Here is a 57,172-nt window from a genome sequence, read left to right on the forward strand (position 1 = left end):
GTGATGTCGCGCGGTCACCGGGACCTCGTCGGGAATGGGCCTGCACGCCGCCGTCGCGCTCGCCCGCCGGGGCCTGCACGTCGTGGCGACGATGCGGGACGTCGGGCGGGCCGCCGCGCTCCGAGACGCCGCAGCCGAAGCAGGTGTGACGCTCGACGTCCGCGCGCTCGACGTCGTCGACCACGGCGCAGCGGCACGCCTCGTCGCCGCCGTCATCGCCGAGCACGGCGGCATCCACGTGCTCGTCAACAATGCGGGCCAGGGCAGTGTCGCGACCGCAGAGCAGCTCAGCATGCGGCAGGTGCAGGATCAGCTCGACGTGAACTACCTCGCACCGGTCAATCTGGCCAAGCTCGTGCTGCCAGGGATGCGCGAGCGTGGGAGTGGCCGCATCCTCACCGTCACCAGCGTCGGCGGCACCGTCGGCCAGCCGTTCGCCGATGCGTACTGCGGCGCGAAGTTCGCGGTCGAAGGCTTCATGCAGTCCCTCGCGGTCGTCGCCGAACGGTTCGGGGTCCGGGTCAGCGTCATCGAGCCGGCCGCGGTGTCGAGTTCGTTCGTGGGCAACGTCGTCCAGCCCGAGTCGGGCGGGCCGTACGACGAACTCCTCGACGCCTACGTCGCGCGCACGGCCGGCACCTTCGCCGGCGCGCAGTCGCCGGAGTCGGCCGGGACGGCGATCGCGGAGGCGGCGACGTCCGAGGAGTACCGCTTCCGCTGGCAGACCTCGGAGCGGGCGACCGCGTTCGCGGGGACCTCGCTCGCGGACCTCGACGGCCGTCGGGTGGTCGACTTCACCCGACCCTGGATCGCCACAGGCTGAGGCCCGGGCGAGTGACCCCCGTCCGCTGATCACCCGGACGCCGGTCTACGTGCTCGCCGCTGCTGCGGCGGCGCCGGGAAGGGGGTCGTCGCCCGCCTCGATCGCGCCCTCGCCCCGCGGCCGCTTCCGAGGCAGAATCGAGCCATGGTCGAGATCTCGGAGGACGACTTCGAACGGATGGTCGGCGAGGTCTACGACTCGCTGCCCGACGAGATGGTGCGCGGGCTCGAGAACGTCGCCATCCTCGTCGCGGACCAGCCGCCGGGGGAGCGGCCGCGTCTCTACGGCCTCTACAGCGGCCGTCCGCTGAAGACCCGCGGCACCTACGGCTTCGGCGAGTTGCCCGACCGCATCACGCTGTTCCGCAACACCATGCAGGAGCACAGTGCCGACCTCGACGCGCTGCGGGCGCGGGTGCGGATCACGCTCGTGCACGAGATCGGCCACTACTTCGGCCTCGACGACGCGAGGCTCGGCGAGCTGGGCTGGGCCTAGGGGTTCCTCCGTCGGAGACGTGAACGGGCCCCGGTGACGATCGTCACCGGGGCCCGCACTGCACGCGCGTCGCGCTACTTCGCTGCGGCGGGCTCCTCGGCCTGCTTCACCACGGCGCCGCCGGCGAGGCCGGCGAGGATCGACGACACATCGAGCCCGGTGAGCGACTTCACGACCTCGGTGCCCTCGCCGAGCACCTGGCCGACCGTCTTCGTCACTGCGCTCGCGCCGTCGGTGGAGACGACCGTGAGGGTGTCGATGTTCGAGATCGGCTCGGCGGCGGCGCGCACGATCTCGGGCAGACGCGAGATGATCTCCTGCGCGAGGGCGGCCTCGCCGTACTTCATCAGCGCCTGCGCCTTGGCGTCGGTCGCGGCCGCCTCGGCGAGACCCTCCGCCTGGATCGCGGCGGCCTTCGCCTCGCCGTCGGCACGGATACCGGCGGCGAGGGCCACCTGGCGGTCGCGCTCGGCCTCACCGGCGAATCGCACCGAGGTCGCGGCGGCCTCGGCATCCTGCACCGCGGCGACCTTGTTGGCCTCGGCGATCTTCGTACGCTTGTAGGCATCCGCCTCGGTCGCCGCGTTCGCCGCGTCGCGCTGCGCGTTCGCGCGCTGCACCTCGGCGTACGCCTCGGCTTCGGCAGGCTTGCGCACGTCGATGTCGAGGCGTTCCTGGGTCACGAGCGCCTGCTCGGCGAGCGCCTCGCGCTCCTCGGTGGCGACGAGCTTGTCCTGCTCGGCCTTCGCGAGCATGCCGGATGCGTCGGCCTCCGCGTTCGCACGATCGGTCTCGGCCTTGATGGAGGCCTGGCGCAGGCTCAGCGCCTTCTGGCGCTCGGCGATCTGCTCGGCGGCCTCGATGCGGGCGAACTCGCTGGCGCGGGCGGCCTCGGCCTCGCTGATCTCGGCGACCTGGCGCGCCCGAGCGGCCTCGGCGCGACCGAGGTTCGCGAGGTAGTCGCTGCCCGGCGTCGAGATGTCGGAGATGTTCAGCAGGTCGACCTGCAGGCCCTGCTCGACGAGGTCGGTCTTCGTCTCGGAGACCACGCGGTCGGAGAGGCTCTTGCGGTCGGAGATGATCTGCTCGATCGTCATGTCGCCGACGATGGAGCGGAGCGACCCCTCGAGCGACTCCTTGATGATCTCGGTGAGCAGCTGCTGCTGCGAGAGGAAGCGCTGGGCCGCGCGGCGCACGCCGTCTTCGTTGCCGGAGACCTTGAAGTTGATGGACGCCTTGATGGCGATCTTGATGCGGTTCTTGTCGACGCCCTCGACCGTGATGCCGATCTGCCGCTGCTCGAGCGAGATCGAGAAGCCCTGCTGGAGGATCGGCCAGACGAAGGTGCGGCCGCCGATGACGACGCGCTGGCCGCTCGACTGTTCCGGGGAGGCGCGGCCGGCGCCACGGCCGACGATGACGAGCGCCTCGTTCGGCGGCACGCGGCGGATGCGCCGGGCGATGAAGACGAGCAGGCCGAGCAGGGCGATGACGAGCGCGATGATCGCGATCACCTGGATGAGGGTCGGGTCGAGCATGGGGTTCCTTCTCGGTTTCGGGATGGGGATCGGCGTGGGACGCCTGGGGGAGTCTCTGGGCGGTGCCCGGGCACGCCGGCTAGTCGGCGACGACCTTCACCCGGCTGCCCGCCTGCTCGACGACGCGCACGCGGGCGCCCTCGGGGATGGGCTGCTCGGAGTACGCCATGCGGCGCTCGAGTTCGCCCGGGCCGTCGAGGCTGACCTCGCCGCCCGCGGGGGAGATGTCGGAGCGGGCGACCCCGCCGAGGCCGACCGCGGAGACCGGGCCGCCGTCGGAGCTGCGGGTGAGGTTTCGCACCACGAGCACGCTGAGCACGTAGGCGACGACTGCGAGCACGGCGGCGAGCACGTACGCCCAGACGAGTTCGAGGCCGAGCGAGGCGGTGAGGGTGCCCGCGGCGCCGAACACCACGAGGCCGACGGCGAGCGCCGTGCCGGAGATGGCCCCGTCGCCGATCTCGAAGTGATCGAGGATGTCGCCGAGGATCAACGAGACGAGGAGGAGGGCGAGGCCGACGCCTCCGACGATGAGGAAGGGGAGGAGCACGTCGCCGGGCCTCTCTGATCGGGTGGAAGTGGGAGTGCGTTCACCCTATCGGCACAGCTCCCGCCCCCGCATCGTTCATCGGACCAGCCAGTCCGGTTCGGGTGCCGGGCGAGCGACGTGCCGGGCGAGCGATGTGCCGGGCGAGCTACGTGCCGGGCGCTGCCGACGCGACGGCCAGCGCCCCGACGGCGGCGGCGCCGCGGAGCCGCACCATGCGGGCGACGATCTCGTCGGCGACGCGGGCGTCGACCGTGCGGCACACGACGTCGTTCGGGCCGAGCGCGTCGAGCCCGCCGCCGCGGACCCGGATGACGTCCCAGCCGACCTCTGCGAGGGCCTCGTCCTTCTCGCGATCGGACGCCTCCTTCAGCCCCAGGTGCGCGCGCCGCGATCGGCCGGGGTCGTCGTACTCGATCGCGATGCGCAGCTGCGGGACCAGGATGTCGGGCCAGACTTCGCTGCGCCCGAAGAATGTTCGCGCGACGCGCACCGCGTTCACCCGGTGGTGCAACCGGATGCGTTCGCCGAGGAGAGCCCTCAAGTGCTGTTCGGTCATCGAGGTGCGGGTGCGCAGGCCGGGGTTCATGAAGGCGACACCCGCCTCGCGCCGTGCGGCCGGCGCCCCCGCGCTCGTGCGGCACTTCGCGCAGGCGGTGCCGGTGAGCTGCTCGCGGACGGTCGCCCGGTAGCGGTCGTGCCCGCGCTCGCAGCGCCATTCGTACTCGGCGCCGATCCGCGTCTCGCGCGAGAGCCGCCCGCGTTCGGGCGGGCTCGCCCGACGCAGCAGCTCGCCGCGCGAGCGCTGGGTCTCGGCGACGAGCATGCAGAGCGGGCAGACCCGGGAGAGCCGGATGGCTCCCTGCTCCGGGTCGCCGCCGTGCCCGCAGCGGAAGCTCACCTCAGCCATGCCGGGCGCCCGGCTTCGCACTCGTCGTCATGCGGTTATGATCGCCCGGACCACCGACATGCGACGGGGCGTGCGCGCTCCCGGAGCCCGGCGTCCGGGGCCGGTGCTCCGATGTCGCCGGCGTCCGCCACACTGGAGGCGTGCGCATCGCGATCGGCCCCCGCGACGACGGCCTGATCGCCCTCGTCGACCCAGACGAGCCCGCGCGGCCGCTCGCCGTCGTCCCGGCCGCGGAACTCGCGGCCACCGTCGCGGCGTTCGAGCGCGACGCCGGGCCGCGCTGGGTCTGGAGCGACACCCGGCAGTGGTATCCGAAACTGCTCGCCGCGGGCGTCCGCGTCGAGCGATGCGACGACCTGCTGCTCGCCGCAGCCATTCTCGACCACTCCACCGATACCGCAGCGGCCCGCGGGCGGGACGCCGACGGGGCACCGGCCTGGATCGGACGGCTCCGCGCCGGGCAGCTCGCCCCCGCCCCGGTCGCGGCCGGCACCGCCTTGTTCGACTTCGATGACTTCGACGGCGGCCATCGCTCCGCGCGCTCGACCGCGCCGACCATCGACGAGGTGCTCGCCGAAGACGCCCGGCAGAACGCCCTCGTCGTCGAGAGTGCGAGGCCGCGGGCCATGCGCCTCCTCCTCGCTGCCGAGTCCGCCGGGGCGCTGATCGGCGCCGAGCTGCACGCCGCGGGGCTCCCGTGGAGCCGAGAGGTGCATGAGCGCGTGCTCGAGACCACGTTGGGGCCGAGGCCGCGACCCGGTGCGAAGCCCGAGTACATGGAGCGGCTCGCCGCCGAGGTGCGCCGTGAGCTCGAGGCGCCGGGGCTCAACCTCGATTCGCAGGTCGAGGTGCTGCGCGCCCTCCGCGCCGCGGGCATCCCGGTCGAGTCGACGAGCCGCTGGGAGCTGCGCGAGCACGAGCATCCCGCCATCGAGCCGCTGGTCGCCTACAAGAAGCTCGCCCGGCTGGCGAGCGCGAACGGGTGGGTCTGGCTCGATGAGTGGATCGTCGATGGCCGCTTCCGTCCCGACTACGTCCCCGGCGGCACGGCGACCGGGCGCTGGGCGACCTCGGGCGGCGGCGCGCTGCAGTTGCCGAAGCTCGTCCGCAGCGCGGTGGTCGCCGATCCGGGATGGCGACTCGTGGTGGCCGACGCCGCACAGCTCGAGCCGCGCGTGCTCGCCGCCCTCGCCCGCGACGAGGCGATGGCCGACGCGGCCCGCGGGCGCGACGTGTACCGCGGCATCGTCGAGGCCGGGGTGGTCGAGGAACGCGACCAGGCGAAGGTCGCGGTGCTCGGCGCCATGTACGGGGCGACGACGGGCGACAGCGGGCGGCTCGTGCCGCGGCTGGCGCGGGCGTTCCCACGAGCGATGGCGCTCGTCGACCGGGCCGCGGCGCAGGGCGAGCGCGGCGGTAGCGTCACCACGAACCTCGGCCGATCCTCACCGCTCCCGCCCGCGAGCTGGCGGGAGGTGCAGCAGCGTGCGAGCGAGCCCGACGCGAGCCCGAGCGACGAGCGCCGGGCCCGCAGCTCGGCCCGTGACTGGGGCCGCTTCACACGCAACTTCGTCGTGCAGGGGAGTGCGGCCGAATGGTCGCTCTGCTGGATGGCGGCGCTCCGCTCGCGTCTGGCCGCGATCGAGCCCGCCGGCACTCGTGCCACCGCGTCGGGACCCGTCTTCGAAGCGGTGCCGCATCTCGTCTACTACCTGCATGACGAGATCATCGTGCACACCCCGGCCGAGCGTGCCGAGCAGGTGGCCGACGCCGTCGCCGAGTGCGCGGCCGAGGCGGGGCGCCTGCTGTTCGGTGACTTCCCGCTCGACTTTCCGCTCGACCTCGCCGTCGTCGAGAGCTACGCGCTGGCCGAGGGCTGAGCCGAGCGGCGGCGGCCGCGCTTCGGCCGCACGTCCGAGGGGGCGAAGGCGAGCTCGACGGAGGCCCGAGCCTCGTCGACCTCGTCGAGCCAGGCGAGTGCGGCCCGCGCCCGTGTCGCGTCGGCCGCGGCGGCCAGCCGGCGCAGCCGGGCGTCCGGCGAGGCATCCGGGTCCGAGCGCTCGTCGCTCGCGGCATCGCTCGCGGCGGCGAGGCGTGCGAGCCAGCGCTCGCGCTCGGCCGCGACGACGGGCGCGAGCGGCACCTGGGGCAACGAGGCGGCGATGAGCACCCGGTCGAGGCTCTCGTCCCAGGGGTCGGCGCCCGCGGCATCCGTGCCCGAGAGCCACCCCGCGACCACCGCTTCGCCGCTCGTGGTGAGGCGGTGCAGTGGCAGGCCGTCGTCGGTGGTGCCGGCCGGTTCGATCAGCCCCGCCTTCGTCGCGCGCTCGAGCGTGGCGTAGCTCTGTCCGACATTGACGGCGCGGCGCCCGCCCGTTCGTTCGGCGAGCCCGCCGTGCAGGGCGAACCCGTACGCCGGACCCATGCCGAGCAGGGTGAGGAGTGCTTCGCGAACGGCCACCGTGCACCTCCGATCCTGAACTCAAGAACTCCTCACCGAGCATAGTGTTCTCAGAGGCCCGTCCGCCACGCCACCGCCACGCCACCGCCACGCCACCGCCACGCCGTCCGCTACCCCTCCGACGGCGCGACGCGCCGGGGATTCTTGTCATTCGGCCTGATGCGAGGCATAATCGCGGGTGACGGCTGTGCCGTCGGCAATCGAATATCCGCCCGTTCGTTCCGAGGTCGTAGGGGAAGACGCACCTCAGAGAACGGAGTAGAGATGGCGGAGCAGCTCACGCGGGCCACGCGCGCCGCGCGAGGAGTGCTGTTCGTGCACTCCTCGCCACGAGCGATCTGCCCCCACCTCGAGTGGGCGGCAGGACGCACACTCGGCGTGCCCGTGAACTTCGATTGGCAGGAGCAGCCGGTGCTGCGCGGCAGCATGCGCGCGGAGTTCTCCTGGGAGGGCGTGCAGGGCGACGGCGCACGGCTCGCCTCGGCTCTGCGCGGCTGGGACCACGTGCGCTACGAGGTGAGCGAGGACCCCGGTGCCGGCAGTGACGGCGCGCGCTGGATGCACACGCCGGACCTCGGCATCCACTTCGCGCAGACCGACAGCGCAGGGAACGCGGTGATTCCCGAGGACCGCGTGCGCTACGCCCTCGAGCTCGCCGGGCACGACCCGCTCGAACTGCACCGCGAGCTGCGCCTCGCCCTCGGTCAGGCGTGGGACGACGAGCTCGAACCCTTCCGCCACGCAAGCGACTTCGCCCCGGTCGTCTGGCTGCACCAGACGGGCTGAGCGGATGCCGCGGGTCGCCTGCGGCGCGACGCGGAGGTCGGACGAGATTTCCCGGCGGCCGTACGAGCGAAGCGGGCGACCCGATGACGACGGCCCCGGTGGGAACCCACCGGGGCCGTCGTCATGCGCCGTGCGAACGGCGTCGGATCATGCGGAGCGGAACGCGATGACCGCGTTGTGCCCGCCGAAGCCGAAGGAGTTCGAGATCGCGAGCTGGTCGCCGGCACCCAGATCCTGCGCTTCGCCCGAGACGCGGAAGGGGACCTCGGGGTCCTGCTCCGTGAGGTTGATCGTCGGCGGCGCCTGGCGGTCGCGGATCGCGAAGATCGTGAAGATCGCCTCGAGCGCGCCGGTGCCACCGAGGAGGTGGCCGGTCGATGCCTTGGTCGCCGACACCGGGATGTCCTCGATGCGGCTGCCGAACACCGTCTTCAGCGCCTGGAACTCGTTCGGGTCGCCCACCGGCGTCGACGTCGCGTGCGCGTTGATGTGCGTGACCTCGTCGGGCGTCGCACCGGCCTGAGCGAGCGCGAGCTCGACCGCCCGGGACGCGCCGCGGCCCTCGGGGTCGTTGGCGGTGATGTGGTACGAGTCGGCCGTGACGCCGCCGCCGACCACGTAGGCGTAGATCTTCGCGCCGCGGGCCTTGGCGTGCTCCTCGGTCTCGAGGATCAGCGCGCCGGCGCCCTCGCCCATGACGAAGCCGTCGCGGTCGACGCTCGTGGGACGCGAGGCGTGGGCCGGGTCGTCGTTGCGCCGGGAGAGGGCCTGCATCGAAGCGAAGGAGGCGATCGTGATCGGGTGGATGGCCGACTCGGTGCCGCCCGCGATGACGATGTCCGCGAGGCCGTCCTGCAGGTGCTTGACGGCGTTCACGAGCGACTCGGTGCTCGAGGCGCAGGCGCTCGCGTAGGTGCTCGCGTAGGCGCGGGCGCCGAAGTGCAGCGAGAGGTTGCCCGCTGCCGCGTTCGGCATGAGCATCGGGACGGTCATGGGCAGCACGCGGCGCGGGCCGCGCTCACGCAGCGTGTCCCAGGCGTCGAGCAGCGTCCAGACGCCGCCGATGCCGGTCGCGAAGTCCACGCCGAGGCGTTCGGGGTCGACCTCGGGGGCGCCGGCGTCGGCCCAGGCCTCCTTGGCCGCGATCAGCGCGAACTGGGAGGCGGGGTCGAGCCGCTTGGCGACGGGGCGCTCGAGGACGGCCTCGGGGCGCACGATGGCCTCGGCCGCGAAGGTGACGGGAAGCTCGTACTTCTCGACCCAGTCGTGCTCGAGGCTGCGGGCGCCGGACACGCCGGCGCGCAGGGCGTCCCAACTCTCGGGGGCGGTTCCGCCGAGCGGCGAACTCGCACCGATGCCGGTGACGACGATGTTCTTGGTCATGACGAAAACACTCCGGGAGGAAACGGGACGAGGACCGTGCGAGCGGGCCGCCTGGGCGGCCCGCTCGTCGCGATGCCTAGGCCTGGGCCTTGACGATGAAGCTGACGGCGTCGCCGACGGTCTTGAGGTTCTTCACCTCTTCGTCGGGGATCTTGACATCGAACTTCTCCTCGGCGTTGACGACGATCGTCATCATCGAGATGGAGTCAATGTCGAGGTCATCGGTGAACGACTTGTCCAGCTCAACCGTGTCGGTCGCGATGCCGGTCTCGTCGTTGATGAGCTCGGCCAGGCCGGCCAGCACTTCTTCGTTGGACAATGCCATGGGTTCTTCTCCTTGCAGGGGTGTCTCGTTTGACCGAGACACAGTCTAGAGGGACGGGGACCGGTGGTTCAGGGAAGAACCACCACTTGGGCACCGAACACGAGTCCGGCGCCGAAGCCGATCTGCAGCGCGAGGCCGCCGGACAGCTCGGGGTGTTCCTCGAGCAGGCGGTGCGTGGCGAGCGGAATGGAGGCGGCCGAGGTGTTGCCCGTCGTCGCGATGTCGCGGGCGATCACGACCGACTCGGGCAGCTTCAGCTGCTTGGCGAACTCGTCGATGATGCGCATGTTCGCCTGGTGCGGGATGAACGCCGCGAGGTCGGCGCTCGTGATGCCGGCGGCGTCGAGGGCCTGCTTCGCGACCTTGGCCATGTCCCACACGGCCCAGCGGAAGACGGTCTGGCCCTCCTGCCGGAGCGTGGGCCAGTCGCCCTCACCGTCGCGGTACTCGACGAGGGTCCGGTTCATCCCGACCGCGCCGGCCTTCGAGCCGTCGGAGCCCCACACGGTGCGGGCGATGCCGGGGACGTCGCTCGGGCCGATCACTGCGGCTCCTGCGCCGTCGCCGAGGAGGAACGAGATGCTGCGGTCGGTGGGGTCGACGACGTCCGAGAGCTTCTCGGCGCCGATGACGAGGGCGTAGTGGGCCACGCCCGCGCGGATGAGCGCGTCGGCCTGGGCGACCGCGTAGGCGTAGCCCGCGCAGGCCGCATTCGTGTCGTACGCCGCCGCAGGGTTGGCCCCGACCCGGTCGGCGAGCACCGCGGCCATCGAGGGCGTCTGCTGCACGTTCGAGATCGTCGCGACGATGACGAGGTCGATGAGTTCGGGGGAGATGCCCGACTTGGCGATCGCCTCCTGCGCGGCGTCGGTCGCGAGGTCGAGCGCGCTCACGGCGGCACCTGCGCGGGTGCGGGTGATGATGCCGGTGCGCTGCTGAATCCACTCGTCGGAGGAGTCGATCGGCCCGATCAGCTCGTCGTTCGGCACCGCGTGCTCGCCACGGGCGGCGCCCATCGCGTAGATCCGCGTGTAGGAGGGGCCGTGCGACTGCTGCAGGGTCGGCTTGGTCATGCGCTTCGACTCTTCTCTGCTTCTTCTGGGGGTTCGGGGCTCAGGCGGCTCAGGCGGCCTGAGCGATCAGCTCGGTGGCGGCGTCGAGGTCGTCGGGCGTCTTGACGGCGACGGTCGGCACGCCCTTGAGCCCGCGCTTGGCGAGCCCGACGAGCGCTCCGGCCGGCGCGAGCTCGATGATGCCGGTCACGCCGGCATCGGCGAATGCGGCCATGTCGAGGTCCCAGCGCACGGGCGAGGAGACCTGGCCGACGAGGAGCTCGACGAATGCGCCGCCCGACTCGACCCGGCTGCCGTCGCGGTTCGTCCAGAGCGGGAGCACGGGATCGGCGGGGGAGAGCGTGGCCGCGACCTCGGCGAGCCGGTCGACGGCCGGGCGCATGTAGCGGGTGTGGAAGGCGCCGGCCACCTGCAGCGGGATGACCCGGGTGCCGGCGGGCGGCTCGGCCTTCAGCTGCTCGAGGGCGTCGAGCGCGCCGGCGACGACGATCTGGCCGCCGCCGTTGTAGTTCGCGGGCTCGAGGCCCAGCTCGGCGAGGCGGGCGAGCAGCTCCTGCTCGTCGCCGCCGAGGACGGCGCTCATGCCGGTCGCGACCTCGGCCGCGGCATCCGCCATGGCCCGTCCACGCGCCGCGACGAAGCGCATGGCCTCGCTCGCGTCGAGCACGCCGCTGCCGGCGGCCGCGGTGATCTCGCCGACGGAGTGGCCGGCGATTCCGCCGATGCCGACGGCGCGGCCCCCGTCGAAGAGTGCCTCGAGCGTCAGGATGCCGGCCGCCACGATGAGCGGCTGCGCCACCTTGGTGTCGCGGATGGTCTCGGCGTCGCTCACCGTGCCGTGTTCGGCGAGGTCGAGCTCGGCGGCAGCCGAGAGCTCGGCGAGGCGCGCGGCGCGCGCCGGGTCCTCGAGCCAGGGGGTGAGGAATCCGGGGGTCTGCGAGCCCTGTCCAGGGCAGACGACGACGATCACCCGACTAGTCTGCCAACGCCCGGACGGTCGTGGGTGTGCACACGCCACAAGGTCTGCGAAGAACCCTTGTGCGCGGGATACAGGAACCGGTCACCCGATGCGGTCAGCTCCCGCTGCGACGGCGGGGCTGCGCCTCGTGATCGCTCATCGAGCCGACGATCAGCGCCGACTGCAGGATCAGTGCCTCCCGCGCGCCCGTCGCGTCGTAGCCGATCACGTCCGAGACACGCTTCAGGCGGTAGCGGACCGTGTTCGGGTGCACGAACAGCTCCCTGGCCGTCGCCTCGAGCGAACGGCCGTTGTCGAGATAGCTCCAGAGCGTCGTCAACAGCTCCGTCGAATGCGCCTGCAGCGGCCGGTAGATGCGGTGCACGAGCGTCGCCCGGGCGAGCGGGTCGCCCGCGAGCGCGCGCTCCGGCAGCAGGTCGTCCGCGTGCACCGGTCGCGGGGCGTGCCGCCACGAGCGTGCCACGGCGAAGCCCGCGAGCGCGGCCTTCGCGCTCTTCGAGGCATCCACCAGGTTCGGCACTTCGTGCCCGAGCACGAGGTGACCTGCGCCGAACTGCGGTTCGAGCTGGGTGGCGATCTCGAGGAAGCTGAGCGCCGGAGCCGTGCCGATGGTCTCCTCGCCGCCCTCGCGGGCCTGCGGGTCGGCGCGCCCGATCACGACGACGAGCCGGTTGCCCTGCACCCCGATCAGCACGTCGGCATGCATGTGCCGCGCCGCGCGGCGCACCTGGTCCACGTCGAACTGCTTCGGCGCGGTGCCGACGAGCACCGCGACCTCGCCGTGGCCGTGCCAGCCGAGGGCCGCGATGCGGCTCGGCAGCTCGTCGTCGTACTCGCCCGAGAGGATCGAGTCGACGACGAGCGCTTCGAGTCGCGCGTCCCAGAGCCCGCGGGCCTCGGCCGCGCGCGCATAGACGTCGGCCGCGGCGAAGGCGATCTCCCGCGAATACAGCAGGATCGCCTCGCGCAGCGGCTCGCCGCCGTCCTTCACCCGCTCCTCGACGACCTCGACCACGACCCGGATGAGCTGCAGCGTCTGCTGCAGGCTCACCGAGCGGAGCAGCTCCCGCGGGGCCGCGCCGAACACGTCGGCGGCGATCCACGGCGTCGAGCGCGGGTCGTCGAACCAGGAGATGAACGAGGTGATTCCCGCCTGCGCGACGAGGCCCACGGCCGAGCGTCGGCTCGGTGGCATGTCACCGTACCAGGGGAGCGTGTCCTCCAGCCGCTTCAGCGTCTGGGTGGACAGCTCACCGGAGATGGTGCGCAACCACGCGAGCGTTTCCGCCTTCGTCCGGGGCCTCGTCGCCAATGCCGGTCGCCCGTCAGCTCTCGCCGCCGGCCGACCCCGTGGTGCCGGCGTTGACGTCGTAGAGACGGTACTTCTCGATCGCCTGGCCGGCGAGCGAGCGGTCGACCTCGCCGCGCTCCGCGAGGAGCTCGAGCGTGCGGACCACGACCGAGGGGCCGTCGATCTTGAAGAATCGACGAGCCGCCGGCCGGGTGTCCGAGAAGCCGAAGCCGTCGGCGCCGAGCGTGGCGTACTGGCCCGGCACGTAGGGGCGGATCTGCTCCTGCACGCCGTGCATGAAGTCGGACACCGCCACGAACGGACCGGCCGCACCCGAGAGCTTCTGCGTGAGGTACGGCACGCGGCGCTCGGCGTCGGGGTTCAGGAAGTTGTGCTCGTCCGCGGCGAGCCCGTCGCGGTTGAGCTCCGACCAGCTGGTGACGCTCCACACATCGGCCGCGACGCCCCAGTCCTCGGCGAGGAGCTGCTGCGCCTCGAGGATCCACGGCACGGCGACGCCCGACGCGAGCAGCTGCGCCTTCGGCCCCTGCACCTGCGACGGCGAGATGCGGTGGATGCCCCGGACGATGCCGTCGACGTCGACGCCCTCCGGCTCGGCCGGCTGCACGATGGGCTCGTTGTACACCGTGAGGTAGTACATGACGTTGGGGTCGGGGTGGGCGCCGCCGTACATGCGCTCGAGGCCGGAGCGCATGATGTGCCCGATCTCGTAGCCGTACGCCGGGTCGTAGGACACGACCGCGGGGTTCGTCGCCGCGAGCAGCAGCGAGTGGCCGTCGGCGTGCTGCAGGCCCTCGCCGGTGAGCGTGGTGCGGCCGGCCGTCGCGCCGATCATGAATCCGCGCGTCATCTGGTCGCCGGCCGCCCAGATCGCGTCGCCCGTGCGCTGGAACCCGAACATCGAGTAGAACACGTAGATCGGGATCAGGGGCTCGCCCTGGGTCGAGTACGAGGTGCCGACGTTGGTGAACGCGGCGAGCGCACCCGCCTCGTTGATGCCGACGTGGATGATCTGGCCCTGCGGGCTCTCCTTGTAGGCGAGGAGGAGCTCGCGGTCGACCGAGGTGTAGTGCTGGCCGTTCGGGTTGTAGATCTTCGCGTTCGGGAAGAACGCGTCCATGCCGAAGGTCCGCGCCTCGTCCGGGATGATCGGCACGATGCGGTGGCCGAAGTCCTTCGAACGCATGAGGTCCTTGAGCAGCCGCACGAACGCCATGGTCGTGGCGATCTCCTGCGTGCCGGAGCCCTTCTTCGCGATCGCGTAGGCGGAGTCGTCCGGCAGCGAGATCGCGGTGTGCGAGGTGCGCCGCTCGGGCGTGTAGCCGCCGAGCGCGCGCCGGCGCTCGTGCAGGTACTGGATCGCCTGATCCTCGCCGCCCGGGTGGTAGTACGGCGGGAGGTAGGGGTTCTCCTCGAGCTGGGCGTCGCTGATCGGGATGCGCATCGAGTCCCTGAACGTCTTCAGGTTGTCGAGCGTCATCTTCTTCATCTGGTGGGTCGCGTTGCGGCCCTCGAACGCCGGGCCGAGACCGTAGCCCTTGATCGTCTTCGCGAGGATGACGGTCGGCTGCCCCTTGTGCTCGGTCGCGGCCTTGAACGCCGCGTAGACCTTGCGGTAGTCGTGTCCGCCGCGCTTCAGGCCCCAGATCTCGTCGTCGCTCAGGTGCGTCACGAGGTCGAGGGCGCGCGGGTCGCGGCCGAAGAAGTTCTCGCGCACGTAGGCGCCCGACTCGGCCTTGTAGGTCTGGTAGTCGCCGTCGGGGGTGACGTTCATGAGGTTGCGCAGGGCGCCCTCGTGGTCGCGGGCGAGCAGGTCGTCCCACTCGCGGCCCCAGATGACCTTGATGACGTTCCAGCCGGCGCCGCGGAAGAAGCTCTCGAGCTCCTGGATGATCTTGCCGTTGCCGCGCACCGGGCCGTCGAGGCGCTGCAGGTTGCAGTTGATCACGAAGGTGAGGTTGTCGAGGCCCTCGTTCGCGGCCACCTGCAGCTGACCGCGGCTCTCGACCTCGTCCATCTCGCCGTCGCCGAGGAAGGCCCAGACATGCTGGTCGGAGGCGTCCTTGATGCCGCGATTGGTGAGGTACTTGTTGAGCTGCGCCTGGTAGATCGCGTTGATCGGCCCGAGGCCCATCGACACGGTCGGGAACTGCCAGAACTCGGGCATGAGCCGCGGGTGGGGGTAGCTGGAGAGGCCGTTCGGGGCGTGCGACTTCTCCTGGCGGAAGCCGTCGAGCTGGTCGGCGCTGAGCCGGCCCTCGAGGAACGCGCGGGCGTACATGCCGGGGGAGGCGTGGCCCTGGTAGAAGACCTGGTCGCCGCCGCCCGGGTGGTCCTGGCCGCGGAAGAAGTGGTTGAAGCCGACCTCGTAGAGGGCCGCGCTCGACGCGTAGGTCGAGATGTGGCCGCCGACGCCGATCTCCGGTCGCTGGGCGCGGTGCACGAGCACGGCGGCGTTCCAGCGGATCCAGGCGCGGTAGCGGCGCTCGATCTCCTCGTCGCCCGGGAACTCGGGCTCGTTCTCGGGGGCGATCGTGTTGAGGTAGTCGGTGGTGGGCACCATCGGCACGCCGAGGTGCAGCTCCTTGGAGCGCTTGAGCAGGCTCAGCATGATCTCGCGGGCCCGCTGGTGGCCCTTCGCCGCGACGAGAGCGTCGAGGGATTCGGCCCATTCACCCGTTTCGTCGGGATCGGAGTCCATGGCGTCGACCGAGTAAGGGTCCTGGTCGTTGACAGTCACACTCGACCTCTTTCAGTAGTCTCGAAGCGGTTCGTGCGTGTGCGCGCCGAGCGGACTCCTCGCCCGAGCGGCACCACGCCATCCTAGTGATTCTATGCCCGCAGCCCGCCGGTCCGACCGGCCACGGCTCGGGCGCCATCACCGAAAGCGACGCTATCAATGATCCTGCCGTCAGAGGCCCAGGCCCCCGAGTTCACCCTCCCCGACCAGCACGGTGCGCCGGTCTCGTTGGCCGCGCTCACGGCCCGGTCGCCGGTCGCGCTCGTCTTCTTCCCGCTCGCGTTCTCGGGCATCTGCCAGGGGGAGCTGTGCGAGCTGCGCGACCACCTGCCGCTCTTCCGCGACGCCGCCGTCCAGCTCGTCGGCGTGTCGGTCGACTCGAAGTTCGCGCTGCGCGCCTGGAGCGAGCAGGAGGGCTTCGACTTCCCGTTGCTCGCGGACTTCTGGCCGCACGGCGAGGTGGCGCGCGCCTTCGGCGCGTTCCGAGAGGATGCCGGCACGGCGTCCCGGGCCACGTTCGTGATCGATCGTGAACGCCGCGTGCGGGCGTCCTTCGCGAGCGCACCGGGGGAGCCACGGCCGCTCGCCGCCTACCGCGAGGCCATCGCCGCGCTCTGAACGCCGCGCTCTGAACGTGGCCCTCTGAACATTGCAGTCCTGCTCGGAACGCCCGCCTCAGGCGAGGATGTTGACGGCGCGCGAGATTACCAGCGCCAGCAGCACGAATCCCGTGAGCGCCTGCACCGACATCAGCAGCTTCGTGCGACTGCGCAGCGGCATCGCGTCGGTCGGGCTGAACGCCATGGTGTTGGTGAGCGAGACGTACAGGTAGTCCACGAACCCCGGACGCCAGTCGCCGAGCCGGGAGGATGCGGCGGCGACCTCGTGCGACGCGTCCTCCTCGTCGTCCTGCGGGAAGGCGAAGTCGGCGAGCGGAAGCTCGCGCCGGGGGAGCGTCCCCCGAGCCACCGGGCCGCCGCGGTCGAGCTCCCAGTAGAGCAGGCCGAAGGCGATGACGTTCGTGACCCAGACCTGGGCGGCTTCGAGCAGCACCGAGGCGCCGTCGGCGCTGCCGTCGACGAGCCGCATCACGACGTTCGCGACGCCGAGCTGGTTCACGAGCACGAGAACGGCCGAGAAGGTGATCGCGAGGCCGCGGGACCACTGCGTCTGCCGGTCCAGGCGGTGCGGGTTGATCACGAAGAGGGGCACGGCCATCGCGGCGAGCGCGATGAGCCCGATCGTGCGGCCGACCGCGGTCTCGGGCTGCTGCACGAGGGCGGTGAGCACGGCTGCGACGACGATGCCCGCGAACGCCGCCCATCGGGTCTCGGCTCGTCGCTCCTGAGCCGGGGAGGCGGGGGCGTCGTCGGTCGAGGCCGTCGCGTCGTCGGCGTCGCTGCGCATACCGCGAGTGTACGACCCGGGGCCGCCCCGGCCGGTAGGATGGGGCCTCACCGCGCTTCGCGTGCGGGCCTGTAGCTCAGTTGGTAGAGCGCCACGTTTACACCGTGGATGTCGTCGGTTCGAGCCCGGCCGGGCCCACACTCCGTGCCTCGGGCGAAGCTCGACAGTGGCAGTGGGCGAAGCTCGACAGTGGCAGCGAGCCCGATCGGGCGGCCGCTTCTGGGCGGACGCTAGTCTGAGCCGCCGTCGCTCTGGTCGTCGGTGCGGTGCAGATACCGACCCGGCGAGGTGCCGACGACGCGGCGGAACGCGGAGAGGAACGCGCTGGGCGTGGAGTAGCCCACCGCATCGGCGACCCTGGACACCGGCTGTGCTTCGGCGAGCAGCGGGAGGGCAGCCCGGATGCGCAGCTGTGTGCGCCAGCGTTCGAAGCTCATGCCCGTGTCGAGCGGGAACAGTCGGGTCAGGGTGCGGCGGCTCACTCCGATGGCGCGCGCGTGCGCCTCGAGGCTTCTCGGGTCCGCCGGATTCGCGCGAAGCGCGTCGGCCACCTGGGCGACTCGCTCGTCGACGGGTTCGGGCAGGACGATCGGTGCTGCTGGCAGCGGCTGGAGCTGGTCCATCACCACCGCCTCGGCGCGGGCCCGGGCCTGTTCGGTGAGATCGGTTCGCTGGAGGTGCACGATCAGCTGCGCGAGCAGTCCGCCGACGGCGACCGGGGTGGGCTCCGTCCACTCGTGGGGGAACCGCTCAGGAGCCAGGTAGAGGGCCGCCAGCACGGCATCCCGGGTCGCCCCGGTCGCATGCACGACGCCCGCCGGGATCATGAGCGCGCGGGTCGGCGGCAGCACCCAGTACCCGGCGCCGACCGCCACGCCGAGGACGCCGCTGCGCGTCCACGCCAGCTGATGATGCGGGTGGCTGTGCGGTTCGATCCAGTCCCCGGAGGTGAGTGGGAAGCTCCCGGTCACGATCGCTCCCGCCGACGGGGGCATCACGCCGGCGTCGATCGCCTCCAGCCTGCGAACTGCCGCCATGCCTGGAGCGTACCAAGGAGTGGCCTGAATGAACGATACCTTGGCCTCGTAGCGGATTGTGGCCAGATGTCGACGATTTCTACGGTTGGAGCATGGTTCGAAATCGCCCGGTCGCCCCGCCTGCGGGCCCATCCATCGCACGCCGTCGCGGCACGTTGATCGTGCTGTGCATCGTCCAATTTATGCTGGTGCTCGATGACACCGTGGTGAGTGTCGCGCTGCCGAGCATTCGCGACGACCTGGGGTTCGCGGGCACCAGTCTGGCGTGGGTCGTCAACGGCTACTTCCTCGCGTTCGGGGGACTGCTCATCCTCGGCGGCCGCCTCGCCGACGTGCTCGGCCGCCGACGTGTCTTCGTCTGGGGCGGCGCTGTCTTCGTTGCGGCCAGCCTGCTGTGTGCGATCGCGGCCGAGCCGTGGCAACTCATCGCCGGACGCTTCGTTCAGGGCATCGGGGCAGCCATCGCGAGTCCGGCCGCGCTGGCGCTCATCACCCGGATGTTCACCGACCCCCGCGAGCGCGCCAGAGCGCTGGGAGCGTGGGGTGCCGTGGCAGCGCTGGGCGCCACCTCGGGGCTGGTGATCTCCGGTGTCCTCACCGGGCTGGCGTCGTGGCGGTGGATCTTCCTGATCAACCTGCCCGTCGCGATCCTCGCGCTGGTCCTGGTCCCTCGCCTGGTCCGGGACAGCAGGGCGCCGGGAACCGGTGGCCGCATCGACATCCCCGGTGCCGTGCTCGGCACAGCGGCCGCCGTGTGCCTGGTGTACGGGATCCTCCACACCGCCGAGACCGGCCTCGGCCACCCAGGATCGATGATTCCGCTGCTCGCCTCAGTGGCCCTCGCGATCGCGTTCATCGCGGTCGAAGCCCGGGTGCGCCATCCGCTCATCCCCGCTTCGTTCTTCCGGGTCCGCGTGCGCCTGATCGCCAACGTGGTGACGCTCCTCACCTCGGCCGCCCTGTTCGCGATGTCATTCCTGCTCATGATCCACGTCCAGACCGTGCTGAACTACGATCCGCTCACCGCCGGACTCGCCTACCTGCCGTACGGCGCCGGCATCCTCACCGGCATCTGGCTCTCAGCTCGCGCCGTCGCCCGCTTCGGCACCCGGACCGTGCTGACTGCATCGCTGCTGGGGACCGCGGTCGGGCATCTGCTGCTCGCGGGCATCGCCCCCGAAGACGAGTACCTGATCGGCGTGCTCCCCGGATTGCTCGGCGTCAGCTTCAGCTCTGGGCTCGCCCTCCCGGCCCTGGCCACCGCGGCGCTGACCGGCACGGACGACCACGATGCCGGCCTCGGCTCGGCCATCTTCACCTCGATGCAGCAGATCGGCGGAGCCACCGGCCTCGCCCTTCTCGTCGCACTCGCCACCTCCCGAACCGAAGCCGTGCTCGCCGACGGCGGAACGCCCGCCCGGGCGGCCACCGACGGATTCGCGCTGGGGATGCTCGGTGCCGCGGTCCTCCTCGGCCTCGCCGCGGTGGTCGCCGCGCTGTTCATGCGCGTGGAGCGGACGCCGCTGGCCGTTGCCGGTTCGCAGGATCATGCGCGCACCGGGCCGTCGATACCCGAGGCGGGCTCGGAGTGAGGGCTCCGCGCTGACGATACGATGGTGCCAGGCACGGGCCCACGTATCGGGCGCGGCCGGGAAGGTGAGGACGACCGTGGACCATCGCGAGCCCGCCACCAACACCGGCACCGAGCGCCGGGCCGCTCGCGCATGAGCCGCACGCTCGCCGAGGTGCTCGACGTCATCGAGCGGCGCTGGCCGATCGCCGGCATGGAGCCGTGGGACGCCGCCGGGCTCGTCGCCGGCGATCCGAACGCCCCCGTCCGACGCATCCTGCTCGTCGTCGACGCCGTGCAGGCGACCATCGACGAGGCGATCGACGGCGGATTCGATCTCGTGATCGCCCACCACCCGCTGCTGCTCCGCGGCGTCACGACGGTCGCCGAGGACCGCTACAAGGGCGCCGTGCTCGCGAAGCTCATCCGCGGCGGCTGCGCGCTCGTCGCCGCCCACACGAACGCCGATGTGGTCGAGACGGGCACCTCCGCGGTGCTCGCCGAGCGGCTCGGGCTGCTCGACATCCGGCCGATCGTGCCCGCCCCCGACGGACGCACCGGCCTCGGCCGAGTGGGCCGGCTCCCCGAGCCGACGACGCTCGGCCGCCTCGCCCGCCGGCTCGCCGAGCTCCTGCCGCCGACCGCCACCGGGGTTCGCGCCGCCGGCGGATTCGACGATCCCGTCGAGATCGTCGCGCTCTGCGGCGGGGCCGGCGACTCCCTCCTGTCCGACCCGGCGGTGCGGGGTGCCGACGTGTACCTCACCGCCGACCTCCGCCACCACCCCGCCTCCGAAGCGCGCGAGCAGGCGCTCCTCGGCGGCGGTCCGGCCCTGCTCGACGTCTCGCACTGGGCGAGCGAGTGGCTCTGGCTCGACCGGGCGGCCGCCGAGCTCCGCGAGGAACTGCCCGGCATCGACGTCGTCGTCTCAGAACTGCGTACCGACCCCTGGGATTTCCAGGTCGTCCAATGACCTGCCCCGACCTCCCGCCCGCCGACCCCACGAGGAGCAACACGTGAAGGCCAGCCCCGCCGAACAGGAGACGCTGCTGCGCCTCCAAGCGATCGACACCCGTATCGCCCAGCTGACGCACCGCCTCGGTAGCCTCCCGCAGTCGGGGCCGCTCGCCGAACTGGCGAGTCGCGACGACGAGGTCCGCCGCTCGCGGGCCGAGGCGCACGGCGTCCTCGAGGACGCACGCACCGAGCTGAAGCGGCTGGAATCCGACGTCGAGATGGTCGAGGCCCGGATCGCCCGCGACGGAGCACGTCTGACGCAGACCTCCTCGGTGAAGGATGTCGCGGCGCTCGAGTCCGAGCTCGTCTCGCTCCGCCGCCGGCTCTCCGACCTGGAGGACCAGGAGCTCGCGGTCATGGAGCGCGTCGAAGGCGCCGAGTCCGCGGTCGCGGCGATCGACGACGAGCGGGCCGGCATCGCCGTCGCCCAGCAGCAACTGGAGTCCGAGCGCGCCGAAGCCGCCGCCGGCCTCGAGACCGAGCGCGAGCAGGCCGCCCGAGACCGTGGCACGGTCGCCGGCACCGTGCCGGAGGCGCTCCTCGCCTTCTACGAGCAGCGGCGGGAGCGCGGCGCCGGCGTCGGTGCCGCCCTGCTCCGCCAGCGCACTTGCGGCGGCTGCACCATCACGCTGACCGGCAGCGACCTCGAAGCGGTCCGCCGTTCGGCGCCGGACGAGGTCGTGCAGTGCCCCGAGTGCGACCGCATCCTGGTCCGCACCGAGGAGTCCGGGCTCTGAGCTCCGCCGGTCGGCGGGGCGTCGGTGTTCCCGCCCGGTAGACTGGCCCGGCGAGCGGGTCGGCAAGACGGTCGCGTCGCCCGAGCGATCGGGCGCCGAGGAACGTCCGGGCTCCGCAGGGCAGGACGGTGGGTAACGCCCACCCGGGGTGACCCGCGAGACAGTGCCACAGAAAACAGACCGCCTCGGGCTTCGGCCCGCGGTAAGGGTGAAACGGTGGGGTAAGAGCCCACCAGCGGCCGCGGTGACGCGGTCGGCTCGGTAAACCTCGTCCGGAGCAAGGCCAGACAGGGAACGATGGGGCTGCCCGTCCCGTTCCCGGGTAGGCCGCTAGAGGGTCGCGGCAACGCGGCCCCGAGAGAGATGGCCGTCCAGCCGGTGTCGCGCAAGCGCCCGGTGAACAGAACCCGGCGTATCAGCCGGCCCGCTCGCACTTGCTCCGCCCCGCCGGGGGCGAACGCGTTCCGGCCGGCGCTCAGTCGGCTGCGAGTGAGGCGGCGCCCAGGATGCCCGCGTTGTTGCGATGCACGGCGGGCACGATGGGCGTCGTGAGCTCGAGCAGCGGCAGGAACTGCTCGTGGTGCTTCGAGACGCCGCCTCCGACGACGAACAGGTCGGGAGAGAACAGCATCTCGAGGTGCGTGTAGTACCGCTGGAGCCGCGTGGCCCATTCCGCCCAGTCGAGGTTCTCTCGCTCCATCGCCGAGTATGCGGCGCGGTGCTCGGCGTCCTCGCCGTCGAGCTCGAGGTGGCCGAGTTCGGTGTTCGGGACGAGCACGCCGTCGGAGAGGAAGGCCGAGCCGATGCCCGTGCCGAGCGTCGTCAGGATCACGAGGCCGTCGACGCCGCGGGCGGCGCCGTAGCGGAGCTCGGCCACGCCGGCCGCGTCGGCGTCGTTGATGAAGTGGATGTCCCGGCCGAGCGTCCGCTCGAAGAGCTCCTCGGCGTGCAGGCCGATCCAGTCGTGCGAGACGTTCGCCGCCGAGAGCGTGAGCCCCCGTTTCACGACCGCGGGGAAGCACACGCCGAGGGGCAGACCGTCGCCGCCCGACTCCGAGAACTCCTCGAGGAGGGCGCTCGTGGCCTCCACGATGTCGCCGGGGCGCCCGCCCTCCGGCGTCGCGACCTTGCGCCGGGGCGAGACGAGTTCGCCGCTCGCGAGGTCGACGACCGCCCCCTTGATGCCGGTGCCGCCGATGTCGATGCCGATCGCGAGGTCCTGCGTCATGGCGTTCACCCTATCCCGGCGGGCCTGCGTATCGCGTCCAGCGGCTCACGGGGCGGGATCACTCGGTCGCGGTCACGTCCGCGGGAACGGCAGGCACGTCGCCCGGCCAGCCGCCCAGCCGCTCGCGTGCGGGGCTGTCGTCGTCCATGACGACGGCAGCGCGGGTGTACCCACTGGCATCTGGGGGAGCGTCGGCGGGATCCGTCCATCCGGCATCGGCTGCTGCGGCGGCGACGTCGAATGCGCTTCCCGTGCCGGCGTCCACGGAGATCGAGACCTCCGAGTTCGGCAGGTATCCCTCTCTGACGGACCAGACCGATTCGAGGATGAACGTGACCAGCGCGGGCCCGTCGACGATGCGATGGCCGGGTTGCACGGTGACGTGGACCGCATAGCCGGTGTTGCCTTTGATGTTCGGCCGGCCTCCGCCGGTGACATCCCAGCTCAGGCCGGGGATCGTGTCGAGGGAGTTAGTCATCTGCTGCAGCGTCTGGCCGCCCGTGGCGGCGTCGTGCGGAACGGGGTCGATCGGCCGCGGGCTCGACGCGCACCCCGTCGCCGTCGCGAGGACTGCCACCATGGCCAGAGCCGCGAGCCAGCGCCTAGGAGTCATACCGGATCAGGTCCGCGAGGTCGACGACCGCCCTCATGCTGCCGGCGCCGGTCGGGAGGTCCTGCGTCATGGCGTTCACCCTATCCCGCGGGCCTGCGGCTCAGGGGAGGGTGAGGATCTCGGCGCCGCGCTCGGTGACCACGAGGGTGTGTTCGAACTGCGCCGTGAGCGAGCGATCGCGGGTGACGACCGTCCAGTCGTCGGCCCAGAGATCCCACTCGGTCGTGCCGAGCGTGAGCATCGGTTCGATCGTGAACACCATGCCGGGCTCCATGACCGTGTCGTGCTCGGGGGCGTCGTAGTGCGGGATCACGAGACCGGTGTGGAAGGCCCGGCCGACGCCGTGGCCCGTGTAGTCGCGCACCACCCCGTACCCGAAGCGCTTCGCGTACGCCTCGATGGCCCGCCCGACGACGTTCACCTGCCGCCCGGGGGCGACGGCCTTGATGCCGCGGGCGAGCGCCTCCCGCGTGCGTTCGACGAGGAGTCGGGTCTCCTCCGCGGCGTCGCCCACGAGGAAGGTCGCGTTCGTGTCGCCGTGCATGCCGTCGAGGTAGGCCGTGACGTCGAGGTTCACGAGGTCGCCCTCGTCGAGGACGGTGTCGTCGGGGATGCCGTGGCAGATCACCTCGTTGACCGAGGTGCAGCTCGAGGCGGGGAACCCCCGGTAGCCGAGCGTCGAGGGGTAGGCGCCGTGGCCCACCACGTACTCATGCACGATTCGATCGAGCTCGGCGGTCGTGACCCCGGGGACGATCGCCGCAGACGCCGCCTCGATGGCACCGGCGGCGACGCGACCGGCCGCGCGGATGCGCTCCACCTCGGCCGCCGAGTAGCGGTCGCCCTCGGTGTTCGGGCGCGGCGCTGCGCGCCCGACGTACTCGGGGCGGGCGATCTCGGCGGGCACCGCACGGGGCGCGGGGAGGCGGCCGGGGATCAGGTGGCCGGCGGAGTCCTTGGGCATAGGATCAGCCTATGACGGAGGACATCGAGCACCGGTTCTGGTACAACATGCGCACGGGCGAGGTCGAGCAGGGCTTCGTCTCGCAGTCGGCGGATCGCGTCGGCCCCTTCGACACCCGCGAGGAGGCCGAGCACGCGCTCGAGAAGCTCCGCGCGAACAGCGAGAAGTGGGCCGCGGAGGACGCCGCGGAGGATTGAGACGACGAGGGCGGGCGCCGGAGCACCCGCCCTCACGCCGTGCTCGTGCTACTCGTAGGAGTGCTCGGGACCCGGGTAGACCCCGGCCGAGACATCCTGCTGCCAGGCCTGCGCGGCCGCACCGAGGATGCCCGAGAGGTCCGCGTACTGCTTGACGAACTTCGGGATGCGGCCCGGGGTGAGGCCGGCCCAGTCGGTCCAGACGAGCAGCTGCCCGTCGGTGTGCGGGCCGGCGCCCACGCTGATGGTCGGGATGTCGAGACGCTCCGTGATCTGCCGCGCCGCGTCGGAGGGGACCATCTCGAGAACCACGGCGAAGGCCCCGGCCTCCTGCACCGCGACGGCGTCCGCGAGGAGCTGCTCGAGCCCCTCGCCCCGCCCTTGGATGATGTGCCCGCCGAGGCCGTGCTCGCTCTGCGGGGTGTAGCCGATGTGCGCCATCACGGGGATGCCGGACTGCACGATGCGGCGGATCTGCTTGTGGCTGCGTTCGCCGCCCTCGAGCTTCACCGCGTGCGCTCCGGTCTCCTTCATGAAGCGGACCGCGGTGTGCAGGGCCTCCTCGGCGCCGCTCTCGTAGGAGCCGAACGGCATGTCCGCGACGACGAAGGCGCGCCGCACGGCGCCGGCGACCGCCCGCGTCAGCGGGATCAGCTCGTCGACCGTGACCGGGAGGGTCGTCTCATAGCCGAGCACGTTGTTGCCGGCGGAGTCGCCGACGAGCAGGAAGTCGATGCCCGCTTCGTCGAAGATGCGGGCGGTGAGCTGGTCGTAGCTCGTGAGGCCCGTGATCTTGATGCCGTCGCGCTTGGCGTTCTGGAAGTGCCTGGTGCGCACGCGCTTGGGTCCGTCCGAGGCCGAAGCCCCGCCGTACGGGTTCTGCTCTGACATGCCGTCAGTCTGGCACAGCCGCGGGATCCGTCCGGCCCGACCCAGTACGCTGAGAAGCGCGAGAAAGGGTGTGGATGGATAAGCAGCGCGACTTCGTTCTCCGGACCATCGAAGAACGTGGGGTCAAGTTCATCAGGCTGTGGTTCACCGACGTCGTGGGCACCCTGAAGTCGGTCGCGATCGCCCCGGCAGAGGTCGAGGGGGCGTTCACCGAGGGCATCGGCTTCGACGGCTCCGCGATCGAGGGCCTGAGCCGCACGTACGAGTCCGACCTGCTCGCGTTCCCCGACCCGTCGACGTTCCAGACCCTGCCCTGGCGGGGTGACGTCGACCCGACCGGGCGCATGTTCTGCGACATCACGACGCCCGACGGCGAGCCGGCCGTCTCCGACCCGCGCAATGTGCTGAAGCGCACCCTCGCGCGTGCGGCCGACCGGGGGTTCACGTTCTACACCCACCCGGAGATCGAGTTCTACCTGCTGAAGTCCTCGAAGTACGGCCCGGAGGGCCCGCAGCCGGTCGACTCCGCGGGGTACTTCGACAACGTCCCCGGCGGCACGGCGCACGACTTCCGTCGTCGTTCGGTGCGCATGCTCGAAGACCTCGGCATCTCGGTGGAGTTCAGCCACCACGAGACCGGCCCCGGCCAGAACGAGATCGACCTGCGCTACGCCGACGCGCTCACGACCGCCGACAACATCATGACCTTCCGCACCGTGGTGAAGGAGGTCGCGATCGAGCAGGGCGTGTACGCCACGTTCATGCCGAAGCCCTTCTCGGAGTTCCCGGGCAGCGGCATGCACACCCACCTCTCCCTCTTCGAGGGCGATCAGAACGCCTTCTACGAGCCCGGCGCCCAGTACCAGCTCTCGAAGATCGGCCGCCAGTTCATCGCGGGCCTGCTGCGCCACGCGGGGGAGATCTCCGCCGTGACGAACCAGTTCGTGAACTCGTACAAGCGGCTCTGGGGCGGCGGCGAGGCGCCGAGCTTCGTCTGCTGGGGGCACAACAACCGTTCGGCGCTCGTGCGGGTGCCGCTGTACAAGCCGAACAAGGGCCAGAGCGCGCGCGTCGAGTACCGCGCGATCGATTCGGCCGCGAACCCGTACCTCGCGTTCTCCCTCCTGCTCGCCGCCGGCATGAAGGGTGTCGAGGAGGGGTACGAGCTGCCGCCCGAGGCCGAGGACGACGTCTGGATGCTGAGCGATCGCGAGCGGCGGGCGCTCGGGTACAGCCCGCTGCCGGCGAGCCTCGACCACGCGATCGAGGAGATGGAGCGCTCCGAGCTCGTCGCCGACACGCTCGGCGAAGAGGTGTTCCGTTACGTGCTCGCGAACAAGCGCGCCGAGTGGCAGGACTACCGCTCGCAGGTGACGCCGTTCGAGCTCACGCGCAACCTCGAGATCCTCTGACCGGATGACTCGGCAGGCGGCGCCGTACAGCGGGCTCGCCCGGGCCGGCTTCGACGACTTCGAGCGCGCCCGCGCGGGGCTCGCACGGCTCGCCGAGGCGAGCGAGGTCGAGCTCCCCGGGTTGCTCGACGCGCTGAGCGTGGCGGCCGACCCCGACGAGGCGCTCGCCGCGTTCGAACGTCTCGCCGAGCGCGCTCCCGCGGCGGTGCGCCGGGTGCTCGAACGTCCCGCGTCCGCCGAGCGCGCGGCGCGTCTGATCGGGGCCTCCCGTGGCGTGGGGGAGTTCCTCCTGCGCAATCCCGACGAACTCGTGCTCCTCGAACGCGAGCCGGAGCCGCCGCTCGGCGAGCATGAGGCGCGCGCCGTCCTCGTCGCTGCCCTGGACGAGCTGGGGGACGGCCCCATGGAGCCGGAGCGGGCGGCACGAGCCATCCGTCTCCGCTACCGCCGTCTGCTCGCGGGCATCGCCGTCTACGACCTCACCCGGGCGAGCGCGATCGAGGCGGTCGACACGATCGCGGCCGGGCTCGCGGATCTCGCCGGGGCGGCGCTGGAGTCCGCCCTCGTCGCCGCGCGTCGGCTGGTCGGGCGCCTCCCGGGCGAGGCGGCGGCGCCCGGCCGGTACCCGGCCGACGAGGTCGCCGCCACCCGCCTCGCCGTCATCGGCATGGGCAAGGCCGGCGCGCGGGAGCTCAACTACCTGAGCGATGTCGACGTGATCTTCGTCGCCGAGTCCGCCGACGAGGAGCGGCTCCCGTCGGGCCGTGCCGTCGAGATCGCGACGCGCCTCGCGGTCGTCGCCAGCCGGCTCATCGACGATGCCGGGGTCGAGCCGCCGCTCTGGGAGGTCGATGCGAACCTCCGCCCGGAGGGCAAGGACGGCGCACTCGTCCGCACCCTCGAGTCGCACGTGCAGTACTACGAGCGCTGGGCGAAGAGCTGGGAGTTCCAGGCTCTGCTGAAGGCCAGGCCGCTCGCCGGCGACGCCGAGCTCGGCGCCAGGTATCTCGCGGCCCTCTCGCCGATGGTCTGGGCGAGCTCGGGACGCGACGGCTTCGTCGAGTCGGTGCAGCAGATGCGCGAGCGGGTCACCCAGCACATCCCCGCCGACGAGGTCGACGTGCAGTTGAAGCTCGGCCCAGGCGGGCTCCGCGACATCGAGTTCACGGTGCAGCTGCTGCAGCTCGTGCACGGCGCGGGCGACGACGAGATCCACCAGCGCGGCACCCTGCCCGCGCTCGGCGCCCTCGCGAGCCGCGGTTACGTCGGCCGCGAAGAGGCCGGCGAGTTCGCGCACGACTACCGCCTGCTCCGGGTGCTGGAGCATCGGCTGCAGCTGTCGCGGCTGCGCCGGACGCACCTCATGCCGCGCGACGAGACGGAGCTTCGGGTGCTCGCGAGGGCGAGCGGACTCGCCCGCAACGCGGCCGAGCTGACCGCGCTCTGGCAGGCGACCCGGCAGCGGGTGCGCGGCCTGCACGAGCGCCTCTTCTACCGGCCGCTGCTCTCCGCCGTGGCGGCGCTGCCGGCGAGCGGGCTCGAGCTCACGAGCGCGCAAGCCGAGGCGCGGCTCGCGGCGATCGGCTTCCGCGATCCGAAGGGGGCGCTCGGCCACATCGCCGCCCTCACGGCGGGCGTCTCCCGACGGGCGACGATCCAGCGGCACCTCATGCCGGTGCTCATCTCGTGGTTCGCCGAGGGCGCCGACCCCGACTACGGCATGCTGTCCTTCCGTCGTCTGTCGGACACGCTCGGCACGACGCACTGGTACCTCCGGCTGCTCCGAGACTCCTCCGACGCGGCGCTCCGGCTCACCCGGGTGCTCTCCGGTTCCCGCTTCGTCGGCGAACTTCTCGAACGGAGCCCGGAGGCGGTCGCCTGGCTCGAGGACCTCGACGAGCTGCGTCCCCGCTCACTGGCGGCGCTCCGCGACGAGGCCGCGGCCGTCCTCGCCCGGCATACCGAGGTCGATGCGGCCGTGAAGGTGCTCCGGGCCGTCCGCCGCCGCGAGGTGCTGCGCCTCGCCCTCGCCGCCATCCTCGACGTGTGCAGCGTCGAGGAGCTCGGCCATGGACTCAGCGACGTCACTGAGAACCACCTCGCGGCGACCGTCGCCGCCATCAGACGGGGCGATCACGTCGGTGACGGTGACGGTGACGGCATCGAGTTCGCCGTGATCGGCATGGGCCGGTTCGGTGGCCGTGAGCTGGGCATCTCGTCCGACGCCGACGTCATCTACGTGTACCGCCCGGCCGCCCTGGAGGGCGACGCCGCGCACCGGGTCGCGCTGCGCATCGTCTCGGAGCTCGGGCGACTCACCGAGGACGCACGGTTGCCGTTCGACCTCGACGCCGACCTTCGGCCGGAGGGCCGCAACGGCGTCATGGTGCGCTCCCTCGAGGCGTACCGCGCGTACTACGCGCGGTGGTCCCTGACCTGGGAGGCGCAGGCTCTGCTGCGCGCCAGAGGCGTGGCGGGGGATGCCGCGCTCCTCGACGACTTCCGGGAGCTCGCCGACGGCGTGCGGTACCCGACGTCGATCGCCGAGCAGGCCGTGCGCGAGGTGAAGCGCATCAAGGCCCGGGTCGAGAACGAGCGGCTGCCGCAGAACGCCGACCCCGCGAGGCATCTGAAGCTCGGACGGGGTTCGTTGAGCGACGTCGAGTGGTTCGTGCAGCTCATCCAGCTGCAGCACGGCGCCGAGGTGCCTGCGCTCCGCACCACCTCGACGCTCGACGCGCTGCAGGCCGCCGTGGAGGCGGGGCTCGTCGCCGCCGATGACGCGGAGACCTTGCGTGCGGCGTGGATCTTCGCGTCGCGGGCCCGCTCGGCGCTCACGCTCTGGCTCGACCGCACGACCGATGTGCTGCCCGTCGAACGTACCCAGCTCGAGGGCGTCGCCCGGCTGATGGGCTATCCGCCCGGCTCGGCGGCGCAGCTCGAGCAGGACTACCTGCAGCTCACCCGGCGTTCGCGTGCGGTGTTCGACCGTGACTTCTACGGCATCGAACCGGGGCGGGAGCCGACGCGGTGAGCCGCTCCGCCGTCCGGCGGGCCGGAACCCCGCGCGGCACAGGGCGGCGAGGGGTTCCGGAGTCGCGGGTCAGGCCTCGACGACCGGGGCGTCCGGCGCGTTCTTCTTGACCGACTCGATGCCGTTCTGGGCGGCCGACTTCGAGCTGTAGCCCTCGGAGACCGCGATCGTTTCGCCGTTGCCGGCCTTCAGGCGGAAGCGCCACTCGCCTCGCGCGTCGGTGTAGAGCTCGAACTTCCCAGCCATTCTCGGCCCCTTCTCGAAACGGGCGCCGGCGTGCGCCGACTCGATCACATCGTGGCGTCCAGAGGCGCAGGTGCACAAGGGGGCAAACGTGCACGGACGACGAACGCCCCGGACAGCTGAGGCTGCCCGGGGCGTTCGGATCTGGGGAACCGCGGCTCAGACGCCGTAGTACAGCTCGAACTCGAAGGGGTGCGGACGCTGGGCCAGCGGCTTCAGCTCCTTCTCGCGCTTGTAGTCGATCCAGGTCTCGATGAGCTCCTTGGTGAACACGCCGCCCTCGAGGAGGAAGTCGTGGTCGGCCTCGAGCGCGTCGAGCACGGCGTCGAGCGAGCCCGGCACCTGCGGGATCGTCTTCGCCTCCTCGGCGGGCAGCTCGTAGAGGTCCTTGTCGACCGGCTCGTGCGGCTCGATCCGGTTCTTGATGCCGTCGATGCCGGCCATGAGCTGCGCGGCGAACGCGAGGTACGGGTTGCCCGAGGCATCCGGTGCGCGGAACTCGATGCGCTTCGCCTTCGGGTTGGTGCCGGTGATCGGGATGCGGATCGCCGCCGAGCGGTTGCCCGCCGAGTAGACGAGGTTCACGGGCGCCTCGAAGCCCGGCACGAGGCGGTGGAACGAGTTCACGGTCGGGTTCGTGAAGGCGAGCAGCGCCGGCGCGTGCTTCAGGATGCCGCCGATGTACCAGCGCGCCAGGTCGGAGAGCCCCCCGTAGCCGGCCTCGTCGTAGAACAGCGGCTTGCCGTCGCTCCACAGCGACTGGTGGGTGTGCATGCCCGAGCCGTTGTCGCCGAAGAGCGGCTTCGGCATGAACGTCGCCGTCTTGCCCCACTCGTTGGCGGTGTTCTTGACGATGTACTTGAACTTCAGGATGTCGTCCGCCGAGTGGACCATCGTGTCGAACTTGTAGTTGATCTCGCCCTGGCCGGCGGTGCCGACCTCGTGGTGGCTGCGCTCGAGCTCGAGGCCCGCGTCGATGAGCTTCAGGCAGATGTCGTCGCGGAGGTCGGCGTGCTGGTCGACCGGCGAGACGGGGAAGTAGCCGCCCTTGAACGGGGTCTTGTTGGCGAGGTTGCCGCCCTCTTCGACGCGGCCCGAGTTCCAGGCGCCCTCGCTGGAGTCGATCGAGTAGAAGCTCGTGTGCTGGTTCACCTCGTAGCGGACATCGTCGAAGATGTAGAACTCGGCCTCGGGGGCGAAGTAGGCGGTGTCCGCGATGCCGGTGGAGGCGAGGTACTTCTCGGCCTTCTTCGCGACCTGGCGCGGGTCCTTCGAGTAGATCTCGCCGGTGCGCGGGTTGTAGATGTCGAAGATCATGATGAGCGTGCGCTCAGCGCGGAACGGGTCGATGTAGGCCGTCGACACGTCGGGGATGAGCTGCATGTCGGACTCGTGGATCGACGCGAAGCCGCGGATCGAGGAGCCGTCGAAGAGCTGGCCGACGGTGAAGAAGTCCTCGTCGACCGTCGACGCCGGGATGTTGAAGTGCTGCTGCACACCCGGGAGGTCGGTGAATCGGATGTCGAGGAACTTGACCTCCGTCTCCTTGATGAACGTGAGGACTTCAGACGAATCACTGAACATGCGACGACTCTCCAAGTGGGCGGGCGGGAAGTCCGGAATCTCCGGGGCGGCCAGCAGCCGTCACCGACGGTATCCCCGGGCCGTTTCCCGGCCATGACGTGAATGTTTCCGGCATGTTACACGCTCTGCGCTCGGTAGGATCGAAGGATGCCCGACGCGAAGCCCACCACCTTCGGAGACCTCCAGCCCAGCAAGTGGCCGGGGGAGCGTCTGGGGCTCCCTGAGTCGGGGCGCGGATCCGTCGGGCGCGTCGGCCGTCGCATCGCCGCCCTGCTCATCGACTGGGCGAGTGCGATGCTGCTCTCGTTGCTGCTCACCCCGTACGACTCGGTCGCGTACAACTTCGTGACCCCGCTCATGTTCGTCGTGCTGCAGATCGTCTTCATTCCCACGATCGGCGGCAGCATCGGTCATCGCCTGCTCGGCATGGCGGTCGTGCCGCTCGAGGGCGGCTGGATCGGCATCCGTCGAGCCGTGGTCCGCTCGCTGCTGCTCATCATCGTCGTGCCCGCGCTCGTGTGGGACTCCGATCAGCGCGGGTTCCACGACAAGGTCGCCGGTACCGTCCTCATCCGCAGTCGCTGACCGCGGCATCCGCGTCGACCCGACGCTTCAGCGAGCGAAACGGGGCGGTCTCCCGAAGGAGGCCGCCCCGTTCGCGTCACCGGGACCGGTGCGGGTCAGCGCAGCTTGCCGCGCTGCGGCCGCACCTTCAGCGGGTCGATGCCCTTCGGGATCGGCAGCGAGCTCTGCAGCGAGTTGAGGCGGTTCGAGACGGCCATGACCTCGGGCTTCGTCAGGGTCTTCTTGAGCTTCCGCAGCTTCGACGCGAGGCGGTGCAGCTCGACGTCACCGTCCTCGTGGCCGACCGAGATGAGTGTGACGTCGACGGTCGGCAGGACACGCGCGATCTTGCGCTGCTCGTCGTCGAGCATGCGCTGGGTGCGGCTCGCGGGGCCTTCGCTGATCAGGACCACGCCACCTCGCCCGACGGCGCGGTACACGGCGTCCTGCGTGCGGCCGTTGACGGCCACCGGCATCTCGTTGCCGACCCAGCCGCCGCGCAGGCCGCTGCGCAGCACTGCGCCGACCGCACCCGGCTGCCCGTCGATCTGCGAGTAGGCGGCGCGCTCGGCGCGGCGGCCGAGGATGATCATCGCGATCAGGAGGCCGGCGAGCACGCCCGCGACGACCCACAGCGCGATCGTGAAGCCATTGCCCTCGCTGAGCCACAGCGCGAGTCCGAGCGTCACCGCGATCGGGGCGAGGAAGCCGAGGAGCATGAGCCACTGCGCGGTCGAGTCGTAGCGGCGGGTCATCTGGAAGACCTGCCACATCTGCTTCAGACGGCCGGGCTCCTTGGGGGAGGACGCGGAGTCCTTGGTGCGTGCCATGCGTCAAGGATACCGGCGGCGGGGGCCGCCGCAGACCGTGTTCGCGGCCCGCGTGCGGCCCTCGTCCGGAGCGGCGACGCCGGAGGAGGTCAGCGAGTCAGCCGACCGCCTGCGCGAAGCCGAGCTCGGCGTCGGCGAGGTGGGCGAGACCTGACGGGAGTTCGCGTCCTTTCGCGCGCATCGACTGGGCCCAGAGACGACCGGCCCGGTACGAGGAGCGCACGAGCGGGCCGGCGAGCACGCCGAGGTACCCGAGCTCCTCGGCTTCCGCCTTCAGCTCGACGAACTCCTCGGGCCGGACCCACCTGGCGACCGGCAGGTGCCGCGGACTCGGCCGCAGGTACTGCGTGATCGTGATGATGTCGGTCCCGGCCTCGAGGAGGTCCCGGAGCGCTTGCGACACCTCGGCGCGCTCCTCACCCATGCCGAGGATGAGATTGGACTTCGTGATCAGACCGGCGTCGCGCCCCTGGGTGATGACGTCGAGGGAACGCTCGTAGCGGAAGGCCGGGCGGATCCGCTTGAAGATCCGCGGGACCGTCTCGACGTTGTGCGCGAACACCTCCGGGCGGGCGGAGAAGACCTGCCCGAGCAGTTCCGGCTCGCCGTTGAAATCCGGCACCAGGATCTCGACCCCCGTGCCGGGGGACTGCGCGTGGATCTGCCGGATCGTCTCCGCGTAGAGCCAGGCGCCGCCGTCGGGAAGGTCGTCGCGCGCGACGCCGGTGACGGTCGAGTAGCGCAGCTGCATCCGCACGACCGACTCCGCGACCCGCCGCGGTTCGTCGGCGTCGTACTCGGCGGGTTTGCCGGTATCGATCTGGCAGAAGTCGCACCGCCTGGTGCACTGCGAGCCGCCGATGAGGAAGGTCGCCTCGCGGTCCTCCCAGCACTCGTAGATGTTCGGGCACCCGGCCTCCTGGCAGACGGTGTGCAGGTCCTCGCTCTTCACGAGCGACTGCAGTGCGCGGTACTCGGGCCCCATCTTCGCCCGGGTCTTGATCCACTCCGGCTTGCGTTCGATCGGCGTCTGGGCGTTGCGGACTTCGAGGCGCAGCAGTCGGCGCCCCTGCGGTTCGGCGCTCACGCGGCGATCGCCGCCTCGGATGCCTCGAGGTGCCGGAGCACCGGTTCGACCACGTCGACCGGCCGCACGGTGCGACCGAGGACGCGGGAGATGGTCGTCACCCCGGCGTCGCGGATGCCGCAGGCGACGATCTTCTCGTACGGTTCGAGCGAGTTGGAGCAGTTCAGTGCGAAGCCGTGCATGGTGACGCCGTCGGCGACACGGATGCCGATGGCGGCGATCTTCTCGTCGACGCCGTCGCCGACCCAGACGCCGGAGCGCCCCTCGACCCGGCGCCCCGCGACGCCGAGTTCGGCCAGGACGGCGATCAACACGTCTTCGAGCCGACGGACGTAGCCGACGACGTCGATGGGCTCCGGCAGCCGCAGGATGGGATAGCCGACGAGCTGGCCCGGACCGTGCCAGGTGATCTTGCCGCCGCGGTCGACCTCGACGACGGGGGTCCGGTCGACCGGCCGCTCGTCGGGACTCGTCCGTTTGCCGGCGGTGTAGACCGGCTGGTGTTCGAGGAGGATGACGGTGCCCGGGTTGGTCCCGGAGACCACCGCCTGGTGGACGGCGCGCTGGAGGGAGAGTCCCTCTTCGTACGGCACGGAGTTGGCGCTTAGCCCCGTGACGACAGAGTCGAGCATGCGGATCAGTCTAGACACCGGTGGCCGCGCGGTGCCCCTCGTCCACACGCGCGTGTCGCCGAGCGGCTTCCACCGATCCTCGGCGTCGGTGATCGTGGCACGCGGGCGGCGGTGAAGATCGCTGAATGGAGCAGGAGACGAAGCACGAGCGACGCGGGCGACGCGTCCGAAGCCGCACCGCTGCACGGCGCCGGAGTGGCGCGGCGACGAGGGTGGAGCGCCGCTCGGAGGGTCCGCCGAACGCTCCGGGGGCGACCGCTCCGGTGCCGACGTCTCCGGTGGCGACCTCGCCGTGGGCTGAGCCGGGTCGGGCCCCGGTGGCGCCCGTGACGTTCGCACCGGGCGGATGCCTCGGCGGCTATCGCATCCTCCGGCGAATCGCCTCGGGCGCGCGCGCTCAGGTGTTCCTGGCGGTGCCCGAGCCCGCCGAGGTGCCGGAGCTCCGAGATGACGGGGCCGCGTCCGGTGCCCGTCCGGTGGTGCTCCGGGTGTACGACGAGACGGTCGACCAGGACACGGTCACGATCGAGCTCGAGGCGCTCACCGCTCTCGGCGGTGCGGCGCTCCCGTCCCTCATCGATGTCTTCGCGGCATCCGGATCGGTGTGCCTCGTCGTCGAGTCGATCAGCGGTCACCGGTTGTCGAACGTGCTCGACGAACGACGGTTGGCACCGGGGGAGGCGGTCACGGTGCTGGCGCCGCTCGTCGCAGCCGTCCGTGAGCTCGCGGAGGCGGGGTTCGCGCATCCCGAGCTCTCGGCGGCCGATGTCCGTTTCGATGCGAGCGGGCGGCCGCGCATCACGGGACTCGGCCGCGTGCGGCGGCTCGGGCCGGTGTCGGCCGATCGAACCGGCCTCGAGCGTCGGTCGCACGAGGCCCTGGTCGAGCTCATCGAGCTCGTGGCGGGCGCCACGAATCCGGCGACGCCGTTGCACCGGGTCGTGGAGCTGGCTCGTACCCGGCTCGTCGCCCGCCCCTTCGAACCGTTCACCCTGGCACTCGAGCAGGAGCTCTTCCGCGTCGCAGTGGCATCGCCGGTGCGGGGCGCGACTGACGCACTCCGCGCCCCTGGAGCGTGGTCCGCCCCGCCCGTGTCGCTCGGCCTGCCGGCCCTGGAGGGCGAGCGCACCGATCCGGTCGCGGAGTCTGCCGCGGCTGCATCGAGGCGGCGCGCTCGAGCGGGCCGGGCCGCTCGGCCCGCCCCCGTCGGCGAGGGACGAACAGCGCTCGGCCATCTGCTCGCCGCGGAGGCGCCGCTATTCGAGCTGTTTCGACAGGGGAGTTGGCGGCGGTGGTTGGCCGAACGGCTCGGTCGCCGCCGGGGCGTCGTCGCCGTCGGTGCGCTCGCCGCTGCAGCGGCCTCGGTGCTGCTGCTCACCCTCGTCCCGCCGCAACGTGGCGCGTCGGCAGACGGAGGTGCCGCAACGGTGGAACGTCCGGCAGCAGAAGCGAGCTCGCCCGAGGAAGGGGGCGTGCTCGAATCCACGGGGGAAACCTCCGGAGCTGACACGGGGGAGCCTGCCGGTGCTGACGCGGGGGTGTCCGCCGGAGCTGACGCGGCTGCGCTCGACGACCCGGCGGCGCTCGCGGCGGCGGCGGCGGAGCTGCTCGCGCTGCGTGACACGTGCCTCTCCACGGCCGACCCGCAGTGCCTCGCCCAGGTCGTGCAACCCGGGTCCGCGCTCGAGCGTAACGATCAGGCGCGCCTCTCGGATGAGACACCGGCCGAAGCCGCGGGCTACGATCTCGACGCGGTGACGGTCGCCGGCACGATGGGCGGTGCCGTGCTGCTGCAGGTGCCCGTGGTCGGCGTCGAACGCGAACCGGCCTCGCTCCTGATGATTCGGAGCGAGGCCGGTTGGCGTCTACGGGAGATCTTCGACTAGATGCCGAGGTCGGCGTCGAAGGCACCCTCCTCGAGCCGCTCCTTCACCGCGGTGAGGAAGCGGGCCGCGTCGGCCCCGTCGATGATGCGGTGGTCGTACGAGAGGGCGAGGTACACCATCGAGCGCACGGCGATCGCGTCGGAGCCATCCTGCGAGACCACGACGGCGCGCTTCACCACAGTGCCGGTGCCGAGAATCGCGGTCTGCGGCAGGAAGACCACCGGAGTGTCGAAGAGCGCGCCGCGCGAACCCGTGTTCGTCAGCGTGAAGGTGCCGCCGGAGAGCTCGTCGGGCTTCAGCTGGTTGTTGCGGGTGCGCTCGGCGAGGTCGGCGATCTGCGCGGCGAGGCCGGCGATGTCGAGCTCGCCCGCGTCGCGGACGACCGGGGTGAGCAGACCACGCTCGGTGTCGACCGCGATGCTCATGTTCTCCTGCGCCGGGTAGACGATGGAGTCGCCTTCGACGGTGGAGTTGATGATCGGGTACGCCCGGAGCGCCTCGGCGGCGGCCATCGCGAAGAACGGCAGGAACGACAGCTTGTTGCCGGTCTTCTGCAGGAACTCGCCCTTGACGCGGTCGCGGAGCTTCGCCACCTTGGTGACGTCGACCTCGACGACCGTCGTGAGCTGCGCGGTCGACTGCATCGAGACGACGGCGCGCTCGGCGACGACCTTGCGCAGACGGGTCATCGCCTGCGTGGTGCCGCGCAGCGGCGAGGTCTCGAGAGGAGTGCGGGCCGGCGCGGCCGAGCCGGCCGCCGTGGGAGCGCCCTGGGCCTGCAGCACATCCTGCTTGCGGATGCGTCCGCCGACGCCAGTGCCGGTGACACTGGCGAGGTCGACGCCCTGCTCGCTGGCGAGCTTGCGCACGATCGGCGTCACGTAGCCACTCGGGCCGGCGTGCGAGCCGCCGGTCGCGGGAGCCGCAGCAGCCGGAGCGGCGGCGGGCGCCGGTGCGGCCGGTGCCGGAGCGGGGGCGGCGGGCGCCTCAGCAGCCGGTGCGGGTGCGGCCGGTGCCGGGGCGGCCGGTGCGGGAGCAGCCGGGGCCTCAGCAGCCGGGGCAGGAGCAGCCGGTGCCGGAGCAGCCGGGGCGGGTGCCGCGGGTGCCTCAGCGGCCGGTGCCGGGGCAGCCGGTGCGGGTGCCTCAGCGGCCGGTGCGGGAGCAGCCGGTGCGGGGGCCGCGGGTGCCTCAGCGGCCGGTGCCGGGGCAGCCGGTGCCGGTGCGGCGGGCGCCTCTGCAGCGGGCGCCTCTGCAGCGGGCGCCTCGGCGGCCGGCGCGGCCGGCTCCTCCGCGGCGGCCGCGCCGTCACCGATGGTGACGAGCGCGGTGCCGACCTCGACGGTCTCGTCCTCCTGGACGAGGATCGCCTCGATGACGCCGGCGACGGGCGACGGGATCTCCGTGTCGACCTTGTCGGTGGAGACCTCGAGCAGCGGCTCGTCCACCTCCACGCGGTCGCCGACGGCCTTCAGCCAGCGCGTGACCGTCCCCTCCGTGACACTCTCACCGAGTGCCGGGAGGCTGACTGATTGGCTCATTCGCTTGTCTCCTTCACAGCGTTGGACGCCTTGTGTGGTCCGATTATCGAGCGGGTGGGGTCAGATCGCGTGCAGCGGCTTGCCGGCGAGCTTCAGCACAGCTTCGCCGAACGCCTCGTTCTGCGTGGGGTGGGCGTGGATGAAGGGCGCGATGTCCTCCGGGTACGCCTCCCAGTTCACGGCGAGCTGAGCCTCGCCGATGAGCTCACCGACGCGGCCCCCGATCATGTGGACGCCGACGATCGGGCCCTCCTTGACCTGGACGACCTTGATCGAGCCGCTCGTGCCGAGGATGCTGCTCTTGCCGTTGCCGGCGAGGTTGTACTCGTAGCTCGTGACCTGCTCGGCGCCGAACTTCTCGGCGGCCTTCGCCTCCGTGTAGCCGACCGACGCGACCTCAGGCTCGCAGTAGGTGATCTTCGGGATGTTGACGTCCTCGACGACGATCGGGTTCAGACCCGCGATCTCCTCGGCGACGAAGATGCCCTGCTGGTAGCTGCGGTGCGCGAGCTGCAGGCCCGGGACGATGTCGCCGATGGCGTAGACGCCGGGCACGTTCGTCGCGAGGCGCTCGTTGGTGAGCACGAAGCCGCGGTCCATCTGGACACCCGCCTCTTCGAAGCCGAGACCCTGGGTGACCGGTCCTCGGCCCACCGCGACGAGCAACAGCTCAGCCTCGATCGTGGTGCCGTTCTCGAGCGTCACGACGACACCCGACTCGTTCTGGGTGACGCTCTGGAACCGGATGCCGAGCGAGTAGTCGATGCCGCGCTTCTTGAAGGCGCGTTCGAGCTGCTTGGAGATCGACTCCTCCTCGTTCGGCACGAGGTGGGGGAGCGCTTCGATCACGGTCACCTCGGCGCCGAAGGAGCGCCAGACGCTCGCGAACTCGACGCCGATGACGCCGCCGCCGAGGACGGCGACCTTGCCGGGGACGAAGTCGAGCTGCAGGGCCTGCTCGCTCGTGATCACGCGACCGCCGATCTCGAGACCGGGCAGCGAGCGCGAGTAGGAGCCGGTAGCCAGGACGACGTTCTTGCCCACGTAGCGCTCACCGGCGACCTCGACCGTGTTCGGCGCGACCAGGCGGCCCTCGCCTTCGACGACGGGGATGCCGCGCGCCTTCAGCAGGCCCTGGAGGCCCTTCCACTTGCTTGCGACGATGCCCTCGCGGTACGCGGTCACGCCCGGCATGTCGATGCCCTCGAACGCGGTCTTGACGCCGTACTTGGCCGCGTCCTTGGCGGACTCGGCGACCTCGGCGGCGTGGAGCAGCGCCTTCGTCGGGATGCAACCGCGGTGCAGGCACGTACCACCGAGCTTGTCCTTCTCGATGACGACGGCCGTCATGCCGAGCTCGACCGCTCGGATGGCCGCCGCGTACCCGGCGCTCCCGCCGCCCAGGACGACGATGTCAAAGTTCTGCTCGGACAAACCGGTATCTCCCTCGCGCATTCAGATCTGCGACACGGACCGCGCCGGGTTCGTGCCCGGAGCGGGTGACCGGGGCGAGTGTTTTCGCCCCGGTTCGACCTTACTACCCCGCGGCGAGCTCCTCGCCAAGGCGGACCAGGGTGCGCACGGCGATGCCGGTCGGACCGCCGCCCGTGAAGCCCCAGGCCGCCCCGCCGTTGTCGGCCGGCCCTGCGATGTCCAGGTGCGCCCACGGGATCTTCGCGCCGTCGCGCTCGCCCACGAACTCCTGGAGGAACACGCCGGCGAGCAGCATGCCGGGCACGACGCCGCCGAGCTTCGTGTTCGTGAGGTCCGCGACGTCCGACTTCAGGAGGGGGAGCAGGTGGGCGGGCAGCGGCATCGGCCAGAGGGACTCGTCGACGGCCGCGGCGGCGTCGCGGACACGCTGGACGAGGTCGTCGTCGCCCATGAGGCCGGTGATCCGCCCGCCGAGCGCGACCAGCTGGGCGCCGGTCAACGTGGCGACGTCGATGATCGCATCTGGCTGCTCCTCGCTCGCGGCGACGAGGCCGTCGGCCAGCACGAGCCGCCCTTCGGCATCCGTATTGAGCACCTCGACGGTCTTGCCGCCGCGGATCCGCAGGACGTCGTTCGGCCGCATCGCGGTGCCGGAGGGGAGGTTCTCGGCCAGGCAGAGCCAGGCCGTGACCCGCACGGGTGCGTTCAGCCGCGCGAGCGCGAGCGTCGCGTTGAACACGGCGGCGGCGCCGGCCATGTCGCCCTTCATCCCGACCATCGACTGCATGGGCTTCAAGCTCAGCCCACCGGAGTCGAAGGTGATGCCCTTGCCGACGAAGGCGAGAGAAGTGGTCGCGCCGTCCGGGGCGTACTCCAGACGCACGAGGCGGGGACCGCGGACGGAGCCCTGACCGACGCCGAGGAGGCCCCCGAACCCGCCTGCTTCGAGCTCGTCCTCCGCGTACACGGTGGCCTGGATCCCGGCCGCTCGAGCGGCGTCGACGGCGATCTCGGCGAATCGAGCGGGGAAGAGCTCGGAGGGGGAGAGGTTCACGAGGTCGCGGGTCGCGGCGACGGCCTCGGCGACCGTGCGGACGCGCTCGGTGCCGAGCTCCTCGTCGCCGAACTCCGTGTGCAGGGTGATCGAAGCGACGGGCGGCTTCGGCTTCGAGCGGTACTCGTTGAAGCGATAGGCGCCGAGTGCGGCCCCCTCGAGGAGCGCGGCGGCCTCGGCCGCCGAGGCGGCAGGGATGCCGATCGCGACGGAGTCCACCTCGCTCAGCTGTCGCAGCGCGCTTCCCGCGGCCAGTCGGAGTGCGTCGGCATCCGCGGCGGCACCGGTGCCGGCGACCGCCACGACGCGCCCGTCGACCGAGGGGTCGGCGAGTCGGACCAGCTCGTCGGCCGCGCCCTTCGCCCCGAGTGCGCGCAGCTGCGCCTCCGCCCATTCGAAACCGGCGGGGGCGAGGAGCTGGGGGCCGTCGTCGGTGCTCCGTGAGGCGAGGACGACGACCTCGGCATCGGCGTCGACGGCAGGGGAAGCGGACAGCGAGATGGTGGGAATGGGCATGGCTTCGATGCTACGCGGCGCGGTGTTCGCTGTGAGCGTTCGCGCGAGGCATCCGCGCCGGCGGCCGTCCGGATCGGGCTCAGTAGTCTGGAACCATGCGTGACGCCCGAACTCTGTACGAGCTGAACCCCGCGGTCGAAGTGCCGCTCGGCCTTCCGCTCGTGGCCGGGCTCACCGGCTTCGCCGACGCGGGCGGTGCCGTTGCGCAGACGACCGAGTACCTGCGTTCGACCCTCGACACCGTCGTCGTGGCCGACTTCGACGCCGACGAGCTGCTCGACTACCGGGCTCGTCGTCCCGTCATCGTCTTCGATGGCGACCACCTCACGGACTACCGACCCGCGCGGCTCGGCCTCGACCTCGCGAAGGACGAGCTCGGCCGCCCGTTCCTGCTGCTCACGGGCTTCGAGCCCGACTTCCAGTGGGAGCGGTTCTCGCGCGCGGTGATCGAACTGGTGGAGCGCTATCAGGTCGCCTCGTTCAGTTGGCTGAACGCGATCCCGATGCCGGTGCCGCACACCCGGCCCATCGGCGTCACCGTGAGCGGGAACCGCAGCGAACTGATCGAGACGATGTCGGTTTGGCGGCCGACCACGCAGGTCCCGGCCAATGCCCTCCACCTCGTGGAGTACCGGCTGCACGAGCGCGAGCTGCCGACCGCCGGCTTCGTTCTGCTCGTGCCCCACTACCTCGGCGACACGGAGTACCCGGCGGCGGCGATCGCGGCGCTCGAGGCGACGAGTGCCGGCACGGGGTTGATCTTCCCGACGGAAGTGCTCCGCGAGCAGGGCCGCGAGTTCGTGGCGCGCATCGATGAGCAGGTCGCGGAGAACCAGGAGCTCGCGAAGCTCGTGACGACACTCGAGCATCGCTACGACGCGTACATGGCGGGGACGAGTCTCCGTTCCCCACTGACCGATGAGGACGGAGAGGTGCCGACCGCCGACGAGATCGCGGCCGAGCTCGAGAAGTTCCTCGCCTTCCGTCGCACCGACGAGGAACCGCCGCACCCGCTGTGACCTCCCGGGTCTCGCCGGAGGGGGAATAGCGGCGGATCCCGAGGCGTTCTCATTCCTCGACGGGCGCGAGTGGCGGATCGGCGCCGAACGCACGAAGAACCGACGGCTCACTGGTATAATTGTAGGCAGGACCCGTTCTGGTCGGCCGAGGCGATCTCGATCGCATTCGCTGCGGACTTGACATGGGTCCTCATAGTGTCCGAAAACACCGGGCAGTGTCCGAAAACACCGGGCAGCCGAACATGCCGAGCACCGTCGTCGTGTCGCGAGCGCACCGACGAGGAGAGGGTCAACACCTATGGCAACCAAGTCCACGAAGACTGCGACGGCCGAGGCCGAGGCGAGCACCGAGAAGCCTGTCGCAGCCGGGACGAAGCGTGCCGCTGCGAAGGCGGGCACGGCGAAGGCCGCACCGAAGGCCAAGACCGCGGCGAAGACCCCGCGCACCGCAACGGCGAAGGCCTCGACGAAGTCGAAGGCCAAGCGTGCGGACGACGACGAGGACGAGGAGCTCGACGAGGGTGCCGAGCCCGCCGACGTGGTCCCGGGCGACGACGCCGACGAGGCCACGACCGACGAGGCCGGCGACGAGGCGGACTCCGACGAGGAGGCGAAGCCGATCCCGGCCGACCCGCACCCGACCGGCGCGCTCGTGCTTCGCGCGACCGACGACGAGGACGAGGTCCCCGTCTACTCCGCGGCGATCACCGGCGCGACCGCCGATCCGGTCAAGGACTACCTGAAGCAGATCGGCAAGGTCGCCCTGCTGAACGCGGCCGAAGAGGTCGAGCTCGCGATGCGCATCGAGGCGGGCCTGTTCGCCGAGGAGAAGCTCTCGCACATGTCCGACGCCGAGAAGCGCGCGCAGCTCGGTCGCGAGTTGCAGTGGGTCGCGAAGGACGGGCAGCGTGCGAAGAGCCACCTGCTCGGCGCGAACCTGCGACTCGTCGTCTCGCTCGCGAAGCGCTACACCGGCCGCGGCATGCAGTTCCTGGACCTGATCCAGGAGGGCAACCTCGGGCTCATCCGTGCGGTCGAGAAGTTCGACTACACCAAGGGCTTCAAGTTCTCGACGTACGCCACCTGGTGGATCCGGCAGGCGATCACCCGCGCCATGGCCGACCAGGCGCGCACCATCCGCATCCCCGTGCACATGGTCGAGGTCATCAACAAGCTCGCCCGCGTGCAGCGTCAGATGCTGCAGGACCTGGGCCGCGAGCCCACGCCGGAAGAGCTCTCGAAGGAGCTCGACATGACCCCTGAGAAGGTCATCGAGGTGCAGAAGTACGGGCGCGAGCCGATCTCGCTGCACACGCCGCTCGGTGAAGACGGCGACAGCGAGTTCGGCGACCTCATCGAGGACACCGAGGCGGTCGTCCCGGCCGACGCGGTCGGCTTCACGATGCTGCAGAAGCAGCTCGAGTCGCTGCTCGACTCGCTGAGCGAGCGCGAAGCCGGCGTCATCCGCATGCGCTTCGGTCTCGGAGACGGCATGCCGAAGACGCTCGACCAGATCGGCGACACCTTCGGGGTCACCCGCGAGCGCATCCGCCAGATCGAGTCGAAGACGATGGCGAAGCTGCGGCACCCGTCGCGCTCCCAGTCGCTGCGGGACTACCTCGAGTAGGCCGGCGGTGCGCTACGCGCCGGCGATCGCCGTCGGCAAGCTCGTTCGGATCGCCGCCCGGCTGAGGAAGCCGGGCGGCGGCTCCGCGATCCCGGGGCTGATCGTCAATCGCATCGCCCCCGGCTACCTCAAGCGGACGCTGTCCGGATTCCCCCAAGGACTCGTCGTGGTCTCCGGATCGAGCGGCAAGTCGACGACGACGAAGATGCTCGTCGCGATCCTCCGCGCGCACGACGTCTCCATCTTCACCAATCCGTCGACCGCGAACATCAGCCAGGGCCTCACCTCCGCGCTGCTCGAGCAGGCGGACTGGCGCGGCCGGGTGCCGGGCGACGTCGCCGTCCTCGAGATGGACGAGGGGCACGGCGCCCTCGTGATGCAGGGCGTCGACGCCAGAGTGGTCGCCCTGACGAACGTCATGGTCGACCAGATCGACCGCTTCCACGATTCGGAGATGGTCGCCGGGATGCTGGCACGGATCGCCGCTCGTGCCGGCGAAGCCGTCGTGCTGAACGCCGACGACGCGTATCTCGAACGGCTCGCGGCACGGGTCGCCCCCGGCGTGGCGGTGCACCGATTCGGCGTCTCCGCCGCCGTGCTGGCGGCTGCGCCGCGAGGGCTCGGCAACACCGAGACGAGTGAGCGGCGGCTCGATCCAGCTGACGGCGTCGTCGTGGAGCGCGTCGACGGTGCATCCGCGGTGCTCCTCGACGACGGCGTCGAGCATCCCACCGGGCTGCCGGCCCGGGGCATCCACTACGCGGTCGATGCGGCCGCCGCCTACGCCACCGCGCGCGCGGTGCTCGGTGAGCGATTCTCCGCGGACGCCGCCGTGGCGGCGCTGTCGAGCATCCCTCCCGTGTTCGGCCGCGGCGAGCGGGTGCGCATCCGTGATCAGGACGTCGACTTCGTGCTCGTCCAGAATCCCGCGAGCTACCAGCTGAACATCGACGCTATCCCGGTCGGCACGGAGCAGATCCTCTTCGCGATCGGCTCCGACGTGCGGGATCCCTCGTACTTCTGGCCGGTCGATGCGTCCTCGCTCGACCGCGTCTCGATCGTCAGTGGGTCGAAGGCGGCGGAGGCCGCCTTGATGCTCACGTACGACGGCGTGGAGATCGACCGGATCGAGACCGACCTCGGGCGTGCCCTGGACGACTTCCTGGCCGCTCCTGCTCCGGCGCGCGGAGTGAAGACCATCGTCTTCACCGCCGACTCGATGCGCCGCACCCGCGCCCACCTCGGACTCACGGAGGCGGAATGACCTTCACGATCGTCTCCCTGCTGCCCGGCACGCAGAACACGAACGGCGACGCGCAGAACGCGACGGTGCTCGAACGGCGCGCGGAGTGGGCCGGCATCGCCGCCCGAACCGTGCTGGTCGAACGCGCGGCGGAGCTCCCGGCCGAGATCGACGCGATCGTGCTCGGCTCCGGCAGCGACGCCTCGCTCGTGCGCAGCCGCGACACGCTGCGGACGATGCACGACGAGCTGCGACGCTGGGGCACCGAGGGGGTTCCCATCCTCGGCATCGGCACGGGGTGGGAGCTGCTCAGCTGGGGTATCGAGCATCGCGACGGCAGCGCGATCGAGGGACTCGGCATCCTTCCCGGTCGGGCCGTGCCGCGAGACGGGCGTGTGACCGGTGACGCCGTGGTGGCCACCGCGCGCTTCGGTCAGCTCGTGGGCTTCGAGAACCACGCCCGCGACTACGTGGGCGCAGAGGCTTCCCCGCTCGGTCGGTTGCGCGCCGGTGAGGGCAACGGCCGAGCCTCGGGTCAGGAAGGCGTGGTCATGGGATCCGTGATCGGGACGCACCTGCATGGGCCCGTCCTCGCGAAGAACCCGGCCTTCGCCGATGCGCTGCTGCGGATCATGGCCGAGCGTCGCGGGATCGCGTACGAACCGGGAGAGCGAGCGGCGACGGTCGACGGCTATGCCGCGGCCGCTCGTGCGGCGCAGCTTCGCGCTGCCGGCATCGAGGTCGATCCGGCGGCCTGAGCTCGGGCGACGAGACCCCGCAACGAGGAAACGCCCCGGCCGGGGCCGGGGCGTTTCGTGAAGTCGATGGGTTCAGTCGCGAGCGTCGACGAGGAGCCGGTCGGACTCGTCGTGCCAGCTCTGCGCGATCTGCGAGAGCTTCTCCTGGTGCTTGCGACCGTGGTGGGCGCAGAACAGGAGTTCGCCGTTCGCGACGACGACGCGGATGTACGCCTGAGCGCCGCATGCGTCGCAGCGATCGAGCGCGGTGAGCTCGTAGGTACGCTCGACGTCGACCGCATCGTTCGCCTCGGTCTGCTGGGTCATAGCTCCTCCTTCGTTCACGCGCTGACTTCCGTGTTCATCAATCAAAACACGGGGTGTGCGGCGTTCCTTCCGTATTGCCGGGCATTTCGCTGAGAGCGCAGTGGCTGCGCAGCACTGTCGGTCGCGATCACTAGGCTTGACCGACGTGAGCTCCGATTACTCCGCCCGTCATCTCTCCGTGCTCGAGGGCCTCGAGGCCGTGCGCAAGCGACCCGGCATGTACATCGGGTCGACCGACTCCAGAGGGCTCATGCACTGCCTCTGGGAGATCATCGACAACTCGGTCGATGAGGCGCTCGCCGGCCACGGTCGTGAGATCGAGGTGGTGCTGCACGCCGACGAGAGCGTCGAGGTCCGCGATCAGGCGCGAGGCATCCCCGTCGACGTCGAACCCAAGACGGGCCTCACCGGCGTGGAGGTCGTCTTCACGAAACTGCACGCCGGCGGCAAGTTCGGCTCGGGGTCCTACGCGGCCTCCGGCGGTCTGCACGGCGTCGGCGCGTCGGTCGTCAACGCCCTCTCCGCCCGCCTCGATGTCGAGGTCGACCGCGACGGCAAGACGTGGGCCATGTCGTTCCATCGCGGCGAGCCGGGCCGGTTTGCCGATCAGGGCACGCCCGACCCCGATTCGCCGTTCACCCCCTTCGAGCAGTCGAGCTCGCTCGATGCCGTCGGCAAGGTGAAGAAGGGCGTGACCGGCACGCGCGTGCGGTACTGGGCCGACCCGCAGATCTTCACGAAGGGCGCGAGCTTCCAGATCGAGGAGCTGCTCGGCCGAGCGAGGCAGACCGCCTTCCTCGTCCCGGGACTCGGGCTGACCGTCGTCGATGATCGCGGCGAGGCTCCCGAGACGCACCGCTTCCACTTCGAGGGCGGCATCTCGGAGTTCGTCGAGCACCTCGCCGCCGACGGTCCGGTCACCGAGATCTGGCGATCGACGGGCGAGGGCCGGTTCACCGAGACGGTGCCGGTGCTCTCCGACGGCGGCGCGATGATCCCGACCGAGGTCGAGCGCACCTGCGAGGTCGATGTGGCCCTGCGCTGGGGCACCGGGTACGACACGGTCGTGCGCAGCTTCGTGAACATCATCGCGACGCCGAAGGGCGGCACGCACCTCGCCGGCTTCGAACAGGGGCTGCTGAAGCTTCTGCGAACCCAGGTGGAGCAGAACGCGAGGCGCCTGAAGGTCGGCAACGACAAGCTCGAGAAGGACGACATCCTCGCCGGGCTCACGGCGGTGCTCACCGTCCGCCTGCCGGAGCCGCAGTTCGAGGGGCAGACGAAGGAGATCCTCGGCACCCCCGCGGTCCGCGCCATCGTCTCCTCGGTCATCACGAAGCAGCTCGGCGAGCGCTTCGCCTCGACGAAGCGCGACGACAAGACGCAGACCTCGCTCGTGCTCGAGAAGATCGTCTCCGAGATGAAGGCGCGCATCTCCGCGCGCACCCACAAGGAGACGCAGCGCCGCAAGAACGCGCTCGAGAGCTCCTCACTGCCGGCGAAGCTCGCCGACTGCCGTTCGAGCGATGTCGCCCAGAGTGAGCTGTTCATCGTCGAGGGCGACTCCGCGCTCGGCACGGCGAAGCTCGCCCGCGACAGCGAGCATCAGGCACTGCTGCCGATCCGCGGCAAGATCCTGAACGTGCAGAAGGCGTCGGTGGCCGACATGCTCGGCAACGCGGAGTGCGCGGCGATCATCCAGACGATCGGGGCCGGCTCCGGTCGCACCTTCGACCTCTCCGCCGCGCGCTACGGCAAGGTCATCATCATGAGCGACGCCGACGTCGACGGCGCGCACATCCGCACGCTGCTCCTGACACTCTTCTTCCGCTACATGCGGCCGATGATCGAGGAGGGCCGGGTGTTCGCCGCGGTTCCGCCGCTGCATCGCATCGTCGTGCAGAACCCGGGCTCGAAGCCGAACGAGACGATCTACACGTACTCCGAGGCCGAGCTGAACGGCGTGCTCTCGACGCTCAAGCGGCAGAACAAGAAGTACCAGGACCCGATCCAGCGCTACAAGGGTCTCGGTGAGATGGATGCCGAGCAGCTCGCGTCGACCACGATGGACCGCCAGCACCGCACGCTCCGCCGCGTGAACCTCGCCGACGCCGAGAACGCGGGCCGCGTCTTCGAGCTCCTGATGGGCAACGAGGTGGCGCCGCGCAAGGAATTCATCGTCGACAGCGCGGCCGGGCTCAGCCGAGAGCGCATCGACGCGTAACGCCTCACCGGCCGACCGGCTCGACCCGGAGCCGGCCGCCGCGCGGCGATCGATCAGCCGATGCGGCGGCCGACCATGCTGACGACGGCGTCGAGCTGCACGCCGGAGGCGTCGCGCTTCGCGCCGGACTCGGGCAGCGCACGTACCGACCCGTCTGAGCCGAGGCCGTAGGCGGGCTCCGGACCGGCCCACGCCACCGTCAACGCATCCTGACCCTTCAGGAAGCGCTGGGCGCGCACGCCGCCGGTCGCTCGGCCCTTACCGGGGAACTCGTCGAACGTCGACACCTTGGCCGCGCCGGGGTCGGCACCGAGCAGTGTGTCGCTCGTCGCGGCGATCGTGACGACGACCGCCGTCTCGAGCTCGGACGGCGTCAGGGCCGTGAAGGAGAGCACCGTGGCGCCGGCGGCGAGCTTCATACCGGCCATGCCGCCGGCCGGGCAACCCTGCGGGCGCACCGAGGACGCGGGGAAGTGCAACAGCTGCGCGTCGCTCGCGATGAACACGAGCTCGTCGTCGTCGCCGCCCTGCACTGCGCCGACGACCTCATCGCCGGGCTTCAGCGCGATCACCTCGAAGTCGGGACGGTTGGGGTATCCGCCCGGCGCGACCCGCTTCACGATGCCCTGCTTCGTGCCGAGGGCGATCGGCTGCTCGCTCGTGAGCGAGACGACCGCGAGCACTCGCTCGCCACGATCGGCGAGGCCGAGGTAGTCGTGCACCCTGACCCCGGCACCGAGCTGCACCGAGTTCGCCGGCAGCGTCGGGAGGTCGAGGGGGGAGAAGCGGATGAGCCGGCCCTTCGAGGTGATCGCGCCGATCTCGGAACGGCTCGTGGTGTCGAGGGTCGACGCGACGGCGTCGTGCTTGCTGCGCCGGGCGGGCACGGTGATCGTGACGGCGTCCTCGCCCTCCGGCCGGTCGACTCGGGCGATGCGGCCCGTGACGCTCAGGAACACGCGGCACGGCACGTCGGCATGCTCGAGTGAGGCCGCCACCGCCTTGCGCGAGGCGCCGGCGGGCAGCGCCTTCGCCTCGGTGAGGAGCGTGCGGCGCGGCGTGCCGTAGAGCTCGGCGACCTGCTCGAGTTCCTCGGAGACGAGGGCACGGATGCGGGCCTCGCTGCCGAGCAGTTCCTCGAGCTCGGCGATCTCGGCCTGCAGCTTGTCGCGCTCGGCCTCGAGCTCGATGCGGGAGAACTTGGTGAGCCGGCGCAGCCGCAGTTCGAGGATGTACTCGGCCTGCAGCTGGCTGAGATCGAAGACGTCCTGCAGTCGGTGACGAGCTTGGTCGGTGTCGTCGCTCGTGCGGATGACCTGGATGACCTCGTCGATGTCGAGGATCGCGATGAGCAGGCCCTCGACGAGGTGCAGCCGCTCGCGGCGGCGGGCGAGACGGAACTCGCTCCGGCGGGTCACGACGCGCACCCGGTGGCCGACGTAGACAAGGAGCAGCTCGCGGAGGCCGAGCGTCTGGGGTTGGCCGTCGACGAGCGCGACGTTGTTGATGTTGAAGGAGTCCTCGAGCGGGGTGAGCCGGTACAGCTGCTCGAGCACCGCCTGCGGGTTGAAGCCGGTCTTGATGCCGATGACGAGCCGCAGCCCGCGCTTGCGGTCGGTGAGGTCGGTGACGTCGGAGATGCCGGTGATCTTCTTGGCGTTGACGCCGTCCTTGATCTTCTCGATGACCTTCTCGGGGCCGACGAGATAGGGGAGCTCGGTGACGACGAGGCCCGCCTTGCGCGCGGTCAGCTGCTCGACGCTCACGCGCGCGCGGGTCTTGAACGAGCCGCGGCCGGTGGCGTACGCGTCGCGGATGCCGGCGAGCCCCACGATCGTGCCGCCGGAGGGGAAGTCCGGGCCGGGCACGAACTCCATGAGCTCGTCGAGACCGGCATCGGGGTGCTCCAGCAGGTGCCGGGCGGCGTGCACGACCTCGACGAGATTGTGCGGGGCCATGTTCGTCGCCATGCCGACCGCGATGCCGCTCGCGCCGTTCACGAGGAGGTTCGGGATGGCCGCGGGCAGGACCTCGGGCTGCTGGTGGCTGTTGTCGTAGTTCGGGACGAAGTCGACGACGTCCTCGTCGAGGCTCTCGGTCATCGACATCGCCGGGGGCGCGAGGCGCGCCTCGGTGTACCGGGCCGCGGCCGGACCGTCGTCGAGCGAACCGAAGTTGCCGTGCCCGTCGACGAGCGGGACCCGGAGCGTGAACGGCTGGGCCAGACGGACGAGGGCGTCGTAGATCGCCGAGTCGCCGTGCGGGTGCAGCTTGCCCATGACCTCGCCGACGACGCGAGCCGACTTCACGTGCCCGCGGTCGGGCCGGAGGCCCATGTCGCTCATCATGTAGAGAATGCGCCGCTGCACGGGCTTCATGCCGTCGCGGGCGTCGGGGAGCGCGCGCGAGTAGATGACCGAATACGCGTACTCGAGGAAGGACCCCTGCATCTCGGCGGCGACGTCGACGTCTTCGATGCGCTCGGCGATGGGCGGCTGCTCGGGGTCGTGGGGTGCTCGGGTCATCCGTCAATCTCGGTCGAGGCGCTCGCGCGCGGGGCAACTGGGGCGCGCCCGGCCTGTGTCAGACTGGGCGCGATGCCTGCAATGCTACCGGTGACCGACGACACGACCCCGCGGCTTGCCGGGGTGCTGGCGAGTTCGCTCGCGGCCGTCACCGGCGGCGGGGGAGCGTTCGGACTGCCGCACGTGCGCTCGGCGATCGTCCTCCTCGTCGACGGGCTGGGCGCGACGAACCTGCAGGGCCGTTCGGGCCACGCCCGATTCCTCGCCGGCCGGATGGCGAAGCGGGACGTGATCCGCACGGTCTTCCCCTCGACGACGGCCGCCGCCATCGCCTCGTTCGCGACGGGGGTCATGCCGGGCGAGCACGGACTCGTCGGCTACCGCGTGCTCGAGCCCTCGCGCGACGTGCTGGCGAACCAGCTGAACGGCTGGGAGCACGGGCAGCTGCCCGCGGACTGGCAGCGCCATCCGACCCTCTTCCAACGCGCCGCCGAACTCGGCGTGCGGCCCGTCGCGGTCGGTGCGCCCCGATATGCGGCGAGTGGCTACACGCGGGCGGTGCTGCAAGGCGCGGAGTACCGATCCGGGACAGGCCTCGCGGAGCGGTTCGCCGAGGCCCTCGACGCGGTCGGCGCCGCCGAGCCCTCGCTCGTCTACCTCTACGTCCCCGAGCTCGATCAGATCGCGCACGCGCACGGCTGGGAGTCCGGGCGCTGGCTCGCCGCTCTCGAAGAACTGGATGCCGAGGCATCCGCGCTGGCCGCCCGGCTCCCGCGCGACGTCGGGCTGCTGGTGACTGCCGATCATGGGGTGATCGACGTCCCCGAGCACCGGCACGTGCACATCGATGCCCGGCCGGCGCTCCTCGACGGGGTACGGCACGTCGGGGGAGAGCCCCGTTGCTTGGCGCTCTGGTTCGATCCGTCGTTCCCGGAAGCCGAGCGCGAACGGGTGGCCGAGCTGTGGCGCGACGCCGAATCGAAGCGCGCCTGGGTGTTCACCCGCGACGAGGCGATCGCGGCCGGACTCTACGGGGGTCGTGTCGACGAGGCGGTCCGCCCCCGCATCGGGGATCTGCTCGTCGCGGCCCGGGCGGGCATCGCCTACTACGACGCGCGGGAGGCGAACCGGGCGCCGGAGCGGATGATCGGCCAGCACGGATCCATGACCGACGAGGAGACGCGCGTCCCGCTGATCCGGCTGGGCGCGTTCGCCCGTTGAGCTCGCGCCGCGTGGGCACGAAGGATGCGCCGGAAACCTCACAGCGCCGGGAACGTCACAGCGCCGGGAACGCCGCAGGGCCCCGCCGTGCCGGCGGGGCCCTGTGCGCGTCGGTCAGGCGGGGTACTGGCGGCGCTTGACCTGGGGCTTCGGGAGCCGGAGCGGGCGCAGCTGCAGCGCGCGCATCGCCGCGTACCAGCGCACGCGCTCGGCCTTGTCGCCGTACTTCGCGCGGAGCTTCTTCGTCAGCAGGTAGCCGAGGAGGACGCAGTCGAGCACGGCGACGGCGAAGAAGGCCCAGAGCACGAGGATGCTGATCGCCTGTACCTCGGCACTCGGCACGAAGGTGAGGATGATCACCAGGAACATGACGGGGATCAGGATCTCGCCGACGCTGAATCGCGCGTCGACATAGTCGCGCACGAACTTCTTCTGCGGTCCGCGATCGCGCGCGGGGAGGTACTTGTCGTCGCCCATCGCCATGCCGACTCGGGCGCGCTCACGCGCCTCCGCGGCTTTGGCTCGGGCCTGCTTCGCCGCTTCCTTGCGGTCGGTTGGCACGAGCGGCCGCTTGCGCGCGGCCTCTCGCTCGGCACGGGTCGGGGTGGGGACGCCCTTGCCGCCGCTCTTCAGACGCTCTTGCGTCTCGTCGAGCGTCTCGGTCGACGTCTGCTCGGTCTTCTGCTGCTTGGCCACTGGGTTCCTCGAATCGGTTCACCTTTAAGATTACCGGCATGACCGACCCCACGAACCACGCATCCGCCGAGCCCACGACGCCGAACGCGGATGCGATCCGAACCGCCGTCGATGCGGGCTTCCCCGGCGTCGTCGCCGAGCTCGGCCGACTCGTCCGCATTCCGTCCGTCTCTTGGCCCGCGTTCGACCCCGCGCACGTCGCGGAGAGCGCCGAGGCCGTGGCCGAGCTCCTGCGCGGGACGGGGGTGTTCGAGCTCGTCGAGATCCGCCGTGCGCCCGTGGAGGACGGCTCCGAGCTCGGCCAGCCCGCCATCGTCGCCCGTCGTGCCGCGCGGAACGGGCGGCCGACGGTGCTGCTCTACGCGCACCACGACGTACAGCCGCCCGGCAAGGACGAGGACTGGGAGACCCCGCCGTTCGAGCCGACCCAGCGAGGTGACCGCCTGCACGGGCGCGGTGCCGCGGACGACAAAGCAGGGGTGATGGCCCACGTCGGCGCGATCCGGGCGTTCGCCGAGGCATCCGGCGACTTCGACCTCGGGCTGTCCGTCTTCATCGAGGGGGAGGAGGAGTGGGCCTCACGCTCCTTCGGGAACTTCCTGCGCGAGAACCGCGAGCTCCTCGAGGCCGACGCGATCATCGTCGCCGACTCGGGCAACTGGGACATCGACACCCCCGCGATCACGGTCGCACTGCGCGGGGCCGTCGCGTTCAACCTTCGAGTCGAGACGCTCGCGCACGCCTCGCACTCCGGCATGTTCGGCGGAGCGGTGCCCGATGCGATGCTCGCCGCCATCCGGATGCTCGGGACCATGTGGGATGCCGAGGGCGCCGTCGCCGTCGACGGGCTCACCCGTGCCGAGCTCGACATCCCCGCCTACGACGAGGCGCAGCTGCGCGCAGAGGCCGGCCTGCTCGACGGCGTGAGCCCGATCGGCCGCGGTTCGATCCTCGACCGGATCTGGGCCCAGCCGGCGATCACCGTCACCGGCATCGACGCGCCGGACGTCGCCAACGCGTCGAACACGCTGATCCCCTCGCTGCGCGTGCGCGTCAGCGCCCGGATCGCGCCCGGGCAGGACGCCGGCGAGGCCTTCGAGGCGCTCCGCGCCCACCTCGAGCGGAACGCGCCGTTCGGGGCGAAGCTCAGCTTCGAGGATGTCGACCGGGGCCAGGCGTTCCTCGTGGACACGAGCGGCTGGGCCGTCGCGGAGACCCGCGCGGCGATGGCCGAGGCGTGGGGCAAGCCCGCCGTCGACACGGGCGTCGGCGGCTCGATCCCGTTCATCGCCGAGCTCGTCGAGGAGTTCCCGGGCGCGCAGATCCTCGTCACCGGGGTGGAGGACCCGGACTCACGGGCGCACAGCCCGAACGAGTCGCTGCACCTCGGGGTGTTCAAGCGGGCCCTGCTGAGCGAGGCGCTGCTGTTCGGCCGGCTGAACGCCCGCGGCGCCTGAGGCGCCTCGTCCCGGCCCGCGGCGCGATCCGTTGCGGGTCGGGAATATCCGGCATCCAGCCGACGCTCTACGGAGTAGACGTACAATCGTCGTCAGAACGGCGAGATCACGAGGAGTGAGATGAGCGAGACCATCACCGAGACCACGCACGGCGTCAAGCTGAGCGATCCTGCGGCCGACAAGGTGCGCAGCCTCCTCACGCAGGAGGGTCGCGACGACCTCCGCCTGCGCGTGGCCGTGCAGCCCGGCGGGTGCTCCGGCCTCATCTACCAGCTGTACTTCGACGAGCGCATGCTCGACGGCGACGCGGTCGTCGACTTCGACGGCGTCGAGGTCATCGTCGACAAGATGAGCGTGCCCTACCTCGACGGCTCCACCATCGACTTCGAGGACACCATCCAGAAGCAGGGGTTCACGATCGACAACCCGAACGCGCAGGGAAGCTGCGCCTGCGGCGACTCGTTCCACTGATCCAGCACGAGAAACTCGCTCCGAGGGAGACCGCTTCGCGGTCTCCCTCGCGTGTTTTTCCGCAGATCCGTTCGGAAATCGCCCGGAATCCGATCGCGACATCCGGGTCGAGTGCACACCCGAGCCGTGGAGTCGGAGTAGGCTAGACACCGATCACCGCGCTTCCCTGTGAAGCGCCTTCGAGTCTCCCGAAAGGTCTCCGGTGCGCAACAATCGCCGACTCCGATGGGCTGCAGTTCCGATCGCAGCGACGCTCACTCTTGTCCTCGCCGGGTGCACCCAGGCGCAGCTGAACGGATTCCTCCCCGGATTCATCGAGGGCGAGTCGCCCGCGACCAATCACACGGAGCGCGTCTCGGGTCTGTGGGTCACCTCCTGGATCGTGCTCCTCGTCGTGGGCGTGATCACCTGGGGTCTCACGATCTGGGCAGTCATCGCCTACCGCCGGCGCAAGGGCCAGACCGGTCTGCCCGTGCAGCTCCGCTACAACATGCCGATCGAGGTGTTCTACACGATCGTGCCGCTCATCCTGGTGCTGGGGTTCTTCGCGTTCACCGCGCGTGACCAGGCCGAGATCGAGAAGCGGTTCACCGCCGACGAGGTCGACGTCAAGGTCGAGGTCATCGCCAAGCAGTGGGCTTGGGACTTCAACTACGTCAACGAAGACGTCTACTCGCCCGGCATCCAGGCGCAGCTCGACGAGAACGGCCCTGCCGGCTCGGTCGACCAGGCCGCGCTGCCGACGCTCTACCTGCCCGTCGGTGCGAACGTCGAGCTCGAGCTCGAGTCGCGCGACGTCATCCACTCCTTCTGGGTCGTCGACTTCCTCTACAAGAAGGACATGTTCCCGGGCAAGACGAACTACATGTCGTTCGTTCCCGAACGCGAAGGCACCTTCGCGGGCAAGTGTGCCGAGCTCTGCGGCGAGTACCACTCGCTCATGCTCTTCAACGTCGAGGTCGTCTCGCAGGCCGAGTACGACGACTACATCCAGTCGCTGCGCGACGCGGGCCAGGAAGGCCAGCTGTCGACCGAGTACGACCGGAACCAGAACCTGCCCGGCACGGGCGCGCCCGAACTGAAAGAGGAGCACGAAGCCGAATGAGCACCACGACCGCACCAGCTCGACCGCAGTCGTCGAGCCTGCCGTTCGGCGCTTCGAAGGTGGAGCGCAAGGGGAACGTCCTCGTCAAGTGGATCACCTCGACCGACCACAAGGTCATCGGGTACATGTACCTGATCACCTCGTTCATCTACTTCTGCATCGGCGGCGTGATGGCGCTGATCATCCGCGCACAGCTGTTCGAGCCGGGCCTGGAGATCATCCAGACGCGTGAGCAGTACAACCAGCTGTTCACGATGCACGGCACGATCATGCTGCTGATGTTCGCCACCCCGCTCTTCGCGGGTTTCGCGAACGTGCTCATGCCGCTGCAGATCGGCGCGCCCGACGTGGCCTTCCCGCGTCTGAACGCCTTCGCCTACTGGCTGTTCAGCTTCGGTTCGCTGATGGCCGTCGCCGGATTCTTCACCCCGCAGGGTGCGGCTTCGTTCGGCTGGTTCGCCTATCAGCCGCTCGCATCGACGACGTTCTCGCCGGGTATCGGCGGCAATCTGTGGATGCTCGGCCTGGGCCTCTCGGGCTTCGGCACGATCCTCGGTGCCGTGAACTTCATCACGACGATCGTCACCATGCGTGCGCCGGGCATGACCATGTTCCGCATGCCGATCTTCACGTGGAACACGCTGGTCACCTCGATCCTGATCCTGATGGCGTTCCCGGTGCTCGCCGCAGCGATCCTCGCCGCCAGTGCCGACCGCGTCTTCGGCGCGCACATCTACGATCCCGCCAACGGCGGCGTCATCCTGTGGCAGCACCTGTTCTGGTTCTTCGGCCACCCAGAGGTCTACATCATCGCGCTGCCGTTCTTCGGCATCGTGTCGGAGATCTTCCCCGTCTTCAGCCGAAAGCCGATCTTCGGCTACAAGACGCTGATCTACGCGACCATCGCGATCGCGGCCCTGTCGGTCACGGTGTGGGCGCACCACATGTACGTCACGGGCTCCGTGCTGCTGCCGTTCTTCGCACTGATGACCATGCTGATCGCGGTTCCCACCGGCGTGAAGATCTTCAACTGGGTCGGCACGATGTGGCGCGGCTCGATCACGTTCGAGACGCCGCTCATCTGGTCGCTCGGCTTCCTGATCACGTTCGTGTTCGGCGGTCTGACGGGCGTCATCCTCGCTTCGCCGCCGCTCGACTTCGCCGTCTCCGACACGTACTTCGTCGTCGCGCACTTCCACTACGTCGTGTTCGGCACGGTCGTGTTCGCCATGTTCGCGGGCTTCTACTTCTGGTGGCCGAAGTGGACCGGCAAGATGCTGAACGAGACGCTCGGCAAGTGGCACTTCTGGCTGCTCTTCATCGGCTTCCACACGACGTTCCTCGTGCAGCACTGGCTCGGCGTCGTCGCGATGCCCCGTCGGTACTACTCGTACCTGCCGGAAGACAACATCACGTGGATGAACCAGCTGTCGACGATCGGCGCGGGAATCCTCGCGATCTCGCTCATCCCGTTCTTCCTGAACGTGTACATCACGGCTCGGAAGGCTCCGAAGGTCACGGTCAACGACCCGTGGGGGTACGGCGGTTCGCTCGAGTGGGCGACCAGCTGCCCGCCGCCGCGGCACAACTTCACGTCGATCCCGCGGATCCGTTCGGAGCGTCCGGCGTTCGACCTCAACCACCCGGAGGCGGGCGTGCCCGTCGGCATCGGC

The 57,172-nt window shown here is 70.8% G+C and carries 49 protein-coding genes, 1 tRNA gene, 1 other RNA gene and 1 pseudogene (1 of these 52 running past the window's edge); 25 read left to right on the top strand and 27 right to left on the bottom strand.

The annotated features are described in order from the left end of the window. The first annotated feature begins 34 nt into the window (after positions 1-34). A complete protein-coding gene (locus tag M3147_RS17445; protein WP_251204689.1) occupies positions 35-823 on the top strand; it encodes an SDR family NAD(P)-dependent oxidoreductase in 789 nt (262 codons plus the stop codon). A gap of 144 nt (positions 824-967) precedes the next feature. Beyond that, positions 968-1,318: a metallopeptidase family protein gene (locus tag M3147_RS17450; RefSeq protein ID WP_251204690.1), complete on the top strand. Its 351-nt coding sequence runs from the start codon at positions 968-970 to the stop codon at positions 1,316-1,318. A 74-nt stretch (positions 1,319-1,392) separates the two neighbouring features. Here M3147_RS17450 and M3147_RS17455 read toward each other — a convergent pair whose 3' ends face one another. From M3147_RS17455 to M3147_RS17465, 3 genes are all read right to left on the bottom strand, one after another. After that, on the bottom strand, positions 1,393-2,856 hold the full coding sequence (locus tag M3147_RS17455) for a flotillin family protein (protein ID WP_251204691.1): 1,464 nt from the start codon (positions 2,854-2,856) through the stop codon (positions 1,393-1,395). Positions 2,857-2,935: 79 nt separating this feature from the next. Continuing rightward, positions 2,936-3,406: an NfeD family protein gene (locus M3147_RS17460; RefSeq protein ID WP_251204692.1), complete on the bottom strand. Its 471-nt coding sequence runs from the start codon at positions 3,404-3,406 to the stop codon at positions 2,936-2,938. 145 nt (positions 3,407-3,551) lie between these two features. Next, positions 3,552-4,313, bottom strand: coding sequence for a hypothetical protein (locus M3147_RS17465; RefSeq protein ID WP_251204693.1), 762 nt, complete (start codon positions 4,311-4,313; stop codon positions 3,552-3,554). A 140-nt stretch (positions 4,314-4,453) separates the two neighbouring features. On the opposite strand from M3147_RS17465, the gene M3147_RS17470 reads away from it, so the two are divergent. Further along, positions 4,454-6,193: a bifunctional 3'-5' exonuclease/DNA polymerase gene (locus M3147_RS17470; protein WP_251204694.1), complete on the top strand. Its 1,740-nt coding sequence runs from the start codon at positions 4,454-4,456 to the stop codon at positions 6,191-6,193. Here M3147_RS17470 and M3147_RS17475 read toward each other — a convergent pair. After that, on the bottom strand, positions 6,172-6,774 hold the full coding sequence (locus M3147_RS17475; RefSeq protein WP_251204695.1) for a PadR family transcriptional regulator: 603 nt from the start codon (positions 6,772-6,774) through the stop codon (positions 6,172-6,174). The two genes, M3147_RS17470 and M3147_RS17475, sit on opposite strands and share 22 nt — an antisense overlap. A gap of 264 nt (positions 6,775-7,038) precedes the next feature. Between M3147_RS17475 and M3147_RS17480 the strand changes: the two genes are divergently transcribed. Further along, positions 7,039-7,560, top strand: a complete 522-nt coding sequence (locus M3147_RS17480; protein WP_251204696.1) for a DUF3145 domain-containing protein — start codon at positions 7,039-7,041, stop codon at positions 7,558-7,560. Positions 7,561-7,707: 147 nt separating this feature from the next. Here M3147_RS17480 and M3147_RS17485 read toward each other — a convergent pair whose 3' ends face one another. The 6 genes from M3147_RS17485 to aceE form a co-directional block, all read right to left on the bottom strand. Then, positions 7,708-8,943: a beta-ketoacyl-[acyl-carrier-protein] synthase family protein gene (locus M3147_RS17485; protein WP_251204697.1), complete on the bottom strand. Its 1,236-nt coding sequence runs from the start codon at positions 8,941-8,943 to the stop codon at positions 7,708-7,710. Positions 8,944-9,019: 76 nt separating this feature from the next. After that, on the bottom strand, positions 9,020-9,268 hold the full coding sequence (locus tag M3147_RS17490; protein WP_189086421.1) for an acyl carrier protein: 249 nt from the start codon (positions 9,266-9,268) through the stop codon (positions 9,020-9,022). Positions 9,269-9,336: 68 nt separating this feature from the next. Beyond that, on the bottom strand, positions 9,337-10,341 hold the full coding sequence (locus tag M3147_RS17495; RefSeq protein WP_251204698.1) for a beta-ketoacyl-ACP synthase III: 1,005 nt from the start codon (positions 10,339-10,341) through the stop codon (positions 9,337-9,339). A 49-nt stretch (positions 10,342-10,390) separates the two neighbouring features. Then, positions 10,391-11,311, bottom strand: a complete 921-nt coding sequence (locus M3147_RS17500) for an ACP S-malonyltransferase (RefSeq protein ID WP_251204699.1) — start codon at positions 11,309-11,311, stop codon at positions 10,391-10,393. Between the two features lie 103 nt (positions 11,312-11,414). Next, positions 11,415-12,632: a PucR family transcriptional regulator gene (locus M3147_RS17505; RefSeq protein WP_251204700.1), complete on the bottom strand. Its 1,218-nt coding sequence runs from the start codon at positions 12,630-12,632 to the stop codon at positions 11,415-11,417. A 13-nt stretch (positions 12,633-12,645) separates the two neighbouring features. Next, positions 12,646-15,372 (bottom strand): pyruvate dehydrogenase (acetyl-transferring), homodimeric type, encoded by a 2,727-nt coding sequence (gene aceE, locus M3147_RS17510; RefSeq protein WP_251204701.1) that lies wholly within the window; start codon positions 15,370-15,372, stop codon positions 12,646-12,648. A gap of 159 nt (positions 15,373-15,531) precedes the next feature. Here aceE and M3147_RS17515 point away from each other — a divergent pair, with 159 nt between their 5' ends. Continuing rightward, the gene (locus M3147_RS17515; protein WP_251204702.1) at positions 15,532-15,990 is read left to right on the top strand and encodes a peroxiredoxin; all 459 of its coding nucleotides are present in this window, start codon (positions 15,532-15,534) and stop codon (positions 15,988-15,990) included. Positions 15,991-16,047: 57 nt separating this feature from the next. Here the strand turns inward: M3147_RS17515 and M3147_RS17520 are convergent, their stop codons facing one another. Then, on the bottom strand, positions 16,048-16,779 hold the full coding sequence (locus M3147_RS17520) for a hypothetical protein (RefSeq protein ID WP_251204703.1): 732 nt from the start codon (positions 16,777-16,779) through the stop codon (positions 16,048-16,050). Positions 16,780-16,844: 65 nt separating this feature from the next. Between M3147_RS17520 and M3147_RS17525 the strand changes: the two genes are divergently transcribed. Continuing rightward, positions 16,845-16,917 (top strand) — tRNA-Val (locus M3147_RS17525). A gap of 92 nt (positions 16,918-17,009) precedes the next feature. On the opposite strand, the gene M3147_RS17530 is transcribed toward M3147_RS17525, so the two are convergent. Then, complete coding sequence (locus tag M3147_RS17530) at positions 17,010-17,816, bottom strand: AraC family transcriptional regulator (RefSeq protein WP_251204704.1); 807 nt, start codon at positions 17,814-17,816, stop codon at positions 17,010-17,012. A 92-nt stretch (positions 17,817-17,908) separates the two neighbouring features. Between M3147_RS17530 and M3147_RS17535 the strand changes: the two genes are divergently transcribed. The 4 genes from M3147_RS17535 to rnpB all read left to right on the top strand — a co-directional run bounded on the left by M3147_RS17535 (position 17,909) and on the right by rnpB (position 21,571). Then, positions 17,909-19,408, top strand: a complete 1,500-nt coding sequence (locus M3147_RS17535) for an MFS transporter (RefSeq protein ID WP_251204705.1) — start codon at positions 17,909-17,911, stop codon at positions 19,406-19,408. Between the two features lie 132 nt (positions 19,409-19,540). After that, a complete protein-coding gene (locus M3147_RS17540) occupies positions 19,541-20,359 on the top strand; it encodes a Nif3-like dinuclear metal center hexameric protein (protein WP_251204706.1) in 819 nt (272 codons plus the stop codon). Positions 20,360-20,402: 43 nt separating this feature from the next. Further along, the gene (locus M3147_RS17545) at positions 20,403-21,140 is read left to right on the top strand and encodes a zinc ribbon domain-containing protein (RefSeq protein ID WP_251204707.1); all 738 of its coding nucleotides are present in this window, start codon (positions 20,403-20,405) and stop codon (positions 21,138-21,140) included. Between the two features lie 55 nt (positions 21,141-21,195). Then, an RNA gene (gene rnpB / locus M3147_RS17550) (RNase P RNA component class A) lies at positions 21,196-21,571 on the top strand. 44 nt (positions 21,572-21,615) lie between these two features. Here the strand turns inward: rnpB and ppgK are convergent. From ppgK to map, 3 genes are all read right to left on the bottom strand, one after another. Continuing rightward, a complete protein-coding gene (gene ppgK / locus M3147_RS17555) occupies positions 21,616-22,368 on the bottom strand; it encodes a polyphosphate--glucose phosphotransferase (protein WP_251204708.1) in 753 nt (250 codons plus the stop codon). A gap of 58 nt (positions 22,369-22,426) precedes the next feature. Further along, positions 22,427-22,948: a hypothetical protein gene (locus M3147_RS17560; RefSeq protein ID WP_251204709.1), complete on the bottom strand. Its 522-nt coding sequence runs from the start codon at positions 22,946-22,948 to the stop codon at positions 22,427-22,429. Positions 22,949-23,081: 133 nt separating this feature from the next. After that, on the bottom strand, positions 23,082-23,945 hold the full coding sequence (gene map / locus M3147_RS17565; RefSeq protein ID WP_251204710.1) for a type I methionyl aminopeptidase: 864 nt from the start codon (positions 23,943-23,945) through the stop codon (positions 23,082-23,084). A gap of 11 nt (positions 23,946-23,956) precedes the next feature. Here map and M3147_RS17570 point away from each other — a divergent pair, with 11 nt between their 5' ends. After that, positions 23,957-24,142 carry an SPOR domain-containing protein gene (locus tag M3147_RS17570; protein WP_189086408.1) on the top strand — a complete coding sequence of 62 codons (186 nt, stop codon included), beginning with the start codon at positions 23,957-23,959 and terminating at the stop codon, positions 24,140-24,142. Positions 24,143-24,190: 48 nt separating this feature from the next. Here M3147_RS17570 and panB read toward each other — a convergent pair whose 3' ends face one another. Beyond that, positions 24,191-25,033 (bottom strand): 3-methyl-2-oxobutanoate hydroxymethyltransferase, encoded by an 843-nt coding sequence (gene panB, locus M3147_RS17575; RefSeq protein WP_251204711.1) that lies wholly within the window; start codon positions 25,031-25,033, stop codon positions 24,191-24,193. Between the two features lie 74 nt (positions 25,034-25,107). Here panB and M3147_RS17580 point away from each other — a divergent pair, with 74 nt between their 5' ends. Both M3147_RS17580 and M3147_RS17585 read left to right on the top strand, forming a co-directional pair. Continuing rightward, positions 25,108-26,445 (top strand): glutamine synthetase family protein, encoded by a 1,338-nt coding sequence (locus M3147_RS17580; protein ID WP_251204712.1) that lies wholly within the window; start codon positions 25,108-25,110, stop codon positions 26,443-26,445. A gap of 4 nt (positions 26,446-26,449) precedes the next feature. Then, positions 26,450-29,479, top strand: a complete 3,030-nt coding sequence (locus M3147_RS17585) for a bifunctional [glutamine synthetase] adenylyltransferase/[glutamine synthetase]-adenylyl-L-tyrosine phosphorylase (protein WP_251204713.1) — start codon at positions 26,450-26,452, stop codon at positions 29,477-29,479. A gap of 69 nt (positions 29,480-29,548) precedes the next feature. Here the strand turns inward: M3147_RS17585 and M3147_RS17590 are convergent, their stop codons facing one another. Both M3147_RS17590 and glnA read right to left on the bottom strand, forming a co-directional pair. After that, entirely contained in the window at positions 29,549-29,725 is a 177-nt protein-coding gene (locus M3147_RS17590) for a YegP family protein (protein ID WP_189086404.1), read from the bottom strand. Positions 29,726-29,881: 156 nt separating this feature from the next. Continuing rightward, positions 29,882-31,306, bottom strand: coding sequence for a type I glutamate--ammonia ligase (glnA, locus tag M3147_RS17595; protein ID WP_251204714.1), 1,425 nt, complete (start codon positions 31,304-31,306; stop codon positions 29,882-29,884). Between the two features lie 147 nt (positions 31,307-31,453). Between glnA and M3147_RS17600 the strand changes: the two genes are divergently transcribed. Next, positions 31,454-31,891 carry an RDD family protein gene (locus tag M3147_RS17600; RefSeq protein ID WP_251204715.1) on the top strand — a complete coding sequence of 146 codons (438 nt, stop codon included), beginning with the start codon at positions 31,454-31,456 and terminating at the stop codon, positions 31,889-31,891. A gap of 95 nt (positions 31,892-31,986) precedes the next feature. Here M3147_RS17600 and M3147_RS17605 read toward each other — a convergent pair whose 3' ends face one another. From M3147_RS17605 to lipB, 3 genes are all read right to left on the bottom strand, one after another. Further along, entirely contained in the window at positions 31,987-32,700 is a 714-nt protein-coding gene (locus M3147_RS17605; protein ID WP_251204716.1) for a DUF4191 domain-containing protein, read from the bottom strand. Between the two features lie 97 nt (positions 32,701-32,797). Beyond that, on the bottom strand, positions 32,798-33,787 hold the full coding sequence (lipA, locus tag M3147_RS17610; RefSeq protein WP_251204717.1) for a lipoyl synthase: 990 nt from the start codon (positions 33,785-33,787) through the stop codon (positions 32,798-32,800). Beyond that, on the bottom strand, positions 33,784-34,419 hold the full coding sequence (gene lipB / locus M3147_RS17615; RefSeq protein WP_251204718.1) for a lipoyl(octanoyl) transferase LipB: 636 nt from the start codon (positions 34,417-34,419) through the stop codon (positions 33,784-33,786). The genes lipA and lipB overlap by 4 nt, the downstream gene beginning before the upstream one ends. 326 nt (positions 34,420-34,745) lie before the next feature. Here lipB and M3147_RS17620 point away from each other — a divergent pair, with 326 nt between their 5' ends. Then, complete coding sequence (locus M3147_RS17620) at positions 34,746-36,305, top strand: serine/threonine-protein kinase (protein ID WP_251204719.1); 1,560 nt, start codon at positions 34,746-34,748, stop codon at positions 36,303-36,305. Here the strand turns inward: M3147_RS17620 and sucB are convergent. From sucB to M3147_RS17635, 3 genes are all read right to left on the bottom strand, one after another. Continuing rightward, positions 36,302-37,843, bottom strand: coding sequence for a 2-oxoglutarate dehydrogenase, E2 component, dihydrolipoamide succinyltransferase (gene sucB, locus M3147_RS17625; RefSeq protein ID WP_251204720.1), 1,542 nt, complete (start codon positions 37,841-37,843; stop codon positions 36,302-36,304). The genes M3147_RS17620 and sucB overlap by 4 nt on opposite strands. Positions 37,844-37,903: 60 nt before the next feature. Then, positions 37,904-39,277, bottom strand: coding sequence for a dihydrolipoyl dehydrogenase (lpdA, locus tag M3147_RS17630; RefSeq protein WP_251204721.1), 1,374 nt, complete (start codon positions 39,275-39,277; stop codon positions 37,904-37,906). A gap of 103 nt (positions 39,278-39,380) precedes the next feature. After that, positions 39,381-40,847: a leucyl aminopeptidase gene (locus M3147_RS17635; RefSeq protein ID WP_251204722.1), complete on the bottom strand. Its 1,467-nt coding sequence runs from the start codon at positions 40,845-40,847 to the stop codon at positions 39,381-39,383. Positions 40,848-40,942: 95 nt separating this feature from the next. On the opposite strand from M3147_RS17635, the gene M3147_RS17640 reads away from it, so the two are divergent. From M3147_RS17640 to M3147_RS17655, 4 genes and pseudogenes are all read left to right on the top strand, one after another. After that, positions 40,943-41,866 carry a proteasome assembly chaperone family protein gene (locus M3147_RS17640; RefSeq protein ID WP_251204723.1) on the top strand — a complete coding sequence of 308 codons (924 nt, stop codon included), beginning with the start codon at positions 40,943-40,945 and terminating at the stop codon, positions 41,864-41,866. A gap of 214 nt (positions 41,867-42,080) precedes the next feature. Next, positions 42,081-43,493 (top strand): annotated as a pseudogene (locus M3147_RS17645) (RNA polymerase sigma factor); the annotation flags it as partial. Between the two features lie 7 nt (positions 43,494-43,500). Next, positions 43,501-44,757 carry a MurT ligase domain-containing protein gene (locus M3147_RS17650; RefSeq protein WP_251204724.1) on the top strand — a complete coding sequence of 419 codons (1,257 nt, stop codon included), beginning with the start codon at positions 43,501-43,503 and terminating at the stop codon, positions 44,755-44,757. After that, positions 44,754-45,494, top strand: a complete 741-nt coding sequence (locus M3147_RS17655; RefSeq protein WP_251204725.1) for a type 1 glutamine amidotransferase — start codon at positions 44,754-44,756, stop codon at positions 45,492-45,494. The genes M3147_RS17650 and M3147_RS17655 overlap by 4 nt, the downstream gene beginning before the upstream one ends. 72 nt (positions 45,495-45,566) lie before the next feature. Here M3147_RS17655 and M3147_RS17660 read toward each other — a convergent pair whose 3' ends face one another. After that, the gene (locus tag M3147_RS17660; RefSeq protein WP_189086390.1) at positions 45,567-45,800 is read right to left on the bottom strand and encodes a DUF7455 domain-containing protein; all 234 of its coding nucleotides are present in this window, start codon (positions 45,798-45,800) and stop codon (positions 45,567-45,569) included. Between the two features lie 145 nt (positions 45,801-45,945). On the opposite strand from M3147_RS17660, the gene M3147_RS17665 reads away from it, so the two are divergent. Then, the gene (locus M3147_RS17665) at positions 45,946-48,024 is read left to right on the top strand and encodes a DNA gyrase/topoisomerase IV subunit B (protein WP_251204726.1); all 2,079 of its coding nucleotides are present in this window, start codon (positions 45,946-45,948) and stop codon (positions 48,022-48,024) included. Positions 48,025-48,077: 53 nt separating this feature from the next. On the opposite strand, the gene M3147_RS17670 is transcribed toward M3147_RS17665, so the two are convergent. Further along, complete coding sequence (locus M3147_RS17670; RefSeq protein ID WP_251204727.1) at positions 48,078-50,549, bottom strand: DNA gyrase/topoisomerase IV subunit A; 2,472 nt, start codon at positions 50,547-50,549, stop codon at positions 48,078-48,080. 81 nt (positions 50,550-50,630) lie between these two features. Between M3147_RS17670 and M3147_RS17675 the strand changes: the two genes are divergently transcribed. Continuing rightward, complete coding sequence (locus M3147_RS17675) at positions 50,631-51,770, top strand: alkaline phosphatase family protein (RefSeq protein WP_251204737.1); 1,140 nt, start codon at positions 50,631-50,633, stop codon at positions 51,768-51,770. 114 nt (positions 51,771-51,884) lie between these two features. Here M3147_RS17675 and M3147_RS17680 read toward each other — a convergent pair whose 3' ends face one another. Continuing rightward, positions 51,885-52,466, bottom strand: coding sequence for a DUF3043 domain-containing protein (locus tag M3147_RS17680; protein ID WP_251204728.1), 582 nt, complete (start codon positions 52,464-52,466; stop codon positions 51,885-51,887). 38 nt (positions 52,467-52,504) lie between these two features. Between M3147_RS17680 and M3147_RS17685 the strand changes: the two genes are divergently transcribed. The 4 genes from M3147_RS17685 to ctaD all read left to right on the top strand — a co-directional run. Next, positions 52,505-53,923 carry a dipeptidase gene (locus M3147_RS17685; RefSeq protein WP_251204729.1) on the top strand — a complete coding sequence of 473 codons (1,419 nt, stop codon included), beginning with the start codon at positions 52,505-52,507 and terminating at the stop codon, positions 53,921-53,923. 120 nt (positions 53,924-54,043) lie between these two features. Continuing rightward, the gene (gene erpA / locus M3147_RS17690) at positions 54,044-54,394 is read left to right on the top strand and encodes an iron-sulfur cluster insertion protein ErpA (protein ID WP_251204730.1); all 351 of its coding nucleotides are present in this window, start codon (positions 54,044-54,046) and stop codon (positions 54,392-54,394) included. A gap of 202 nt (positions 54,395-54,596) precedes the next feature. Continuing rightward, on the top strand, positions 54,597-55,499 hold the full coding sequence (gene ctaC / locus M3147_RS17695; RefSeq protein WP_251204731.1) for an aa3-type cytochrome oxidase subunit II: 903 nt from the start codon (positions 54,597-54,599) through the stop codon (positions 55,497-55,499). Further along, positions 55,496-57,172, top strand: partial view of an aa3-type cytochrome oxidase subunit I gene (gene ctaD / locus M3147_RS17700; protein WP_251204732.1) — the 5' portion only. The gene runs 60 nt beyond the window's last position; 1,677 of the gene's 1,737 nt are visible here — the first part of the coding sequence; its start codon is at positions 55,496-55,498; its stop codon lies beyond the right edge, outside the window. The genes ctaC and ctaD overlap by 4 nt, the downstream gene beginning before the upstream one ends.

Origin of the sequence: Agromyces mediolanus, assembly GCF_023715325.1 — a bacterium.
Lineage (GTDB): Bacteria > Actinomycetota > Actinomycetes > Actinomycetales > Microbacteriaceae > Agromyces > Agromyces mediolanus_A.

Coding starts and splice junctions, on each gene's coding strand:
- M3147_RS17445 (WP_251204689.1), top strand. CDS start 35: ATGGGCCTGCACGCCGCCGTCGCGCTCGCCCGCCGGGGCCTGCACGTC.
- M3147_RS17450 (WP_251204690.1), top strand. CDS start 968: ATGGTCGAGATCTCGGAGGACGACTTCGAACGGATGGTCGGCGAGGTC.
- M3147_RS17455 (WP_251204691.1), bottom strand. CDS start 2,856: ATGCTCGACCCGACCCTCATCCAGGTGATCGCGATCATCGCGCTCGTC.
- M3147_RS17465 (WP_251204693.1), bottom strand. CDS start 4,313: ATGGCTGAGGTGAGCTTCCGCTGCGGGCACGGCGGCGACCCGGAGCAG.
- M3147_RS17480 (WP_251204696.1), top strand. CDS start 7,039: ATGGCGGAGCAGCTCACGCGGGCCACGCGCGCCGCGCGAGGAGTGCTG.
- M3147_RS17485 (WP_251204697.1), bottom strand. CDS start 8,943: ATGACCAAGAACATCGTCGTCACCGGCATCGGTGCGAGTTCGCCGCTC.
- M3147_RS17490 (WP_189086421.1), bottom strand. CDS start 9,268: ATGGCATTGTCCAACGAAGAAGTGCTGGCCGGCCTGGCCGAGCTCATC.
- M3147_RS17495 (WP_251204698.1), bottom strand. CDS start 10,341: ATGACCAAGCCGACCCTGCAGCAGTCGCACGGCCCCTCCTACACGCGG.
- M3147_RS17515 (WP_251204702.1), top strand. CDS start 15,532: ATGATCCTGCCGTCAGAGGCCCAGGCCCCCGAGTTCACCCTCCCCGAC.
- M3147_RS17520 (WP_251204703.1), bottom strand. CDS start 16,779: ATGCGCAGCGACGCCGACGACGCGACGGCCTCGACCGACGACGCCCCC.
- M3147_RS17530 (WP_251204704.1), bottom strand. CDS start 17,816: ATGGCGGCAGTTCGCAGGCTGGAGGCGATCGACGCCGGCGTGATGCCC.
- M3147_RS17535 (WP_251204705.1), top strand. CDS start 17,909: ATGGTTCGAAATCGCCCGGTCGCCCCGCCTGCGGGCCCATCCATCGCA.
- M3147_RS17540 (WP_251204706.1), top strand. CDS start 19,541: ATGAGCCGCACGCTCGCCGAGGTGCTCGACGTCATCGAGCGGCGCTGG.
- ppgK (WP_251204708.1), bottom strand. CDS start 22,368: ATGACGCAGGACCTCGCGATCGGCATCGACATCGGCGGCACCGGCATC.
- M3147_RS17560 (WP_251204709.1), bottom strand. CDS start 22,948: ATGGTGGCAGTCCTCGCGACGGCGACGGGGTGCGCGTCGAGCCCGCGG.
- map (WP_251204710.1), bottom strand. CDS start 23,945: ATGCCCAAGGACTCCGCCGGCCACCTGATCCCCGGCCGCCTCCCCGCG.
- M3147_RS17570 (WP_189086408.1), top strand. CDS start 23,957: ATGACGGAGGACATCGAGCACCGGTTCTGGTACAACATGCGCACGGGC.
- panB (WP_251204711.1), bottom strand. CDS start 25,033: ATGTCAGAGCAGAACCCGTACGGCGGGGCTTCGGCCTCGGACGGACCC.
- M3147_RS17580 (WP_251204712.1), top strand. CDS start 25,108: ATGGATAAGCAGCGCGACTTCGTTCTCCGGACCATCGAAGAACGTGGG.
- M3147_RS17585 (WP_251204713.1), top strand. CDS start 26,450: ATGACTCGGCAGGCGGCGCCGTACAGCGGGCTCGCCCGGGCCGGCTTC.
- M3147_RS17590 (WP_189086404.1), bottom strand. CDS start 29,725: ATGGCTGGGAAGTTCGAGCTCTACACCGACGCGCGAGGCGAGTGGCGC.
- glnA (WP_251204714.1), bottom strand. CDS start 31,306: ATGTTCAGTGATTCGTCTGAAGTCCTCACGTTCATCAAGGAGACGGAG.
- M3147_RS17600 (WP_251204715.1), top strand. CDS start 31,454: ATGCCCGACGCGAAGCCCACCACCTTCGGAGACCTCCAGCCCAGCAAG.
- M3147_RS17605 (WP_251204716.1), bottom strand. CDS start 32,700: ATGGCACGCACCAAGGACTCCGCGTCCTCCCCCAAGGAGCCCGGCCGT.
- lipB (WP_251204718.1), bottom strand. CDS start 34,419: ATGCTCGACTCTGTCGTCACGGGGCTAAGCGCCAACTCCGTGCCGTAC.
- sucB (WP_251204720.1), bottom strand. CDS start 37,843: ATGAGCCAATCAGTCAGCCTCCCGGCACTCGGTGAGAGTGTCACGGAG.
- M3147_RS17635 (WP_251204722.1), bottom strand. CDS start 40,847: ATGCCCATTCCCACCATCTCGCTGTCCGCTTCCCCTGCCGTCGACGCC.
- M3147_RS17640 (WP_251204723.1), top strand. CDS start 40,943: ATGCGTGACGCCCGAACTCTGTACGAGCTGAACCCCGCGGTCGAAGTG.
- M3147_RS17655 (WP_251204725.1), top strand. CDS start 44,754: ATGACCTTCACGATCGTCTCCCTGCTGCCCGGCACGCAGAACACGAAC.
- M3147_RS17660 (WP_189086390.1), bottom strand. CDS start 45,800: ATGACCCAGCAGACCGAGGCGAACGATGCGGTCGACGTCGAGCGTACC.
- M3147_RS17670 (WP_251204727.1), bottom strand. CDS start 50,549: ATGACCCGAGCACCCCACGACCCCGAGCAGCCGCCCATCGCCGAGCGC.
- M3147_RS17675 (WP_251204737.1), top strand. CDS start 50,631: ATGCTACCGGTGACCGACGACACGACCCCGCGGCTTGCCGGGGTGCTG.
- M3147_RS17685 (WP_251204729.1), top strand. CDS start 52,505: ATGACCGACCCCACGAACCACGCATCCGCCGAGCCCACGACGCCGAAC.
- erpA (WP_251204730.1), top strand. CDS start 54,044: ATGAGCGAGACCATCACCGAGACCACGCACGGCGTCAAGCTGAGCGAT.